This window comes from Actinomadura sp. NPDC000600 (genome assembly GCF_040492135.1).
GTDB lineage: Bacteria > Actinomycetota > Actinomycetes > Streptosporangiales > Streptosporangiaceae > Spirillospora.
Window position 1 is genome coordinate 55,357 of sequence record NZ_JBEUPD010000032.1, and the last position, 48,125, is coordinate 103,481.

Sequence of the window (48,125 nt, forward strand, 5' to 3'; positions counted from 1 at the left end):
CCTTTCGGCGCCGTGCCTGCGGAGCCGACGAAGTGAGAAGAATCTCAGCGCGTTCGCCATCGCCGGTCCGCTCGGGGACCGGCCACGGGGCTGGCCTACTGGCGCGGCTCACGCAAGGTCGGCTGCTCCGCCGTCATCTCGACCAGTGTCAGCTCCTGGACGTCGATCAACTGCTCGACGTCCATGGGAGGCCACTCCTCGCCGTAGTGCGCGTCCAGCAAGGTGCTCAGGGCGACGAGGATCTGCTCTGGAGTCGGACGTTCCCCAGGGTCCTTCGTCAGGCAGCGCGTGACGAGCCCCCGCATGGGAGCGGGCAGGAGGGTGAGATCCGGTTCGCCGTGGACGATCCGTCCGCGGACCTTGTGCCCACCGCCGAACGGCGGCGCGCCGGTCGCCGCGTAGACGAGCGTCGAGCCGAGGGAGAACACGTCGCTATCCGGATGGACGGGATCGCCTAGGGCCTGCTCCGGCGACATGTATGCGGGCGTCCCAAGGATCTCCGTACGCGACAGCGGCCGCGCGTCCAAGGGGCGAGCGATACCGAAGTCGATGACCCTCGGACCGTCCGAGGCGAGCAGGACGTTCGACGGCTTCAGGTCGCGGTGCACGATCCCCGCCTGATGGATCGCGATGAGCGCCTCCGCCAGCCCGGCCCCCAGCCGGCAGGCGGACTCCTCTTGCAGCGGCCCCTTCTCCCGGACGACCTTGGAGAGGCTCACCCCGCGGATGTACTGGGTCGCCAGCCACGGCCGGTCGGCGTCAGGATCGGCGTCGACGACGGGAGCCGTGTAGAAGCCGCTCACCGAGCGAGCCGAGGTGACCTCACGGCGGAAGCGCTCCCTCCACCTGGGGTCGTCCAGTAGTTCCTCCCGGATGACCTTCACCGCGACCAGGCGCCTGCTCGGCGACGCCCCGAGGAACACCTCGCCCATCCCGCCGGAACCGAGCCGGGCGACCACGCGGTACGGGCCGATCATCTGGGAGGGTTCTGGCTGCAGGGACACGGCTATCCGATCATGGTGGGGCGTGCTCAAATCGTGCCACGGCGCACGGGCTCGTCCGACCGCTCACGTCCACGAGAGCGCACTCCGGTCGGCCCAGTAGCGCTCCGGCGGGACGCTCAGCCCTGCCAGCTCCTCCAGGTCGCCCTCGCCAAGGCGCACATCCGTCACCGCCAGGTTGGCCTGCAACTGGGCCGGGCTGACCGCGCCTATGAGGACGGTGTCAGCCCACGGCCTGCCGAGTGCCGCAGCCATGGCGACGGCGTCCGGCCCGACCTCGTGCTCAGCCGCGAGGTCCCGCACCTCCGCGGGCGCCCGTACGGCGAGCCGCCCGTTGGCCAGCACCTCCTTGAGCAGCACATGCAGACCGGCGCCATGGGCCTCGCGCAGTGCGTCCTCGGCAGAGGTCTCCAGGAGGTTCCACGTCGATTGGACCGTGCTGAACAACCTCTGACCGGACACCTCCAACTCCATCGCCCGCCTGATCGTGTCCGACTGCCTTGGCCCGGACGTCGAGAACCCGACGCGAACACCCTCAGCCGTCAGTTGCGCCAGGGCCGCCTGGAGGGGGACGTCCTGGAACAGTGGACTCTCTTCGGTGAGCGAGTGCACCTGGTACACGGACAGATGCCCGTCGAGCAGGCTGCGCGTCTCCTCATACTGCGCTTGGAAACGGTCGAGACTGTGTTCCTTGACCTCATGCACTTCCGCGTCGGTCTTCCAGTCACCGACGTAGGCGTAGCCCCACTTGCTCGATACGTGAACCCCCGCGGGGGCGCGTGCCTCCAGCCAGCCCCCAAGGAACTCCTCCGCCCTGCCGTAGGAGCGTGCGGCGTCCACCCACCGAATGCCTGCGGCGTAAGCGGCATCGAGGACGCTCCAGGTCGCCTCGCGCATGGCCTCCACGCTCCGCCCAGGCGGGAGCTCCCCGGCGCTGCCCACATTGATGTAGGCCGGCCGCCCCAGGGCGGCGAGCCCGATCCCGAGCCGACGTATCGCGTTCATGACCCCAGCCTCGCACGTGGAGCCCCGGCGGCCGTTATCCACAGAACCACGTTCTAGCCGTTGCGGCGGCACGCCTCCGCGAGGCTGATGCGCGTCCACGTCATCGCGACAAGAAGGGCCCGGCAATGCCTGCTCAGACGACTCGCGCCGATCACGGCGCCAACCAGCTCGCCGCGCTTCTCGGGCTCACCCGCTGGCAACTGCGCCTCGGCCTCGAGCACGGCCTGCTCCCGAAGCCCGACCTCGAGGAGGACCGGTGGTCCGCCGCCCTCGCCGAGGAGGTCCGCGGGCGGGGCGAGGAGATCGTCGCCAGGTTCGGCGCCGAGCCCCCGGTCGGTTCGGCACGGGCCGCGGCCCGACTGGCGGCGCGGGTCGGCCTCGACGTCGAGCGCGGCGACATCGAGGTCCTGGTCGCCCAGGGCGACCTCAACGTCGTCAGCGCCTTCCGCGGGCATCCCGTCTACCTGCTGCGCGACCTGGACCGGCTCGATCCCGGCACCGTGCGCCGGGTCGTCACCGCCAGGAAGGGCCCGCTGACCGACACCGTCGACGCCGGTGGCGCGGCGACCATCCTCGACTGGCCCCGCAAGATGTTCGACCGGATCGCGAGCGAACGCGGGCTGGCGGCGGACAGGCTCGGCCGTTACGCGCTCTCCGACGTCCAGGCTCTGCGGGAGGACGAGGACCTTGCCCGCCAGGTGGCCGAGGAGAAACGCCATCTGGCCCTCGCCCGGACGCGGCGCTCAGAGGCCCACGCCGAGGACGTCGTCCGCGCCTGGCTCCTCCGCTGCTCCGCCTTTGTGGACCGCGACGCCGAGCAGCCTCCGGATACCAGCGCTCTAGGACGGGCGTTGAGAAGCCTCACAACGATCAGGGCTGAGATGGCCCGACAAGAAAGCCCTGCCCTCTAAGCCCCGCCCACTCAGGCCTGACAGGTGTGGGAGGCGCCGTTCTGAGGTGTGCCCTCTGTGGAGGCGCGGCGGGTGCGGGGGGTGGGTCGGCACTGCCTGTCGCCGGTGAGCAGCCCCAGCTTCTCCGGCCGTGACTCGATCTTGTCTCGGTCAGAGGCGAGCGGCCGCCGGGCGGCCTTCGCGGGTGACCTCGGCCCGGGGAACGGCAGCGCCGTTCGGCACATCCGTCCCGCGCCGTCTACCTCTTGCCGTGTGCACGTGTGGGGGTGCTAACCGCGCCGGGAGATCGAGCGGCGCCGGGGAGGCGGCTTACGGGTGTCCTTCTGCTGGGCCAAGGTCTTCAGGAGGCGATCGCGGGCTTCGGTGCGGGACATCGCCGGGAGGTGGGAGGGGAGGGTGGACGCCACTGCGGGAGGGGCCTGGACCGCGCCTTCGTCGTCGACCGTTGCCTGGTCGCCCGTCCAGGGGCCGAGGAGGACCGCGAACACGGCGCCCGGGTGGCGCTTGAGGAGTGCTGCGATCCGGTCGGCCTCCTGGGCGCAGTCGGCGACCAGAAGGAGACGGCGCGCGTGCGTGACGCCGCTCCTTTCGCGTATGGCGAGTTCGGTCTCCAGATAGGCGAGTGCGGCGTCGAGGTTCCCCGGGATGAAGAGCCCGGCGGTGTCGTCGTCGAGGAGTTCGTCCTCGGACAGCCCGAAGAGGGTGATGGCGTCGGGTCGCGGGACGACGACGAGCGAGTCGTCGGCGTGCTCGTCGAGCGCCGTCAGCGCCAGCACCCGCGCGGTGGAGCCGGCGCCCGGGCCCGCAAGGCCCGTGGCCGCCGTGCCGAACGGGTCGAGCAGGGGGCGGTAGGTGACGCTCACCGCCTGCGGGTCCGGGATGTTGGGCGCAGGAAGGGGGGACACGCCGGGATTGGCGGCGGTGTAGATGCGGTGCCGGAACGGATAGCACATCGCCGCAGCGGCGGGGAGCAGGAGACCGAGAAGCAGGACCGGCTGCAGCGAGGAGGGCCGTGAATCGACCTCGTCGGCCTGCTCGCGGGCCGTCACCGGTGTTGGTGCCGGCACCGGCGACGGCGCTGGGGGAGGCACCGGTACCGGGGGATGTGCCGGAGGACGGCGCACCTTGGCGCTCTTGGGTGGGCGGGGAGGCGGGGGCACGCTTCTCGGGCCGCCGGTCGCGGCCGGGCGGGGCGCCGGCTTCTCGGATGGGCGCGGCGGGGGTGCCCTGTGCTCCTTCTTGGGTTTCCTGCTGTCGTACCGGTCGAACCAGTGAGGAAAATCCCGACCGTGTCCCGGACGTCCCCGGGGCTTGTCGGGCATCGACAGCCACGGCCCCATGCACTTGTGCGAGGCGAACCGATCGCCGATACCTATGGCGTGACGACAGATCGGCGGTCTGGGCCCGTGCGGCTCAGGGTCGGTTCGGGCGGCCGCTTCGGAGGGGGTCGCCGCGCCGATACTGATGGCGCCGGCCATGGCGGTGCACCCCAGGAACCCGCAGGTGCAGCGGAGCCATTCGCTGAAGGCGACGGCGAGTTTGGGATGTGCCAGGAAACGGTTCATCTTCGCCCCGGGGGATCGCGTCGGTCACCGTGTGAATGCCGATCGTAGCTACTTTGGCTACGGAGCGTTGCACATTGCCCACAGTCGGCTCCGTCGATCCCGCGCCGCCGTCGCCGTGACGGCCACGACTGATATGGACGTCATATCCCGGCTCATCCCGAAATGTCGGTGCCTGCCTCTCGCCGGGACGGCCGGGCGGCCGGAGGGCCGAATTCCCGCGAATTTCTTAGGGATACGCGACGAGGGAAGCGTTGATGAGACGTCCGCAGGCGATGACATTTGCATGATCAGCACATGATCGACCTCCGTGAGGAGTTCCTCGGCTGGCATGCCGGGGTGACGGCGCGGTCGCAAAACTGTCACTCGCTGTCACTGCGCCCCGACACGCAAAATCGCCCACGTGCCACGTGCTCCTGACGCGAATCGGAACGCCCAATTCGGCACGTCCCGGGCGAACATGCATTGGGCAAGTCATCCGATCACGTGGCCTGCCTTCGGTGGGCGGGGAGGTGCGAGCGGCCAGACCTGTATTGGGTGGCCGCGAAGGTCGTCGATACGGCCGAATCGGGTGAAGGCGGATATTTCTATCACACCTGCGTGCTCCCATTGAACCACCTCATGAGGAGGGTGCGGACTGTCGTTCTCCTGGTCGGAAACGGCCGGCCCTGATGGTGCGAATGGGGGGTGCGCTTGGGGCTGAAGGTGCGGGCGGTCGATGTCGATCGGCAGCAGAGAGTCGATTTCGGGGCGCTCGGCGACAGCGTAGAAAGCGGGAGGTATGCGACCTTGGCTCCCAATTGGTACAAGCGGCGGCTCTTCGGTCAGGAGCGCCGCCTCAACAGTCGAGGACGTAGATTCGAGTAAGCGGCCAAGGACTGATGTTCGCCCACGCGGGAAGCGGCCGGTCTCTCCGATAAAGGCGCTGGTCTTTGAGGAGGGGAGGAGCCTGCACCGCGGCGGGTGGTGCGGAGCGTGATGCGTGCCTTCGCAGCCGATGCAGTGAACACGATATTTCTCGGTGTTCATCTCATAGAGCCGGACTAGAGCGACAAACCAGATCCGCGCCAAACTTGTGACGTGCCGAGTCCTGTTAGTCGAGGGCGAGGTAATGCGGACCAAGGCGCGAAGTGCTCAGGGACGTGCTCGTAGCGGCGGCGTGGACCGCGGCAGCCGTCCAACATGACATCGCCCGTTCCGTCCCCTCAACGCTGCCTCCCGCCCGTAGGGCCTCGGCCCCAAGCGACGGTGACACGGAGAGTGATGCCAGGCCGAACGTTGAGGTTCCGACAAGCGACAGCTCTGCCACATCCCGGTTCCGGCGGCCGTGCGCGAGGCCTGCGGGCGCGCCGTCCGCTCCGCCGCATCCCGGTTTCGGCGGCGGTGCGGGAGGCCTGTGAGCGCGCCGTGCGTGTGCTCGGTCGAGGGCCGGGCTGGGGCAGTCAGCGGCCGCAGGACGGGCAGGGGGTGCGGATGCGACGGCGCCGCCGCCTTGCCAGGCGCCCGGCGATCTCGGCGTTGGACAGGCCGGTGCCGAGCAGCTGGCGAAGATCTTTCCGGTCCTTGCGTCGCGCGGCGGCATCGGCAGGTTGTCGGTCGTTCGAGCAGCCCGCGCGGTGTTCTTCTCGCCATCATCAGGGTCTGCTGGGGGCGTCTGGTCCGTTTAGGGCGCGCTCGATGGCAGGGGTCATCGTGTGGAACCAGCGCAGCTCGTTGGCCAGGAACTCCAGGGACCCGGCGGCGTCGGCCGCGGACAGCGGCCACGTGGCGATTTGCTCCACCCTGGTCAGGACGCTCCGTTGCAGGGCGGACAAAAGGGCGGCTGGGCGATGGGGCAAGCCGTAGGCGTCCACGAACAAGCGCAGCCGGGCCGGCAGGTCGGGGATCGGGTCGAATCCGGCCTCGCGCAGGCGCCGGTCGGGTGCCAGCGGCACGAAGGCCCACGCGGCCGCGGCCAGTTCGTCCACGGGATCGACCGGTCCTGCGCTGTCGAAGTCGATGAACGCCGCGGGCAGACCGTTGCGGTAGACCGTGTTCCAGGGGCCGAGGTCGCCATGGGAGATGATCTGGCCAGGGCGGGGTGGGCAGGGATGAAAGCGGTAGGTGGTGCGACGCGGACGGAATCCGCGCGATGCCTCGTGCAGGTCGCGGATGAGCCGCCCGGCGCGGATGAGTGCCTGGTCGCTGCGAGCGTGCGCGGGTAGCCGGTGCCCGCGGCCCGGCTGCCAGGCGGGATCGACGGCCACCTCTCCGTCCAGATATGTCAGTACCTCGCGGTCTCCCTCGACGCCCAGCACGCGGGGAGCACCTGCAAAGCCCACGCCCTCCAAGTAACGGAGATACTCGTGGACTGCCTCTGACCAGGGACCCAGCGGGCGTAGCACCCGCTCGCCGCGACGCACGACACCCTGCGCCATCCGGCCGCCAACGAGCGGCTCGTCCTCGTCATCCCTCACGTCGCCAGCATCCCAGCCCTCCATGACACCGCCCAGGCAATGCCCGCGGCCGCTTCCCCACGAGCAGGCCGCACTCAAGGGCGTCTACCTCGCGGTCATGAGTTGGCCGCCAGAGGCGCCGCTCGCAGACGCTGGATGCAGCGGTGGAAGGCCGCCCTCAACGCCTTCGAGATCACCTTCGAAGGCCGCCCGGCCGCCCACAACTGAACCCCACAAGATCGAATGACACCGTTAGCTGGACGGCCCCGGCCGGCGCCGTCCGCGACTAGCCCCCGCAAGATCGAGTTACATCAACTTGTTGGGTCAGTGGCGTTGATCGCGGTCTGCAGCCGAGATCAACAAGGCTGTGGCCGGGCCGGGTCGCTCTAGTTGCACCTGCCGCTCCTCGGGCTGGCTCATTAACGGCGCTAGTCCCGGTCACAGCAGCCAGCGAGAGTGGTTCAAGAGAGGTCTGCACCGCCTTGAGGTGGGTTGCCGTTGATTGGACGGGCCCGACAGGCCCGGTCGTTGAGTCGCTTCGTGGTCGGTGGGCGGTGCTGTTCGAGGGCAGGGGCTGGTCGGGTCTGGTGGACGGGCCGGTTGACGGAGTTGCCGGGTGGGGGCGTTCAGGCGGCTGTGGGAAGGGCGGGGGCTTCTTGGGAGTCGTGCATGCCCATGGGGAGGGTGTCGCCCCAGAGCCAGTCGTTGACCGTGCCTTCGAAGTGGGTGGGCGGACCCACGGCGATGAGGCGGGAGGTCAGGGGGGAGAGGTGGACCTGGAAGTGCGAGGGCGCGGTCAGGCGGACGCGGCGGGTGGTGCCCCAGAAGTCGTTGAAGTCGGTCTGGGACAGGTCGAGGACGTCGGGGATCGTGCGGTCTCCGACGGCCGGGCCGGTGGCCAGCCATGACCAGTGGTCGGTCAGGAGGCGGCGGGCGGTGGTGCGCAGGACGTTGAGGGCGGCGAGGTCGTGCGGGCAGGCGACGTCGGTGATCTGGAGTTCGGGGAGGCCGAAGCGCCGCAGGCCGCGGGTGCGCAGCCGGACGCAGGCGCAGCCGTTGACGCCTTCGGGATCCCTGCCCGGGTCGGCGGCCGTGCAGCGGCCGTTGGCGCGGAACGGCGGCAGGACGTCGCCCAGCCATCGGTCGGCCAGCACGAAACGCGTCCGCTCCTGGGCGGACGGCGTCAGGACGTGGCCCGTGACCAGGTCGGCGATGATCCCGCCGGTGGCCTCGGCGATGGCGTACGCGGCGGCTCGGGCCACCTGGACCGCCCTGGGCTGGTCGGTGATCGGGGCGAACGCGGTGACGACGGCGAACTGCTCGGCGTCGTTGAAGGCCCGCGCGAGTCGCCGGTCGTCCGGGCGGGACGGCTTGATGTGCCACGGGTCCCAGCGAAGGGCGGGGAGGGCCTCGCGGGCGACCTGGAGTTGGGGTGTGCCCAGACGCCCCGCGATGTGGGACTGGTAGGGGCCCTCCGCGCTCCTCAGAAGGGGTGCCGGGTCGCCGGGGATGCTCGTGGCGGCCACGGCGAACCTCGAGGTCGTGGTCGACGGGACCGGGAATGTGATCGTGGCCATGGGACTCCTCCTCGCCTGTCGGGACCCGGCCAGCATGCGCGACCGTCCCGGCGAGAAGCTGTAGAACGCGGTTCTGTGGATAACTCGGCATCGGTGGGTCCTGGAGCCCGGGGAAACGCCGGTGTGGTCGGGGCCTAGGGGCGCTCAGGCCAGGGGGACGCCAGCGAGAGGTGAAGCCATGGGGGCTTCAGGGACGCATGGTTCCGGTCTTGGGGCTCCTGGAGGGGGTGATCCGGTGGAACGACCGAGCGAGGACGGTATCGGACACGTCTGTCTAGTTCCGACACGCCGTTCACCACGGAAAAGACCAGCTTCGGCCGAATTCGTGGTGATTCGCGCGGCATCGACGGAGCAATCGGGGGGAATGTGTACGTTGGGGAGATCAACACTGCTGTGAGCTGCGGGGACGGGCCCCGCCGCCCAGCCTTGGAATCAGGAGGTCCCCGTGGCTCGAACACTGTCGAGGGGCACCCGTGTCACCGGTGCCGAACGCACCAGGCTCGCCGCCGAGCTCGCTCCGCGGTACGCCGCCGGCGAGAGCATCCGCGATCTGGCCGCCGAGACCGGCCGGTCGTACGGATTCATCTACAACGTCCTGAAGGAGGCGGGCGTGCCGCTCCGTGGCCGGGGCGGCAACACCCGGCGCAAGAAGGACTGACCCGCTCCCGAGCACAGCGAGACAAGGAAGAAGCGAGCACATGGCCGGACGTCCCCCTCGCCCCCCGGGGGGGCCCCGCGCGCTACGGACCTCGGAAGGCTCCGGTGACCTCGGAGCGCCCGTCCAGGCTGGCGAGGTCGGCGGCCGCCCGTCCGGCGAGCCAGCCCTCATAGTTGGAGACCGATCCCGCCCGCCCCTTGGCGAGGTTCGGGAACATCGTGTCGACGGCCTGGTCGACGGCCTGGTCGCGCGCCGCCAGCACGGGAAGCAGATCCTTCCCGCCGGCGTCCGCGGCCGCCCTGTCCGCCGCTCCTCGCAGCCGCTCCCCGATGCGGACGGCGTAGGCGTTGAGGAACGCATGGCGGAACGAACGCGTCCGTGACCGTCCCCGCGCGTCGCGCCTGGGACCCGCGTGCACCATGGCGGACGTGGCCTGCACCAGCAGGGACGTGAACAAGATCTCCACCGCGGCCAGATCGGCCGGGAACCCGAGGACGGTGGAGAGCCCCAGCTCCCGGTGCCACACCGCACGGCAGTGGTTCGCCTCGGCCACCACCGTCAGCAGGATCGCCTTGGGCGCCTCGTAAGGACTGTCGATCGCGATACGCCGTCCGTCTGGACCGCTCAGGTCGCCTGTCTCCGCCGCGAGCAGCGCATGGTCGATGCTGTGCCGCGCCATCAACTCCTGGGCGCGCGCGCTGAGCGCCTCCGCCTCCTCGGGGAACTCGGTCGATTCGGCCTTGGCCAGAAGAGCCCGGACCCGACCGAGGATCCGCTGATCGACCTCTTCCAGCCTCCGGCGCCTCCGCTGACCGGATTCGCCGCCGGGCCTAGGCACCCCCCTATGGGCCTTCCCCGCATCGGACGCGCCCGTGGCAGTTCGGTCCGACCCGGCCCCTGGCCCTCCCGTACTGGACGACCCTGACTTGGACCTGCCTGCACCCGTCCTATAGCCCCTGGATGCTCTTCCGCCGGGCGGGCTCGTGTCCGAAGTGGTCGTGGGAGGCGGGGTGATGGGAGGAAGCTTTGGGAGGGTTTCCAAGAGGTGGATGACTTCTAGAGCGCACGTGACGTAATCCGCGCGTTCGAAGCCTTCGCGGTGGCACCAGTGGGTCGAATGGGAGCCGTCCGGCCACCACACGCCGGCTCCAAGGGCCGCCAGTTGCTCCTCCCACCGCTCGTCGACGGCACCGGTGGGGTAGGTGCGCCTCTCGTCGGCGATGGCGTCCGTGCAGAGCCGCGCGTGCCGGGCCGTGTGCCGACGTGTCGTGAAGCGCACCAGGTCGGCGGGCTGCCACCCGCGCCGCCAAGCGGTGGTGACGGCGTGCCGCAGCCGGTCGGTGAGGCAGCGGTCGGCGGCACTCGTCCAGCCCGGGCCGGCGGGGCCGCCGGTCAGTTCGGCCACGAGGCGCCGGAACGCGGCGCGGTCGCCGCGGGCGAGCGATCGCACCGCCTCTTCGGCGGCGAGGGTGGCCCAGGCTTCGGGTGTCGTGCCGCACCGCCAGGTCTTCCGCACCGCCACTCCCCGCCGTCCGACAGCACTCCGAAGGACGATCCTGCCATCCGGCGGCGGCGAGGCTCGGCGTCTTCCGGCCGGAATGAGCAAAGGCTCCCGCGGGCCGGGCGGGGGCGCGGGGAGTGGGCGTCTCATTCCGAGTCACGTTCGGTTCGGCGCGGCCGACTGTACCGAACCGGGTTGGACGGCGGAAGGGTGGACCGTCGCCACATGCGGACATGACACTATGAGCGTGGACAACTTCGAATAGTGATCAATCCGATACCTTGGTTGATTGAAAGATCCATGAGATAGGCGCAAGCTGTCCCAGACGTCTGGAATGCCCCGCCCGTTCCTTCCGACAGACCGACCGACCGCCGACAGGACACGACTGATGTTCGAGATCTGGGAGACGAGTGAGCCCGCGCGGCTCATCAGTGACGCGGGGAGCCTGAAGGTGGCGCTCGAGAAGGTCGACACCATGTGCCGGCTCAGGCACGACCAGGCCGCGGCGCATGTGGGTGAGGCCGGCGAGGGCTACCACTTCGAGATAAGGGACCACGACGGCAAGGCTCTGGCGCGGCTGAGCTACGTCCCGGACACCTCCCGCGCGTACCAGAGCGTCGTGGTCGAGGAGATGCGCGGCCAGGACGGCGCCGGCTAGCCCGGGCCTCTCGACTCTCCGACAGCCCCCGGCCATCGCCCGGGGGCTGTCGTCTGCACGGCTCCAGGCGGTCTCGTCACTCCTCGACGGTGACGACGGTCTCCTTGGCGTCCGGTTCCATGAAGCGCAGCAACGCTTCCCCTTCGGTCCTCAGTCCGTCGACGGCCGCCTGGGGGAGGGCCTCGAACGGACGCATCCGGAGCGTGGCCACCTTGCGCTTGTACTCCGTCTCCCAGATGCCGCGCGCGAACCCGTCCCACAGGAACACGGCGCGGACGCGCAGATTCTTGGTCGTGAGCATGGGGCGATGGTCGTCGGCGATGACGCGCCTGCGGTCGGCGTGCGCGAGGACGAGGCTGTCGAACTCGGGCAGGAACCGCGCGGGGGCGGGGACGTCCTCGCCGGGGCGCGGCGCGTCCGGCAGGTCGAACAGCTCCCGGCCCTTGTCGTCGGTGAAGGTCAGCAGGTTCGGGCGAAGGCGCTCCAGGGCCTCGCCGGTCGTGGACAACCCCGACCACGTCTGCGCGTCGGCGGGGGACGCCGGTCCATAGGCCGCCAGGTAGCGGAGCATCAGTTCGTCGATCGCGTTCTCGGCGTCCGGCCCGGAGTCCAGCCAAGAGTCGGCCAGCGCGAAGCGCGACGTGCGCGGGAAGCCCCACCTGTCCTCGGTGGGCATCATGACCAGGGGCACGCACAGGCGGACGGCATAGCCGAGAGCGCGTTCGTTCACGTCCGGGAACAGTTGCTGCAACTCGGCGCGTATCTCGTTGAACGTGAGCGGCCCCGCCTCCAGGAGGGAGCGCGCGGCGGGGACGACCTTCTCCAGGTCGAGTCCCTTGGCGCGGTCGCCCAGCACCCGCAGGCCGCCGTCCAACATCGGTTGCATCGATGTACGGAACGCCGTGTAGTCCGCGCTCGTCACCAGATGCAGGGTGGCGCGCATCATCGTGGCGCGCACTAGCGACCGGCCTTGCAAGGCGGAGTGCAGATCGGACGCCTGGAACCCTTCGACTCGCGTCCACAGCCCCAGGAACGGAGGCTTGGGCTCCTGCGCCTGCATCCCGCACAGCCGTCCCACCGCCTCGGCGGCGGGGATCGGCTCCCGTGCGAGCAGCATCTGCCGCGCAAGCGTGGCCCGGTTGAGGGCCCGGGTGCTGAGGGTCTCTGTCATCCGTCCAGAATGCCGTTAATGGCGCTCCGCACGCAGCGCCGAACGAGGCATCCCTAGAGATAAGTGATCCGGGACCCCTGCGATGGATCCGCAGCGGCGCGCGCCCGGGGCCGGATCGGACGCCCGGGCGGCAGGCTTCCGCGCGCTCGTGGCGGACATCACACGCATCCGACCCTGGGCACATGGATCTTGCTCGGAAGCAGGAACCGTCTCCGTGTTCGAGGAGGCACGCACCGTGCTGGCCGTCCGTGGACCTTCTGGTGCGAGTGCGGGGCCGACCGTGCACATCTGTGCTGGTCAAGTCGCTGTGGACGCGCGGAAGGCGCGGCGTCGAGTGATCGGGAACGAGCGACGGAGGCGGGGGTTACGGGGGGAATTTTCTTGAAATGCACGTGCATCAGCCCTTGCACCTGCACGCCATCCCTAGCAGGATTGCCCCGGACCCCCGCACGTGAACTCCCCGGAGATCGCGATGACCGCACACTTGAGCGACAGTGACCGACAGGCGCTGCGGCTGGCCCAGGATCTCCGCGAGGAGATGCGGGCGGCCATACCGCAGCTGCCGGCTCCGCCCTCGGTATCCCCGTTCGTCGATCAGACCGGGATGCCGAGCGTCCTGCTGAAGATGGACGCCGACACCGCCCGCGCCCTCATGGCCCTGCTCGCCGAGCGCCGCAGCGCGGCCGCGGCGGAGCAGCGCCGGGCGGACGGCTCGCACGTTCCACCGCCCGTCCCGCCGCCCGCGGCCCAGGCCGTCCCGGCGGCGCAGGGCCCCATCGTGGCGGCCATGCCGTACGGGGAGCCCGTCTACGCGGACGCCTCCTACGCGGAGTCGCCCTTCGTCCCGCCCCAGGCGGGCCCCGCCGTGTTCACCGGCGGAACCGGCCCGACGCCGCTCGTGCCGTCGGTCTACCCGACGCACTGACGAGGACGTTCCACCCGCGCGGCAGACGGCCGTGCGGGTCTGCGGCCGCCCAGCGCGGCCCGATCCTGTGCGGCCCGTCGTACGCAGTCTGATCACGTGCGGTCCGATCGCCCGCGGCCCGGTTCCAGGCGGTCGATTCACGGGCGGTCTGAGCACACGCGGCCCGGTCCTGTGCCCTCTGATCACGTGCGGGTCCGAGCGTGTGCGGCGCCCTCCGTCCTGCGGTCACGTGTGCGTCGCGACGGGTCCGGGTTCGCGGTCGCTCATCTCCAGCGCCCCACGCGTCCCAGGCTGTTCGCGCGCCGGGGCGGGGAGCGGACGGCCGGGCCATGGGCGCCGAGGCCATCGGTTTAAAGATCCTTTTTGCCATGGGCGCGGTGCGGCCGACTGGCCCGGAGCCCCTATGGTAAAGGCGCTCCGGGCCAGTTCCGGCTTAAAAGATCTACCTTGTCAAAGGTAAAGAAATCCCCCGTTTGGCGACAGCACGGTAATGCCGTATATAGTCATCCCCAGGTCAGGGTCAAAGAACCGTTGACCCGGCCAATCGCATAACCGCCGCCTCCCGCCCGCCAGGCGGGATCCCTTCGCCGAACGCAGCCGTACCATGCAGCGGCCGCGCACCGTGCTGGGCCCGTGAGCCCCCGGTCGGCATCCTTCCCGCTTCACCGAAGCCCGTGTCACCCGCACGTCCGAACCCGGTCGTGCGCGGCTGAGCGCGAGCGCGGTCCGCCATGCCCGTGGACCGTTCCAAGCGGGTCCTTCTCGCGGCGGCGCCTCCCGAGTCTCGAGTCTCGGAGCCGTTCACCCCTGCCCGGAGACGGGCGCGTGACCTGCGCGCCTTCCCCGTGCCGAGCGGCAGCCCTGTACCCCGAACGAAGGATCTCCATGCAGCAGCGAGCGATCAACGTCATCCTGACCGGCGTCACCGGCACCGCCCTCGCGGGCATGATGGTGGCCGGTGTCGCCGCCGCGAGCGATGACTCCGCTCCCAAGAAGCAGTTCCTGCCGGAGCAGGCCGTGGCCGCGCAGGAGCAGCAGTCCCCCAAGAGCCTCGGTGACAAGGCCGGGCTCACCGAGCTCACCCTGCCGAAGGCCCCGAAGGTCGAGGCCAAGGCCGACTCCAAGACCGAGGTGAAGGCCGACTCCAAGGCCGCCCCCAAGGCCGCGAAGCCCGCGAAGAAGGGCCCGAAGGCCCTGCTCAGCGGCAAGACGACCGCGTCCTACTTCTGGGACGACGGCTCGGGCGTGAACGGCGACACCGGCGCCCCCGCCGGCGGCAAGCCGATGCAGAAGGGCCTGTTCGCCAGCCCGAGCTGGCCCATGCACACCAAGGTCAAGGTGTCCTACAAGGGCCGCAGCATCACCGGCTTCGTCGGCGACCGCGGGCCGGGCGAGCCGTCGCACCGCGGCGTCATGCTCGACCTCGACACCTACACCTTCCGGTACCTGCTGGACGGCAAGAAGCCCGCCAGCAAGTACAACGCCGGTACCGGCGAGGGCCACCTGAAGGGCGTCAAGTGGGAGGTCCTGTCCTGGGGCAAGGGCCCCGGGAAGAAGGGCATGCCCCAGCCTTTCGGCTCATGATCTGAGGCGGCGGACCATTCGTGAAATGGCTCACAGGGTGAATGTGAGCCCGCTCACGGTGGGATCGCAAGGCCTCTTCCAGACCCGGCGCAGGGCTGCCGGTGCATGGAAACGGGGATTCCCCGGTATCGAGAGATCACCGGGGAATCCCCATTTCCAGCGTGCCCGCGTTCTCACGCGCCAGTTCGCGCGACAGCGCCAGCGCCGCGGTCCGCACGGCCGGGGCGAGCCGGTCGAGGTCCAGCCGGCACACGTTGCCGGTGATGGAGATCGCGGCGATCACCTGCCGGCGGTGGTCGAGGACGGGCGCCGCCACGGCGGAGACCCCGGCCTCCGACTCCTCCCGGTTGACGGCGTAGCCGCGGTCGGCGGTGCGGGCCAGCTCCCGTTGCAGGAGCCCCGGCATCACGATCGTGTGCGGGGTGTAGTGGACGAGCCCGCCCGCGAGCACCCGATCCAGCCGCTCCGGCGGCCCGAGCGCGAGGAACAGCTTCCCCGTCGCCGTGCAGTACGCGGGCAGCCGCCCGCCCACCCGGGACACGATCGGCATCGACCGGCGCCCGGTGACCTTCTCCAGGAAGAGCGTGTCCGTCCCGTCCAGTACGGCCAGGTGGATGTTCTCGTGGGTCGCCTCGTACAGGTCCTCGAGGTAGGGGAGCGCGGCCTCGCGGAGGCCGCGCGGGCGGGGCGCCCGCTGCCCGAGGACGAACAGCCGCATGCTGAGCCGGTAGCCGGACGGGGTGCGCTCGACGCCGCCCCACCGCACCAGTTCGCTCAGCAGCCGGTGCGCCGTCGGCTTCGGCAGACCGGTGCGGGCGGCGAGCTCGGTCAGGTTCAGCTCGGTGTCGGCGGAGCCGAAGGCGTCCAGCAGGCTGAGCCCGCGCGCCAGCACCGACCGCGGCGGCTCCGCGCCCGTGGCCCGCACGTCCATCCCCCGATGGTGTCCGCGATCGGAGCCGGCGGCAAGGGCGGGGAAGCGGGCGGCGATCACCGGTCGGCCCCGTGCCCCGTGACGGGCGCCACGATCAGCAGCGGCGCCGCCAGGTCCCCGGCCGAGGCGACCGCGTCCCGCAGCTCGCCGGCCGAGCCCGCCCGCACCGCGTCGATCCCGAACAGCCGCGCGGCGCTCGCCCAGTCGAGCGCGGGCGGGGCGAGGTCCATGCCGACGTAGCGGCCGTGCCTTGCCGAGGCGCCCCCGCCCTCGTCGAGGGTGTCCTTGAGGGTGCGGTACTCGCCGTTGTCCATCACCACGAACGCCACGGGCACCTCGTACCGGGCGGCGCTCCAGAGCCCCTGCAGGCCGAACATGGCGCACCCGTCGCCGAGCACCGCGACCACGGGACGGTCCGGGTCCGCCATCCGGGTGCCGACCGCCGCGCCGATGCCCCAGCCGAGCCCGCCGCCGACCGTGTGCACGTAGGAGCCGGGAAGGTCCTGGCGCAGCACCGCGCGCAGCTTCAGCCCGACGGTGATCGCCTCCTCGACCACCACCGCCCGGTCGGGCAGCCCGGACGCGACGGCGTGGGCGGCGGCGCTCGGATCCATCGGGGACGGGCCGTACGCCGCGCGAGCGGCCTCCTCCGCCTTCTCCCTGGCCCGGGCGTGATCGGCGCCGAGCCGCTCGGCGCGCTCCCGCGCGGACGGGACGAGCCCGTCGAGGCGGTCGGCGAGCGCCCGCAGCGTCCCCGCGAGGTCGCCCGTCAGGCCGTGCCGGACGGCGAAGTTCCGGCCGATCTCCGCGGGGTCCTCGTCCACCTGCACGATGGCGAGCCCGTCGGGGACGGCGGGGCCGGGGGAGTAGTGGTGCGGCATGAACGCGTGGCACCCGGCGATCAGGGCCGCGTCGTACCCGGCGAGCGCCTCGCGGATGACCGCGTTGCGGGGCGCCATCATCCCGGCGTAGAGCGGATGCCCGGTGGGGAAGTCGATGGCGTCGTTCATGGGCTGGTGGAGGACGGCCGCGCCGAGCCGCTCGGCCACCGCGACCAGCTCGGCGACCGCGCCCGCCCGTCCGACCCCGTCGCCGGCGACGACCACCGGTCGTTCGGCGCGGGCGAGCAGCGCCGCCGCGTCGCCCGCCTCGGCCGCGCCCGGGCCCGTCACGGGGGAGCGGGCCGGCACCGCGACGTCGGCGTCCTCCTCCAGCAGGTCCATGGGGACCGACACGAGCACCGGCCCCGCCGGGGGCCGGGCCGCGAGGGCGAAGGCGCGCCGCAGGACGATCGGCAGGTCGCGCGCGTGCTGCACCTCCACCGCGTGCTTCGTCGCGGCCGACGCGAGCCCGACCAGGTCGCCCGACAGCATCGGGTCCTGGACGAGGTGCCGCCGGTCCTGCTGGCCCGCCACGATCACCATCGGGGTCCGGGACCGCAGCGCGTTCAGCATCCCGATCAGCCCGTTCGCGACGCCCGCGGCGACGTGCAGGCTGACCATCGACGTGCGGCGGGACGCCCGCGCGTGGCCGTCGGCCATCGCCACCACGGACCCCTCTTGCAGGCCCAGCACGTACCGCAGGTCGGGGGCCTCGACCAGCGCGTCCATCAGGGGGAGCTCGGTCGTGCCGGGGTTGCCGAAGATCCGCGTCACGCCTTCGTCGCGGGCGATCTCCAGCAGCGCCTCGATCGGCCTCATACGGTGCCTTTCCGTTGCTCGGCGGGTCCGCCGTCCGGCGGCTCAGTGCTTGGCGGACCCGCCGTCCACGTTGATCGTCTGGCCGGTGAGGAAGCCGCTCCCCTCGTCGCACACGTACAGCAGGGTCGACAGCAGGTCGCGCGGCTCCTCGACGGCCCGCACGACCTGCATGTCGCGGACGCGCTCGAACCCGCCGTCCGCGCCCGTCGTCCGCGCCGCCGTCCCGGTCCGGGTGAGGCCGGGCGCGATCGCGTTCACCGTGATCCCGTGGTGGCCGACCGCGCTCGCAAGGGCCCGGGTGAAGCCGACGAGCCCGGCCTTGGACGTGGTGTAGGCGACGAGGTCCGGCGGCCCGAGGAACACCACGGCGGAGGCGATGTTGACGATCCGCCCCCAGCCGGCCGCCTTCAGGTGGGGCAGCGCGGCCCGCGACACCAGGAACGGCCCGTCGAGGTTGACCCGCATGATCCGCCGCCAGTCCTCCAGCGTCGTCTCCTCGAACTCCAGCGGCGGGTAGATCCCGGCGTTGTTCACGACGATGTGCAGGCTTCCGAAGCGGGCGGCGGTCTCCTCCACGGCGGCCTCGACCTCGTCCGGATCGGTCACGTCCGCCCGCACGGGGTGGAAGCGGTCGCCGATCGCCTCGGCGGTCCCCGACAGGTCGGCGAGGTCGAGGCCCGCGACCCGGTGCCCGCGCGCGGCCAGGGCGATCGCGAACTCCCGCCCGAGCCCGCCCGCCGCGCCGGTCACGAGCGCGGTCCGCTGTGGTCCGTCGCCGGACGGCGTCTCGCTCATGGACGGCAGCGTGCGCCACCCCCGGCCCCCGGGCAAGGCACCGTTTTCACTGGTTGAAACGGCTTCCTTGTGGTGGCGTGGCGCGGGTCACATGCTCGCCGCATGTCCGTACGAAAGCCCGCGGCCGGGCCGGCCTCGGAGAACAAGGACGCGCCACCGGCGCGGCGCCCCCGCCTCCGGCGGCCGATCCCCGACGAGGCCGGCGTCGTCGGCGTGCTCATCCTGCTGGTGCTGGGCGTCGGCCTGCTCCAGCCGGACTTCCTGCGCACCGGCAACCTGCTGACGACCGCGCACAACTCCGTCTACGTCGGGCTGATGGCCTGCGGGATGGTGTTCGCGCTGGCGATGCGGGAGGTCGACCTGTCGGTCGGCGGCATGTACGCGATGGGCGTCGTCGTCGGCGCCCTGCTCATCCGGGACGGCTGGAACCCGTGGGCGGCGGCCCTGGCGGTGCTCGCGCTGTCGGCGTCCGTCGGCGCCCTGAACGGCGCCGTGACCACGTATCTGCGGCTGCCCTCGTTCATCGTCACGCTCGCCACGTCGATGCTGCTGCGCGGCGTGGGGCTGGCGCTGGCCGAGGGCAAGCAGATCACGGACCTGCCGCAGGACCACGCGTTCTTCACCATGCTCGGCGGCGGCGAGTCGCTCGGCGTCCCGAACGCGGTGTGGGTCTTCGTGCTCGCCGTCGCGGTGCTGACCGTCGTGTTCACCCGGACGCGGTTCGGTGCGCGGGTGCGGGCCATCGGCTCCAACCCGGAGGCGGCCGAGTTCGGCGGGCTGCCCGTCACCCGGACCCGCGTCGCCGCGCTGGCCCTGTCGGGGCTCATGGCGGGCGTCGCGGCCGTCCTCGCCCTGGCGTTCTTCATCGCCGGGGACCCCACCATCGGCCAGGGCTACGAGCTCACGGCCATCGCCGCGGCCATCATCGGCGGCACCCCGCTGAAGGGCGGAACCGGCTCCGTCCTCGGCGCCGCGGCGGGCACCCTCATCCTCGGCGCCGTCACCGCGGCGCTGGTGTTCTTCGAGGTCCCCATCAACTGGACGACCTTCGCGACCGGCGGCGTGATCCTCGTCGCCGTCGGCGCCGCGCCGCTGCTGCGCCGCGTCCGTGACCTGCGCTCACCTGGGAGGAACCCATGACCCCGCGTCCCCGCGGGCCCGTCGCGGCGGCCCTCGCCCTCGTGCTCGGCGCTGCCCTCTCCACCGCGTCCTGCGGTGACGGCGGCGGCTCCGGCAAGGGCGAGCGGCTCCGGATTGGCATCGCCGTCGCCAACTACAGCCTCAACTTCGCCCGGGAGATGTACGAGGGCGCGACGGAGGCGTCCAGGCAGGCCGGGAACATCGACTTCAAGGTCGTCGGCCCGCCCAACACCGACGGGCCCGCCGAGCAGCAGCTGTTCCAGAACCTCACCGTCACCCACCCGGACGGGATCGTCCTGGAGAACCTCGACCCGCCGATCTTCACCCGCCCCGCCGCGCAGGCCGTGGACAAGGGCGTCCCGATCGTCGCGCTCGACACCGCGCCGACCGACGGCAGCAAGATCGGCTTCTACGTCGGCAACGACAACTACGAGCTCGGCGGGCTGCTCGCCGAGGCGACGGTGAAGAAGCTCGGCGAGGACGCCAAGGGCACCGTGGTCGTCGGCGTGCCGAACCCGGGGACGCCCGTCCTCGACAGCCGGGCCAAGGGCATCAAGGACACGTTCGCGAAGCTGGCGCCCGGCATCCGCGTCCTCGGCCCGTTCCAGACCTACAGCGACCCGGCCCAGAACTACGGCGCCTGGCAGTCGCAGGTGAACGCGAACCCCGCCGCGCTGGCGTTCCTCGGCGTGGGCGACGCCGACAGCTACAACCTCGGCCGCCTCAAGGAGCAGAAGAAGGGCAAGTACCTCACCGCCGGCTTCGACGTGGACCCGAAGACCCTGGAGTACATCAAGAAGGGCACCAACTTCGCGGGCGTCGACCCCGAGCACTACCTCAAGGGGTACGTGGCGACCGCGACGCTCATCACGTCGGTGCGGGAGAAGGACGGCAAGCTCCCGGACGGCTGGTTCAAGACGCCCGGGCTCGTCATGGACTCGTCCAACATCGACGAGATCATCAAACGGCAGCAGTCGGTCCAGAACGCCTACCAGTGGTACAAGCCGCAGCTGGACAAGCTGCTGGCGAACCCCGGCGCCGGCATGCGCCCGCTGAAGGAGGCCCGCTGATGCGGCGGAGCCGCGGCGCCGGGAGGTCCTGAGATGCTGGTCGCCTCCGGCCTGGTCAAGCACTACGGCGGGGTCACCGCCCTCGACGGCGTCGGCATCACCCTGGACGCGGGGGAGGTGCACGCGCTCGTCGGCGAGAACGGTGCGGGCAAGTCCACCCTCGTGAAGATCATCTCCGGGGTGGTGCGGCCAGGGGGCGGCACCGTCGAGCTGGACGGCGTCCCCGTCCGGTTCGCCGACGCGCGGCAGGCCGCGGCGCAGGGCGTCGCGATCGTGTCGCAGGAGCTGATGACCTACGACGACCTGACCGTGCTGGAGAACCTCTTCCCCTACGGGGCGCCGCGGCGCGGGGGCCTGGTCAGCACGCGGGAGATGCGGCGCTTGGCCGAGCCCGTCCTGGCCGAGCTGGGCCTGGACCCGCCGCCGCACGCGAAGGTCGGCGAGCTGCCCCTCGCCGACCGGCAACTCCTGGAGATCTGCCGGGCGCTCCTGCAGCACCCCCGTGTCCTGATCCTGGACGAGCCGACCTCGGCGCTGCCCCGCGACGCCGCCGCGCGGCTCGCCGCCGTCACCCGGCGGCTGGCCGAGCGGGGCCTCGCCGTCCTGTACATCTCGCACTTCCTGGAGGAGGTCATGCGGGTCGCGGACCGGGTCACCGTCCTGCGGGACGGCCGGGTCGTGCTGCCGGGCGAGCCCGCGGCCGGCGTCGGCCTGGACTCCCTGGTCACCGCGATGCTCGGGCAGCCCGCCCGGCACGCGGCCGCCGCGACCGCCGCCCCGCGCCGCCCCGGCGGGGCGGCGGTCGCCCTCACCGGCGTGACCGTACCGGGTCGGCTGCGCGACGTCTCCCTCACCGTGCGGGGCGGCGAGATCGTCGGCCTGGCAGGGCTGCAGGGCTCCGGCCACCTCGCCGTGCTGGACGCCGTGTGCGGGCGGGCCCGGCCGTCGTCGGGCACGGTCCGGCTGCCGGACGGGCGCTCGCCCCGCTCCGCCCGGCACGCCGTCACCGCGGGCGTCGCCTACATCTCCGGCGACCGCAAGGGCCGGGGGCTGATGCTCGACAAGACACTGTGGGAGAACATCACGTCAGTGAGCTGGCTCGGGCAGGGGCGCGGCGGGATCATGCCCCGCCGGTCCCGCCTCGTCGAGCGCTCCCGCGGCCGCATGGAGCGGCTGCGGGTGCGCGGCGACGTCCACGACCGGGCGGGGAACCTGTCCGGCGGCAACCAGCAGAAGGCCGTCCTCGCCAAATGGCTGGACGCCGACCCGGCCGTCCTCGCGCTGGACGACCCGACGCGCGGCGTGGACGTCGGCGCCCGCACCGAGCTGCACGACATCGTCCGCGACCTCGCCGACGACGGGAAGGTGGTGCTGATCGCGTCCAGCGACCTCACCGAACTGGTCGAGCTGTGCCACCGCGTCGTCGTCCTCCAGCACGGCCGCATCGTCGACACCCTGGAGGGCGGCCGGCTGACCGAACCGGAGCTGAGCCTCGCCATGAACGCCGGCTTCGCCGCCCCCGCCTAGGAGGCCAGGAGCGGGATGACGGGGGCGAACGCCTCCATGACGGTGTCCGAGACCTGGTAGTAGGTGAAGCCGAAGCGGTCGCGGCGGGCCAGCATCTGCTCGGCGACGTGCTCGGGCGGGCCCACGAACTGGGACGGCATGCCGAGGACCAGTTCGGCCGACGACGTGCCCCAGCCGCGCGTGACCGCGACCTTCGCGGCGGCGCGGCGGGGGTCGGGGCCGAACGCGGGCGTCACCATCATGCTCAGCTCGACGTCCCGCTCTCCCGCCGCCTTGCGGACCCAGTCGACCTTGCGGGCGATGGTGTCCGGGAGGCGCTCGGAGACCTCGTCGGAGATCGTCCCCTCGGGCAGGGCGCGGGGGAGGATCCCGACCGTGTCGGCGTACCGGCCGGCGATGCCGAGCATGCGCCGGCTGCCCGCGCCCACGACGAGGGGCGGGCGGCGCTCCGGGCGCGGGAACACCGTCAGGCCGTCGACCGCGTAGTGCTCCCCGGCGAACGTGGTCTTCTCGCCGCTCAGCAGGCCGCGCAGGATCCGCAGCGACTCCTCCAGCCGCCCGACCCGCGTCCCGGCCCGGTCGAACGGCATCCCGGCGGCCTCGTACTCCTCGCGCAGCCAGCCCGCGCCGACGCCCAGCTCGAAACGCCCGCCCGACAGGTGGTCGAGCGTGGCGGCCTCCTTGGCGAGCATCACCGGATGCCGGAAGTCGTTGGAGAGCACCATCGTGCCCAGCCGCAGCGTGGTCGTCGCGGACGCGGCGGAGGCCAGCGCCACCATGGGCGCGAGCTGCTCGCCGAACGGCTCGGCGACGAAGTGGTCCCGCAACGTCAGAACGTCGTAGCTCAGCTCTTCGGCGCGGCGGGACGTCTCGGCCAGTTCCGCGCCCGAGCGGATCGACTCGCCCACCACGCCGAAGCGGAAGTTCCTGTACATGTCCCAAGCCTTGCCCGTGGCAGGGCGGCTTGGCTGGCGGGAATGCGACATGAGGTTCCGACCGGCGGAACGAGGCGAGCGGCTCGGTCGCCGTCCGTGCGGCGTAAGGGCGTCACCGACTGCCCCGTTCGCACCGGTCACTTCCAGGCTGCGACGGGCCGCGCGGTTTTGCAAGCAGGGGCGCGCCTACCCGGCGACACGCTGGGACAGGACCCGCCCCGGCCAGTCGCCCACGGTGAACGCGGCGTCCGTCTCGAACCCGTTGCTCCGGTAGTACTCCACCAGCCGCCCGTCGTCGCCGCCGTAGCAGTCGACGCGCAGCAGCTCGACGCCCTTCGCCCCGGCCTCGTCCCTCGCCTTGGCGATCAGCGCGCCGCCCACCCCGTGCCCGGCGAACGCGCGGTCGGTGACCAGGAGGGTGATGTACAGCTCCGGCTCCTCGACCGGGTCGACGTAGTGCGGGGGCCCGGACGCGACCGCCATGACGCCGGCGGGCCGCCCGCCGACCTCGGCCACCCAGATCTCGTCGTCGCGGGCGATGCCGGTGATGCGCTCGACGCGGCGCGGATCCTCCGACCACGGCTCGCTGCCCCACTGCCCCGTGCGGCCGTTGGCGGCGAGCCACGCCACCGCCCCGTCCAGCATCGCCAACATCACCGGCGCGTCGCCGGGCCCGCCCTTACGGATCTCCATCGCACCTCCTCGTGCGAGGGAGATCCTGGCAGTTCCCGATCACCGGCGCGAGGGGCCTCAGGAGTCGATGAAGCCGCGGGCGCGGGCGAAGAGGCCGAGCGTGATCGAGTGGAGCAGGTCGCCGGTCTCCTTGGGGGCCTTGCCCGCGAACGCGCGGGCGTGCGTGCCCTCCAGGACGATGCCGAGCTTGAAGCAGGCCAGCACCGCGTACCAGGTGATGGACGACAGGTCGCGCCCGTCGACGGCGTCGGCCCGCTCGGCGTAGACCTCGACCAGCTCCTCGGCGGTGGGCAGCCCGCCGGCCGCGCCGAGGGGACCGCCCAGGGCGGCGCTCTGGTCGGCGCGGTCCGGCCAGGTGGCCAGCAGCCAGCCGAGGTCCAGCAGCGGGTCGCCGATCGTGCACATCTCCCAGTCGACGATCGCGGCGACCTCCGGGCCGTCGAAGGAGTACATGAGGTTGGCCAGGTGGTAGTCGCCGTGCATGATCCCGGGGCGCCACGCCTTGGGGCGGTGCTCCTCCAGCCACCGGGCAACGTCGTCCAGGCCGGGGATGTCCGGTCCGGGGTAGCCGTCCAGCGCGCCGTAGGAGTCGAGTTCGGACATCCAGCGGCCCACCTGCCGCTCCAGGAAGCCCTCGGGCTTGCCGAAGTCGCCGAGGCCGACCGCCTCGTGGTCGACCGCGCCCAGCGCCGCCAGCGCCCGCGCCGCGTTCAGGCCCATCTCGCGCCGGACGGACGCGTCCCGGGCGTGGAGCTCTGGCAGCGTGACCGAGGCGTTGAAGCCATTGACGGGCGTCATCAGGTAGAAGACCGCGCCGCCCATGACGGTCTCGTCAGGGCAGGCCGCGATGAGGCGCGGCGCGGGCACGTCGGTCCCGTCGAGCGCCCCCAGCACACGGGCCTCGCGCCGCAGGACCTCGTTCGTCTTCGCGCGCAGGTGGCCCGGCCCCCGCCTGAGCACGTAGTCGCGGCCGCCGCGCCGGAACCGGACCAGCGTGTTCTGGGTGCCCCCCGTCAGCCGCTCGACATCCTCGAACGGGCCGCCCGGCAGGCCGCGGTCTTCCATCCACCCGGCCAGGACGTCGAAGTCCACGAGGGCGCGGTCGATCTGCTCAGGCTGCACGGCGGTCCCTTTCCGACGCTTGATGTACCGGAGAGTAACAGTCATGCACTTGCATTACTTACTGAGGTACACCGATTATCGGGGGACACGACCGAGGAGGCTCGCCATGGCTTGGGACTTCGAGACCGACCCCGCCTACCAGGAACTTCTCGACTGGGCGGACGCCTTCGTCCGGGACGAGGTCGAACCCCTCGACCTGGTGCTCGGCGACCCCTACGACAAGGCCGACCCCCGCTACAAGCGGCTCGTGCGGCCCCTCCAGGACCAGGTGCGCGAGAAGGGCCTGTGGGCGTGCCACCTGGGCCCCGAACTGGGCGGCCAGGGGTACGGGCAGGTGCGGCTCGCGCTGCTGAACGAGATCCTCGGCCGCTCCCGCTGGGCGCCGTCGGTGTTCGGCTGCCAGGCGCCCGACTCCGGCAACGCCGAGATCATCGCCCATTTCGGCACGCCCGAGCAGAAGGAGCGCTACCTGCGTCCCCTCCTGGACGGAGAGATCTCCTCCTCGTACTCGATGACCGAGCCGCACGGGGGAGCCGACCCGACCCTGTTCACCACGCGCGCCGTCCGCGACGGGGACGGTTGGGTCATCGACGGCGAGAAGTGGTTCTCCTCCAACGCCCGCCACGCGACCTTCCTGATCGTGATGGCCGTGACGAACCCCGACGTGTCCGCCTACGAGGGCATGTCGATGTTCATCGTGCCCGCCGACGCGCCCGGCCTGGTCACCGTGCGGAACGTGGGCGTCGGCGGCGAGCGCGAGGGCTCCCACGGCTACCTGCGCTACGAGAACGTCCGGGTGCCGGCCGAGAACCTCCTCGGCGACGAGGGCGGCGCGTTCGCCATCGCCCAGACCCGCCTCGGCGGCGGCCGCATCCACCACGCCATGCGGACGATCGCGCAGGTCCGCAAGGCGTTCGACATGATGTGCGAGCGCGCCGTCTCCCGGCAGACCCGGTTCGGGCCGCTCGCCAAGATGCAGATGACCCAGGAGAAGATCGCCGACAGCTGGATCGAGATCGAGCAGTTCCGGCTGCTCGTGCTGCGCACCGCCTGGCTGATCGACAAGCACCGCGACTACAGGAAGGTCCGCAAGGACATCGCCGCCGTGAAGGCCGCCATGCCGAAGGTGTACCACGACGTCGTCCAGCGCGCGATGCACCTGCACGGCGCGCTCGGCGTGTCGAACGAGATGCCGTTCGCCGCCATGATGATGGGGGCGGAGGCGATGGGCATCGCCGACGGCCCCACCGAGGTCCACAAGATCACCGTGGCCCGGCAGCTGCTGCGCGACGTCGAGCCCGTGGAGGGCCTGTGGCCGTCCGGCCACCTGCCCACCCGGCGGGCGGCGGCCCGCGAGCGCTTCGCCGAGGCCCTGGAGCATGCGATCGGCAATGAGTGACACACGGGAACGACTGCTGGACGCCGCCGAGACCCTCTACGCCGCCCGCGGCGTGGACGCCGTCAGCCTCCGCGAGATCCTCCAGGAGGCCGGCGCGCGCAACGCCACGGCCGTCCAGTACCACTTCGGGGACCGCGCCGGGATCCTGCGCGCGATCTTCGCCCGGCACGCCCCCGAGGTCGAGGCCCGCCGGCATGCCCTGCTCGACGCCTACGAAGACGGCGAGCAGGGCGTCCGCCCCCTGGCGGCGGCCCTCGTCCGCCCCATGGCGGCCCGCCTCGCCGACGCGTCGGGCCGCGCCTACCTGCAGATCTGGGCGGACGTGCTGAACCGCCCGGACCCCCTCGTCCCCGTCGCGGTCCTGGACGACCCCCGCGACAGCCTCTGCCGCTGGCGGACCCTGGTGGAACCCCTCCTGGAGGAGGACGCGGCCCGGCTGCACCGCCGCTTCACCGCCATCCTGTACGCCGCGATCGAGCTGGCCCGGCGCGCCCGCTCCGGCCCCCGCACCGACGACCGCCTGTTCACCAGCTACCTGGTCGACGTCGTCGCCGCGATCCTCGGCGCGCCGGTCTCCCCGGAGACGCGCCGCCTCGCCGCCGAACGCGACGCCGCCCGCCGCTGACCGCCGAGGTCACATTCGTCCAAGACGGCCGGATCCGCTCCCCGCAGACTGGGCATCCCAGAAAAAGGGAGGACGACATGACCAGCGAGATACGCCGCACCTTCTACCCGCTCATCCGGGCGGCCGATCCGGCGAAGGCGCTCGAATGGCTGGAGAAGGCGTTCGGCTTCGAACCCATCGACGTCCACAAGGACGACAAGGGCGCCATCGTCCACGCCGAGATGCGCTACGACACCGGCCTCATCATGTTCGGGCCCGCCGGCACCGCCAAGGCGGCCGTCTACGTCGCCATCGACGACCCCGACGCCCACCACGACCGCGCCAAGGCGGCGGGGGCGGAGATCTTCCGCGAGCTCACCGACCAGGACTACGGCTCCCGCGACTACGCGGCCCGCGACCCCGACGGCAACGAGTGGTACTTCGGCACCTACCGCCCCTGACCCGGACCCGCGGCCGGACGGCGCGCCCTCCGGCCGCCGGATCTTCCTACCGGACCCACTGGGATGATGCGTCGATGGCCTTCCTGCTGATCGACCATCTGGTCAGCGTCCACGAGCCGGCCGGTCCCGAAGAGGCCGTCGGGCTCTTCGACGAGATCGTCCGGGAGATCCTGCCGACCGGCCGCTCCGGTCAGGCATTGTGGATCCGTCCGCGAGGCGAGGGCGAGCGCGGCGACGGCCCGCCGCGCGGTGCTCGAGTACCTCACCACCGGCCGGCGTCCCCGCACCGGCATCGCCTGGACCCCGCCGCCCGAGCCCGCGCCCGCCACCGAGGACGGCGCTTCACGCCCCCGTGATCACCGCGACGGCGGACCCGCCCGCGGTCCGTCACCGGACGGGGACCGCCCCTCGCGGCTGGGATATTAATCGCGGGCTTCGCGAAGAATGCGGTGTTACGGTGCGGGGGCCGGCCGCGGGACTTCGGTGCGACTTCCGGAACTTGCCTCTTAAGCGATGCTTCGCTGCTCGCGCCCCCATTCCCCGGCCGGCGCCTTTGACCGACCGGGGGAGTGATGAGCGAGACGTTCGCCGACCTCGTCGCGTGCGAGGACGTGCTGATGTTCGTGAACGCGGCGATCACCTCCACGGGGCAGCGGGAGTTCCACCACGGTTCCGGGGAGCAGCGGCTCAGCCTGGAGTTCCTGCACGAGTACATGCTGGAGAACTACCGCGACATGTACGCGGCGGTGCTCGCGCTGGACGTCAACGACCACAACGCGGCGATCATCGTCCGCAACCTGCTGGTACGCGCGGGCGACGTGGGGGTCGAGCGGCGGCGCGAGGAGGGGCGGCTGATCGCGCGGCGGCTGGAGCGGCTGCCTCCGCAGCGGGTGTACCGGCTGTTCCGCGACCTGCGGCGGCTCGGCGTGAACAACCGGCGGACGCGCGCCATCATCCGCGACTGGATGGCCGGGCGCCGCGACCCGGCGTTCGACTCCGTGAAGTACCGGACGGCGGTGAAGGACGCGGTGCGCCACGCGCATCTGCGGCTGCACGGCGAGCAGCCGGTGTTCCTGTTCGCGCCGTCCGGCGCCAAGGCGTTCCGGACGCCCCTCTACGAGCAGTGGCGGCGGGCGCACTACGAGCAGGCCGCGATCTACGAGCTGCCGTACACGGTCGCGGAGGGGTTCGCCGCCAAGCACGGGATCCCGCGCCACGTCTTCCTGGAGCGGATCCAGCACAAGCTGACGCGGCTGGAGCGGCTGCGCCTCCAGGAGAGCGCGCGGGAGGCGAAGGTCGAGGCCGTGCGGGCCGACCTGGGTGAGATGCCGCTGACGAGGCTCGCGTCGTACGTGCTGGCCCTCCCCCTGGACGAGAGGGCCCGGCGCCGGGCCGAGCTGTCGCAGGCCCTGCGCACCGCCGCGCGGCGCGTCGCGGGGGCCGCGCGCGGCTCGTGGGGACGGGTCACGGCCGTTCTGGACGACAGCTACTCCTCGCTGGGCTCGGGAGAGAAGCGCAGGCGGCCGCTGGCGGTCGCGCTCGCCGCGCACTACCTGCTGGAGACGCTCGCCAAGGAGTACACGCCGCTGTGGACGTCGGGACGCACCGACGAGCTCCTGGCGTACCCGTCCGGTCCGACACCGCTCGGCCACCGGATCATCGACGCGCTGGAGACCGGGCCCGAGCGGCTCCTCATCGTCTCCGACGGCTGGGACAACGCGCCGCCGGGGCTGGCCGCGGACGTCCTGCGCGTCTGGCGCACGCGCCTCGACCCCGGCCACCGGCGCGCCCCCGGCCAGCGGGTCATGATCGTGCACCTGAACCCGGTGTACGACGCCGACGACTTCGACGTGCGGCGGCTGGCGCCGGGCGTGCCGACCGCGGGCGTCCGGGACGCCGAGGACCTGCCGACGCTGGTCGAGCTGGCCCGGTTCGCCGAGGGGCGGGTCGGGCTGCCGAAGCTGCGGGCGCACCTCGCCGACCGGACCGCACGCTTCCTCGGGGAGCCCGCATGACGTTCACGCTGGACGGGCTGGAGACGAGGCCCGCGCAGGTGTGGGGCTCGATACGGCTCGTCCCCCTCGTCCGGGACGAGCCCGTGCCCCACCTGCGGCTGCACCGGAAGGCGTTCGAGGAGCCGGTGACGGTGGTGGACGTCGGCGACGCCGCCTACGTCTCGTTCGTCCCCCACGCCTTCGTCGCGACCTGGAGCGACGGCGACCAGACGCAGGCGGCCTCGTACGGGACGCGCCTCCTGGAGCGCGACACCCGGGCCGCCCCGCCGCGCATGCCCGTGCGGTTCACGCGGCGGATGGCCAGGAAGGCGGGCAAGGACCGGCTCCGCTTCCTGCCGCTGCACCTGGCCGTCGAGGGCTACCTGGCGCTGCACTTCGGCGGCCCGGAGATCGCCTGGGAGGAGTGGTCGCGCAGGGCGGTCGCGCACGGCCTGTCGCCGCGCTGCGAGGAGACCTTCCTCGGACGGAGGGTCCGCGGCCTGGAGGACGCGCTGCGCATCTTCGAGATCCATCCCGGGCAGTGCGGCGTGCTGGTGTACGTCGCCGACGCCCTCGCGAGCGCGTTCGTCGTGCCGCACCCGGACGACTACCGGGCGCTGCACCCGACGCTGGTCGAGGACCTCTTCGGTGAGCTGGTCTACATGTACGGCCTGCTGGGCGCGCCCGCCGGCGACCTGTCCGCGCCGATCGACGCCGCGGGGGTCAGGACGCTGGGCGACCTGCGCGTCGCGGCGCAGATCCGCGAGGCGGAGTGGGCGGCCTTCCACGACGAGGTCATGGCCGGCGGGCTCTTCGACGCGGACGGCTCGCGGCAGGCGGTGCAGTCGATGCACGGGTTCGAGCTGACGCGGTTCCTGCCCTCGTTCGCGCTGGGCAGGGAGAACCACATCGGCGAGGTCATCACCGGCGGGGACGGCCGCGTCTCCTACCTCAAGACGTTCCGGCTCTCGGAGGCGCAGGTCAGGCGCGGGTACCTGCTCAAGCGGCTGGCCGAGCACGACTGGCGGCTGGGCGCCGCCGCAGCCGCGCTCGGCGCCGACAGGGCGGGCCTCGCGCTGCGCCTCGAACGGGCCGGATTCGGCTACCTGCTGCGGCAGGACGTCCTCGACCACTTCAGGGCGCAGCGCCGCGCTACCTGAGACCCGCGAACAGGTCGTCCTCCTGGGCGGGAGCCTCGATCCGGTTGTAGTGGCGGATGAACGACTCCGACGAGAACGCCGCCTTCTGCATCTCCTCGGGCATCTTCAGCAGGAAGATGTTCTCGCCCTGGCTGGCGTGCGCCAGCAGCGCGTCGCGCTTGGCCTCGAAGTGGGCGGAGACGTCCAGGGTGCTGGTGATCAGCTCGTCGGGGGTGCCGAAGTCCTCGGGCGGTTCGAAGCCGAGGTCGACGCCCGCGGCCTGGACGGCCTCGAACATCTGCTTGATGCCCGACCGCGGAATGGCCGTGTAGTAGAGCTTGTCGGGAATGCCGGTCTGCTCGGCGGCGGCGACGGCGATCCGGTGGGCCTGGATGTGGTCCGGGTGCCCGTAGCCGCCGTTCTCGTCGTAGGTGACGACCACCTGCGGCCGGTAGCGCTCCATCAGCGCGGCGAGCCGCCCGGCCGACTGCTCCAGCGGGATGTTCGCGAACGCCGCCGGGTCGCTGTTGGTGGACCAGCCGTCCATTCCGGAGTCGCGGTAGCCCAGCAGCTCCAGGTGGCCGATGTCGAGCAGGGAGGCCGACTCGCGGAGCTCGGCGAGGCGGCGCCGGGCCACCTCCTCGGCGTCGTGGCCGGGCTCGCCCGGCTTCACGCCGCCGGAGTCGTCACCCTGCTCGCCGTTGGTGCAGGTGACCAAGACCGTGCGGATGCCCTCGGCGGCACTGCGGGCCAGCAGCCCGCCCGTGCCCAGCACCTCGTCGTCGGGGTGGGCGTGGACGGCCATGAGCGTCAGTTCTCGGGTCAATGGGGACTCCTCAGCAGATTCGGCCGCCCACTCTACGTCCCGGGTGTGACAAACGATCAGGTCTGCGAGGTCGACTCGGCCCCCGACAGGTCGGCGACCGTCAACGGGTGCGCGGGCGCGTCGAACGGGAACACCGAGGACGCCTCAAGGCCGTCCACCATGAGCAGTTCGCCGGGGTCGAGGAGCCGCCAGCCGGGGTCGTCGTCCAGACGCTCGCTGGCGAGGACGCAGGCGGGCGTCGGCTCCCGGTGCGCGGCCACCTTCATCCGGCCCTGCTCGCGGCCCTCGCCGAGGTGGCGCTCCTCGCCCGGCTCGGTCAGCTCGGGCGTGATCACCCACAGCTCGTGGGTGTCCGGGTAGCGCAGCGCCCACAGCCGCCCCGACTCGGCCAGCAGGATGTTCAGTGCGAAGATCGGCAACTCGGCGGCGATGCGCCGGACGGCCGCGATCAGCCCGGTCGCGGTGTCGCCGCGGCGCCGGATCTCCGCCGTGATGTAGGCGAACACGGACTCGGAGTCGGTCTGCCCCCGGATCGGCGCCCGGTCCACGTCCGTGAGCCACGAGTCGAGGACGTCGATGCCCCGGACCACCCCGTTGTGGGCGAACAGCCGGTCGTCCATGACGAAGGGGTGGGAGTTGTGGACGTCGGGAGCCCCCGTCGACGCGTAGCGGACATGGGAGATGAAGGTGTGCGACACGACGTGCCGGGCCTCGGCGTTGAAGTCGGCGTCCCGGAACGCGGCGACGGGCGCGCGGTCGCGGACCGGCTCCTCGCCCAGCGAGAACCAGCCGAGGCCCGTCCCGTCGGGCATGCGGCGGCTCTGCGCGCGCAGGCTGTCCGGGGCGTCCAGCAGCCAGAAGGTGGCGCGGACGCGGGGTCCTCCCGTGGTCATCCCGAACAGGCGGCACATGCAGGGACGATGCCCGCCTGTCGGCGGCCTAAGACCGGGCACGGTAAAAGGCCTTCGACGGGCGGCCCCGGATGCCGTACGGTCCGTATATGGGGTCGCCGGTGGTTCTCCTGGACGTCGACGGGGTGCTCAACCCGTTCGAGCGGCCCCACCGCGGCTTCCAGCGGCACGAGTGCTCCCCGAACGGGATGACGTTCAAGCTGTGGCTCTACCCGGGGCACGGCGCGGCGCTTCTCGACCTGGCCGAATCCACGGGTGCCGAGCTGGCCTGGGCGAGCTACTGGTGCGACAACGCCAACGAGTGGATCGCCCCCCGCATCGGGCTCCCGGAACTGCCGTTCGTGCCGATCCCGCGGTTCCCCGGTATCACGGAGGGGCGCACGCTGGGCGCCTGGAAGGCCCGCCACGTGGCCGCGTGGGCGGAGGGCCGGCCGTTCGTCTGGTTCGAGGACGAGCCTGACGCCACCGAGTGCATCGCCGGGGAGCCGGACGTCGCCGACCACCTGCTCGTGGAGGTCGATCCGCTGACCGGCCTGACCGACGACCACATCGAGGTCGCCGCCGGCTGGCTGCGCGCCCGCACCGGCTGAGCGCCCCGGGCACCGAGGTTCCATACGTCCAAGACGCCCTTTCCGCGGGCCTCCTAGCGTCGGAGGCGAGGAAGGGAGCCGACCATGCCGAGATCACCGCTGATGGAGCCGGCCTTCGGGTTCATGAACGCGCAGATCGTCCACGTCGCCGCCGAACTGGGGGTGGCGGACGCCTTCACCGACGACCGGCCGAGGTCGAGTGCCGAGCTTGCGGAGGCGACCGGCACCCACGCGCCGTCCCTGTACCGGCTGCTGCGCGGCCTCGCAGGCCTCGGCGTCGTGGAGCAGAAGGAGCCGGACCTGTTCGCGCTCACCGAGGAAGGGCGGCGGCTGCGCGCGGACGCCCCCGACTCGATCCGCTCGCTGATCAGGCTGTTCTGCGGCCCGGACGTGTGGCGGACGTGGGGCGACATGGCCGAGACGGTGCGTACGGGGGAGTACGCCTGGGAGCGGGTGACCGGCAGGACGCCGTTCGAGTTCTTCGCCTCGGACGCCGAGATGTCGGAGACTTTCAACCGGGCGATGGCCGAGCACACCCGCGACGTCGCGCCGGCGGTCGTCGGGGCGCACGACTTCGGCGCCTACGGGACGGTCGCCGACCTCGGCGGCGGGGACGGCACGCTGCTCGCCGCGATCCTCCGCGCCCACCCCGGCCTTAACGGCGTCCTGTTCGACCTGCCCGCCGGACTGGCCGACGCCTCCGGGCCCCTCGCCGACGTCGCGGACCGGGCCGAGATCGTGCCCGGCGACTTCTTCGAGGCCGTCCCCAAGGGCGCCGACGCCTACGTGCTCAAGAGCGTCATCCACGACTGGCCCGACGAGAAGGCCGCCGAGATCCTGCGGAACTGCCGCGCCGCGATGGGCCCGGACGCCAGGGTGCTGCTCCTGGAGCAGGTGATGCCGGAGATGGTCGCGCCGGAGTCGGCGGGCATCGTCCGCAACGACCTCAACATGCTCGTCGCGACCGGCGGCCGCGAGCGCACCGAGGCCGAGTTCCGGGAACTGCTGGACGGCGCGGGCCTCACGGTCGTCTCGCAGACCGGACCGCTAGCGGAGACGGCGTATCACGTCATCGAGGCAAGGATCGCGGACTGACTTCTGTCAGGGCCCGCTTACGGCGCGGCCCGGCGGCCGGGCAGGATGGGACCGCCGCAAGCAGCCCTGACGAAGGAGTGCCCCGTGAGTTCACTCGACGGCCGTACGGCCCTGGTCACCGGTGGAAGCCGGGGGATCGGCCGGGCCATCGCCCTGGCCCTGGCAGCCGACGGCGCCCGGGTCGCCGTCGCCTACCGGCGCGACGACGAGGCCGCGCGCAAGACGGTCGCCGACATCGAGGCCGCAGGGGTGCGGGGCCATGCGTTCCGCGCCTCGGTCGACGACCTCGACCAGTGCCGTTCGCTGGCCGCGCGGGTGGAGGCGGAGCTGGGCGAGCTGGACATCCTCGTCCACAGCGCCGGGATCGCCAGCCGCGGCAACAGCGTCGCCGACACCGACCCCGCCGAGCTGGAGCGGGTCATGCGCGTCCACGCGTTCGGCCCGCACCACCTCAGCCAGGCGCTGATCCCGCTGATGCGGCGCGCCGAGCGCAGCGACCTGGTCTTCGTGTCGAGCGTCGCCACGGACCTGATGCCGGCGTTCGGCGGCCCCTACGCGATGGGCAAGGCGGCGATGGAGGCCCTCGCCCAGGTGATCGCCAAGGAGGAGCGCGGCAACGGCATGCACGTCAACGTCGTCGCCCCCGGCCTGGTGGACACCGAGATGGGACGCAGGCTGGTCCGGGCCACGGCCGGCATCGAGGACATCCGGCAGCAGGACGCCGCGTCCCCCTACGGGCACGTGTGCACGCCCGAAGAGGTCGCCGACGTGGTCCGGTTCCTCGTGTCGGACGCCGCGTCCTACGTCACCGGGCAGCGCGTCGTCGTGGACGGCGGGACGTTCTGACGCTCAGTGGCGCGTCCAGTCGGGCTGGACGAAGTCGGCGACCCTGACCTGCCGCCCGAGCAGCACCACCTCGCGGAACTGCCACAGCATCGCGCCGGTCGGGGCGTGGACGCGCCACTCCGGGCCCAGCCACATCTGCAGCAGGTGCCCGCCGTCCGGCTGCGGGACCCACCGCGGGGTGTCGTCGGCGGCGAGCCTGCGCAGGGTCGTGTGGTGGACCGAGTGGACCTCGTCCGGGCACGGCGCGAGCGGGCCGGGGTCGTCCAGCGCCACCACGACCGGCGTGATCGCGAAGCCGGACGCGGCGGGGAAGTCGTCGAGCCTGCCGAGGACGTCGGCCGGGCCCGCGGTCAGGCCGATCTCCTCGCGCAGCTCGCGCAGCGCCGCCTGCTCGAGGGTCTCGCCGTCCTCCAGGCGGCCGCCCGGCAGCGCCCACTGCCCCGCGTTGCGTCCCCGGTAGGCGCGCCTGATGACGATCAGCGACGGTGCGCCCTCGTGCTCGACGGCGCACAGCACGACCCCGGCGCGGCGCAGGCCGGGCGCGTCGGGGACGGTCGTGTGCTCGAACGAGCCGAGCCGTTCGGCGGCGAGGGCCCGGAACGCGGCGAGGTCGTCGAAGGGGTCGGGGGAGGGGACGCTCATGCGTCGATCCTGCCAGGCCCCGCCTCCGGCGCATGCGGGCCCGCCTCCGGAGCGGGCCGCCCCGCCTCTCGCGCGTACCGGCCGGGCGAGGTCCCGACGGCGGCGGTGAAGTCGCGGGTGAAGTGCGCCTGGTCGGCGTAGCCCAGCTCGGCCGCCAGCTCCGCCCAGTCGACCCCCGTCCCGGACGCGGCCCGCTCCGCCGCCTCCTGCATCCGGAACCGCCGGATCACCCACTTCGGGCCGATGCCCACGTACTCGTGGAACAGGCGCTGAAGGCTGCGCGGGCTCAGCCCGACGTCCTCGGCGAGATCGTCCACCCGCGCCAGGCCCGGCCAGGCCGCGATCCGCTCGACGACCGCGGCGGCCTTCGCGGCGGACGCGTCGGGCTCGGGGCCCCGGCCGGTCAGGAACGCCGCGAGCCGCTCGACCGCCTCGTGGTCGTCCGTGGTGGTGAAGATCTCCTCGGCGAGGGCGAGGCCCTCCTCGCCGAAGACCTCGTCAACTCCCGCGAACCGGCCGGTCAGCGTGGACACCGGCGCGTCCATGAACGGCCTGAACCCGCCCGGCCGGAAGGCGGCCCCCACCACGCGCCCCTCGCCGTGGATCTCCTCGACGAAGTCGTCGCGCACCACCCCGGCGATCCGGGCCCGTGTCGTCCCGCCGGTCAGGTAGCTGGTGAACGTCACGTGGACGGACGGTCGCGTGAGGATCCGCTGGCGGTGCGGCGGCCGTCCGCGCAGGTCCCAGCGCAGCAGCCAGAAGTTCGCCAGGAACGGGGCCAGCGCGGCGGGCGGTTCGCGCCGCTCGATCGAGAAGCGCTCCAGGCCCGTCTGGGCGTGCAGGATGCCCCGCGTCCCGCCGGGTAGGGATCGTTCCACCGGCTCAGGCTAGACGGTGTCGCGTTTCTTCAAGACGGCCGCCGCGGGCCCGTTCTAGCGTTTCCCATGTGTTCGAACGGATGAGCGAGGAAGAGACCATGGATATCCGGAGCCAGATGATGCCCGCGGCGGAGGCCGCGGCGCGGATCGTCCTGGAGACCCCGGAAGGGGAACTGGACGCGCCCACTCCCTGCCCGGACTGGGACGTGCGGGCCCTGCTCAACCATCTGATCCTGTGGAACGCGAGGGGCGAGACGGCCGCGCGCAGGCTGCCGCCCGCCGGGCCGGGGGAGGACCACGACTTCACCGCCGAGCCCGGCTGGGCCGAGCGCTTCGCCGAGCAGGCCCGAAGGACGGCCGAGGCATGGCAGGACCCGGGCGCGTGGGAGGGCAACACGAGCCTGACCGGCAGCAAGGAGGGCATGCCCGCCGGGTTCATCGCGGGGATCGTGTTCGGCGAGTGCGTCCTGCACGGGTGGGATCTCGCCGTCGCCATCGGCCGCGAGCCCTCCTTCCCCGCCCCCGTCGTGGAGGCCGCCTGGGAGCAGCTCGTCTCCACGGCCGAGATCAGCCGCAAGTACGGCGCGCTCGGCCCCGACGTCCCCGTGCCCGAGGACGCGCCGCTCCTCGACCGCGTCATCGGGCTGTCCGGCCGCGACCCGCACTGGAAGCCCTGAACAAACCCGGCGCGAGCGGGGTCCCGCGCGCTCTACGCTGGTAGGCATGTCTTCGACCTCTTCGATCCGCGTACGTTTCGCCCCGTCACCGACCGGCATGTTCCATGTCGGCGGCGCCCGCTCGGCGCTGTTCAACTGGGCGATGGCCGCGCAGTCGGGCGGGACGCTCGTGCTGCGGATCGAGGACACCGACGCCTCCCGCAACAGTCCCGAATGGACCGAGGGCATCATCCGCGCCCTGGCGTGGCTCGGGATGGACGGCGGGCAGTACGAGGGCCCCTACTTCCAGTCCGCCAACGCCGACAAGCACGCCGAGGCGGTCCACACGCTGAAGGAGGCCGGGCGCGCCTACTACTGCGACTGCTCCCGCGAGGCGCTGGTCGCCCGCCGCGGCGGCGACCAGCACAAGGGCTACGACGGCTTCTGCCGCGACCGCGGCCTGGAGCCCGGCCCGGGGCGGGCCCTGCGCTTCCGCACCCCGGACGAGGGCCAGACCACCGTCGTCGACCTGCTGCGCGGCAAGCCCGTCTTCGACAACGCCCTCCTCGAGGACTTCGTCATCGCCCGCGCCGACGGCTCCGTCATGTTCCTGCTGGCCAACGCGGTCGACGACATCAGCCAGGGCATCACCCACGTGGTGCGCGGCGAGGAGCACCTGTCCAACGCGCCCAAGCAGCAGCTGCTGTGGGAGGCGCTCGGCGCGGAGCCGCCCGTGTGGGCGCACGTGCCCGTCATCGTGAACGAGAAGCGGCAGAAGCTCTCCAAGCGCCGCGACAAGGTCGCCCTGGAGGACTACCGCGCCGAGGGCTACCTCGCCGAGGCCATGCGCAACTACCTGATGCTCCTCGGCTGGGCCCCCTCCGACGACCGCGAGATCGTCCCGTGGGACGTGATGGTCGAGGAGTTCCGGATCGAGGACGTCAACACCTCGCCCGCGTTCTTCGACGTCAAGAAGCTCCGCGCGATCAACGGCGAGTACATCCGGGCGCTGCCCGTCGAGAAGTTCATCGCCGAGTGCCTGCCGTTCCTGCAGGAGGCGCCGTTCGACGTGGACGTCGCGGTGTTCGCCGAGCTGGCGCCGCTCGCGCAGACCCGCGTCGCGCTGCTGTCGGAGATCGTCCAGATGATCGACTTCGCGTTCCTGGACGAGCCGCCGGCCGACGAGCAGTCCTGGAACAAGGCGATGAAGGAGCCCGCCGCCGCGATCCTCGCCGCCGCCGAGGCCGCCTACCAGGACGCGCCGTGGAACGCCGCCGAGCTGAAGGACCGGCTGGAGCGGATCGGCACCGAGCACGGGCTCAAGCTCGGCAAGACCCAGGCGCCCGTCCGCGTCGCCGTCACCGGCCGCACCGTGGGGCTTCCGCTGTTCGAGTCGCTGGAGATCCTCGGCCGCGACCGCACCCTCGCCCGCATCGCCGCCGCCCGCGCCAAGCTGGAGGCCGGCGCGTGACTCCGGCCGTTTCCGCCTAGCGGAACGTGATAGCCCCGGGGTAGTGGCCGGACGCGCACACGAAGCGCATCCGGCCCGGCCCCGGGGTACCGAGGTCGACGCGGGTCTCACCGGTCACGGGAAGGATCACGTCCTTGCCGAGACTCGGGACGGTGAACGCCCGCGTGTGGCCCCGCGTCTCCCTCGTCTTCAACACCAGAACGGTGTGCACCCCGGCGCGGGCCGTCACCAGTGCGGGCCGGTAGCCGCGGTCCAGGGCCCACACGGTCACGATCTGGGTTCCGGACGCGTCCGACCTGACGAAACGCGCCGAGTCCGCCGCCGAGGCCGCTCCGCCGCTGTCCGGGAGCCACCCGCCGAGGCGCAGGCCCGACAGCAGCGTCCAGCCTGCCGCGGCGAGGAGGCCGACGGCCAGCAGCGCGGTCAGCCGCCCCCGCAGTGCCCGCAGCGAGCGGCCGACCGTCACGCCGATGAGCCCGAACAGCGGCGCCGTCCCGATCACGAACCCGGACATGACGGCCGCGCCGCCGAGCGCCGACCCCGACGTCACCGCGACCAGTTCGGCCGAGAGCGTCAGCCCGCACGGCAGCAGCACCGTCGCCGCCCCGAGCGCGGCGGGACGCCCGGCTCGCGCCGCAGGCCGGTGCCCTGCCCCTTGGCAGGGGCCTGACTCCTGGCAGTGGCTCGGCTCTTGGCGGTGCTCGGCTTCCCGGCGGTGCTCGGCTTCCCGGTGGTGCTCAGGCTCCCGGCGGTGGTCAAGTTCCCGGCAGTGCTCAGGTTCACGGCCGCGCCGCAGGAGGCGCCGGGCGGGCCCGCAGCCCAGCAGGTCGAGGGCGAACACGGCGAGGACCACCGCCGCCGCCGCGAGCAGGACGCCGCGCACCCGCGGGCCGGGCTGGACCGCGCCCCCCGCCAGCCCGAGCAGCGCCCCCAGCAGCGCGTGCGAGACCAGCTTCGCCCCGAGGAACGCCCCCACCGGCCTGACCGCCGCCCGCCCGCCGCTGACGGCCCCGGTGAGCAGGCCGAGCTGCGTGGCCGCACAGGTGGTGCCGCCCGCGAGCAGACCCGTCCCGGCACCGGCGAGGAAGAGCGTGGCGACACCCACGGGGACCACCTCCGCCGAGAGAGCCTCCCCAACCCCGGCGCCCGCGAAGCGTCACCGCGCGGATACGCCCGGCTGTCCCGCGGTGCCGGAAGCCGTCACTCCGCGAGGCCCTCCACGGGCTCCTGCCCGTCGACGGCCTCCCGGAGCGAGACGATCCTGCGGCTGAGCTCCTCGTACTCGTCGCGCAGCGCGGCCGGGAGGTGCTTGCCGAGCACCTCCGCCTGCTCCTCCACCGAGGCCAGGCGCTCGCCCACGGACCGGTCGGCGGAGGGCTCCTGCGGCGTCCCGGCGGGCCGCGCCTTCAGCAGGGCCGTCTGGTCCCTCAGGAGGGCGGCCTGCTCGCGCAGCAGCGCCGTCTGGTCGCGGAGCTGCTTGTTCTTGTTGTGCAGCTCCACGAACACGGAGACCTTAGCGCGCAGCACCCACGGGTCGAACGGCTTGGAGATGAAGTCGACCGCGCCCGCCGCGTAGCCCCGGAAGGCGTAGTCGGGGTCGCTGTTCACCGCCGTGAGAAAGATGATCGGCAGGTCGCGGGTCTTCTTGCGGCGCTTGATGTCGCGGGCCGTCTCGAACCCGTCCATGCCCGGCATGACGACGTCCAGCAGGATGACCGCGTACTCCTCGGTGAGCAGGGCCTTCAGCGCGTCCTCGCCGGACCGCGCCCGGACCAGGTCCTGATCGAGCGAGCTGAGGATGGCCTCCAGCGCGATCAGGTTCTCCTCGCGGTCGTCCACGAGCAGGATCTTGGCCTTGTCGTCCACGCGCGTCTCTCCGATCACGGTCCCCGCCTGACGCCGCACCTCCACGGCGATCCCTGCTGCCCCGGCTCCTCTCCTCAGCGGACGACGGAGGGCTGCAGCCAGTTCCTCATGACATCAAGGAGATGGTCCACGTCCACGGGCTTCGGCACATAGTCCGACGCGCCCGAGGCGAGACTCTTCTCCCGGTCCTCCTTCATCACCTTGGCCGTGATGACGATGATCGGCAACTCGGCGAACTGCGGCATCTCCCTGATCGCGGCCGTGGTGGCGTAGCCGTCCAGGCCCGGCATCATGATGTCCATCAGCACGACCGCCACGTCGGGGTTGCGGTGCAGGACGTCGATCCCGGCCTGCCCGTCCTCGGCGTAGAGGACCTCCATGCCGTAGCCCTCGAGGACGCTGGTGAGCGCGAACACGTTCCGCACGTCGTCGTCGACGATCAGGACCTTGCGGCCCGACAGGACCGTGTCGAGGAAGTCGGTGGGGGGCTCCTGCAGCAGCCCGTTGAGCGCCTGCTCGGGCTTGCCGGGACGCTCCGCGCCCGGCGGGCGTTGCTCCACCGGCAGCGAGCCCTCCCCGGTCGCGCCCGCGACGCCGTTCCCGGGCGCGGCGCCGGAGCCCAGGGCGGGCGCGGCCTCCGCCCCCGCGACCGCCTCGTCCGGCAGCGCCGGGCGGCGCCGGTCGTCGCGGTCGTCGTACTGGGCGGGCAGGTAGAGCGTGAACACGCTGCCGCGGCCCGGCTGGCTCTCGGCGTGGATCTCCCCGCCCAGCAGCCGCGCGATGTTGCGGCTGATCGACAGGCCGAGCCCGGTGCCGCCGTAGCGGCGGCTCGTGGTCCCGTCGGCCTGCTGGAACGGTTCGAAGATCTCCTGCAGCTTGTCGGCGCTCACCCCGATCCCGGTGTCGATCACCCGGAACGCGATCACGTCGGGCGTGTTCCACAGCGCGGGCAGCGTGAAGTCGATGTCGCCGGCCCGCTCGATCAGCAGCCGCACCTCGCCCTCGGCGGTGAACTTCACCGCGTTCGACAGCAGGTTCCGCAGCACCTGCTGCAGCCGCTGCTCGTCGGTGTTCAGCGTGGCCGGGACGTCGGGCGCGACCTCCACCCCGAAGTGCAGGCCCTTGTCGACCGACAGCGGCCGGAACGTGGCGTCCACGTAGTCGACCAGCGCCGACACCGACAGCCGCTGCGGGTGCGCCTCCATCTTCCCGGCCTCGACCTTCGCCAGGTCCAGGATGTCGTTGATCAGCTCCAGCAGGTCGGTGCCGGACTCGTGGATCGTCCGGGCGAACTCCACCTGCTTGCCGGTGAGGTTGCCGTCCTGGTTCTCCGACAGCAGCTTGGCCAGCACCAGCAGGCTGTTCAGCGGCGTGCGCAGCTCGTGCGACATGTTCGCGAGGAACTCCGACTTGTACCGCGAGGAGATCGCCAGCTGCTCGGCGCGCTCCTCCAGCGTCCGCCTGGCCTGCTCGATCTGGAAGTTCTGGATCTCGATCGCGCGGTTCTGCTGGGCCAGCAGCGCCGCCTTCTCCTCCAGTTCGGTGTTGGAGTGCCGCAGCTCGCCCTGCTGGCGCTGCAGCTCGTCCGACCGCTCCTGCAGCTCCTGCGCGAGCCGCTGGGACTCGCCGAGCAGCGCCTCGGTGCGGGTGTTGGCCCGGATCGCGTTGAGCGTGACCCCGATCGTCTCGATCAGCTGGCTGAAGAACGCCAGGTGGACGTCGGTGAACCGGCCGAACGAGGCCAGCTCGATCGCGCCGAGCACCTCGTCCTCGAACACGATCGGCAGCACGATGATGTTGACCGGGGACGCCTCGCCGAGCCCCGACCCGATCTTGACGTAGTCGGCGGGGGCGTCGGCGATCAGCAGCGGACGGCGCTCCTGCGCCGCCTGCCCGACGAGGCCCTCGCCCAGCCCGAACCGGACGGCGCCGCCGCGGTGCCGCCGCGTCCCGTACCCGGCGATCAGCACGAGCTCGGTCTCCTCGCCCCCGCTCTCGGCCAGGTAGAACGCGCCGTACTGGGCGCTCGCGGTCGGCGTCAGCTCGCGCATGATCAGGTCGGCGACCTGCTGGAGGTCTCGGTGGCCCTGCATGAGCCCGCCGATGCGCGCCAGGTTGGTCTTGAGCCAGTCCTGCTCCTCGTTGGCGCGGGTCGTCTCGCGCAGCGTCGCGACCATCAGGTTGACGTTGTCGCTCAGCTCGGCGACCTCGCCGCGCGCCTCCACGGTGATCGTCCGGGTCAGGTCGCCGGTGGCGACCGCGCTCGCGACCTCGCCGATCGCGCGGACCTGGGTGGTCAGGTTGCCGGCCAGCTCGTTGACGCTCTCGGTGAGCCGCTTCCAGGTGCCCGAGACGCCCTCGACCTCGGCCTGGCCGCCGAGGCGGCCCTCGATGCCGACCTCCCGCGCCACGCGGGTGACCTCGGACGCGAACGACGACAGCGTGTCGACCATGGTGTTCAGCGTGGTCTTCAGCTCGAGGATCTCGCCCTGGGCGTCCACGTCGATGCGCCGCGTCAGGTCGCCGTGCGCGACCGCGGTCGCGACCTGGGCGATGTTGCGGACCTGGTAGGTCAGGTTGGACGCCATGCCGTTGACGTTGTCGGTCAGGTCCTTCCACATGCCGCCCGCGCCCGGCACCCGGGCCTGGCCGCCGAGGCGGCCCTCGGTGCCGACCTCGCGGGCGACGCGGCTGACCTCGTCGGCGAACGCCGAGAGGGTGTCGACCATGGTGTTCAGGGTGGTCTTCAGCTGGAGGATCTCGCCCTGCGCGTCGACCTCGATCTTGCGGGTCAGGTCGCCCTGCGCCACCGCCGTGGTGACCTGGGCGATCCCGCGCACCTGGTTGGTGAGGTTGTTCGCCATCGAGTTGACGTTGTCGGTCAGGTCGAGCCAGACCCCGCCCGCGCCGGGCACGATCGCCTGGCCCCCGAGCCGCCCCTCGGTGCCGACCTCGCGGGCGACGCGGGTGACCTCGGACGCGAACGCCGACAGGGTGTCGACCATCGCGTTCACGGTGTCCTTGAGCTCCAGGATCTCGCCCTGCGCGTCGACCGTGATCTTCTTGCCGAGGTCGCCCTCGGCGACGGCGGTGGTGACCTGGGCGATGTTGCGGACCTGGTAGGTCAGGTTGGACGCCATGCCGTTGACGTTGTTGGTCAGGTCCTTCCACACGCCGCTGACGCCGGGGACCCGGGCCTGGCCGCCGAGGCGGCCCTCGGTGCCGACCTCGCGGGCGACGCGGGTGACCTCGTCGGCGAACGCCGAGAGCGTGTCGACCATCGTGTTCACGGTGTTCTTGAGCTGCAGGATCTCGCCCTGCGCGTCGACCGTGATCTTCTTGCCGAGGTCGCCCTCGGCGACGGCGGTGGTGACCTGGGCGATGTTGCGGACCTGGTAGGTCAGGTTGTTCGCCATCGCGTTGACGTTGTCGGTCAGGTTCTTCCAGACGCCGCTGACGCCCGGCACGTTCGCCTGGCCCCCCAGCTGCCCCTCGGTGCCGACCTCGCGGGCGACGCGGGTGACCTCGCCGGCGAACGCCGACAGCTGGTCGACCATCGTGTTGACGGTGAGCTTCAGCTCCTGCAGCTCGCCGGTCGCCTCGACCGTGACCTTGCGGGTCAGGTCGCCGCGCGCCACCGCCGTGGTGACCTCCGCGATGTCGCGGACCTGCGAGGTCAGCCGCGACGCCATCACGTTCACCGACGCGGTCACGTCCCGCCAGCGGCCGGTCATGCCGCGCGCCGGCGCCTGCCCGCCGAGCCGCCCCTCGGTGCCGACCTCGCGGGCGAACTGGGTGACCTCCCAGGTGAACTGGTCGAGCAGCTCGACCATGCCGTTGACCGACTTGGCCATGCGCAGCAGCTCCCCGCGCATCGGTCGGCCGCGCACCCGCAGCTCCACCCGCTGGCTCAGGTCCCCGGCGGCGACCGCCTCCACCACCTGGCTCATCCCGGTGGCGAGGTCGGTGAGCTTGTCGATGATCGCGTTGGCGTCCTCCACCGCGCCGGCCCACGTGCCCCGCAGCGTCCCCGGCGTCAGGCGCCCCCGCAGCTGCCCCTCCCGGCCGATCTCCTTCCGGACGCGGCTCAGCCCGGAGGCCAGCTCCATGCCGTTGTCACGGATCTCCTCCAGGATGGCCGCGGCCTCCGCCACAGCGCCCTCACCCGACACGTCCAGCTCGGCCTTCGCTTTGCCGTCCCGTACGGCGACCAGCGCCTTCAGGAGCGGTTCGAGGTCCGCGTCGCTGTAACGCGGGGTGGTGTCGCGGTACCCGCCGCCGGGGCGGGCACGTGACGCGGTACGCGGCATGCTCTTCATCCTCCTGGCCCGCGATCGATCGGGTATCCGGATACCACGGACTCCGGCTGCTCTGGGGGCCTCATCGGCCGCACCTGTACTCTACGTCGCCGTGCGGCGGCGGGCTCCGTTCCGCGGGCTTCCGGCGGTCGGGCGGGATCGGCCGCCGGTCCGCTCTCGTAGCCTTCGTGTTACGGTCTGTCGTGTTGTGGCGGGGGTGGTGAAGGCCCAGGCCGGACCCGCTTCCCGGGCGGGTTCGGGCCTCCCGGTGCCGGGCGGCCGACCAGTCTGCCACGATAGCCAGGCCCGGGTGGAGAAGCTTCGAACGAGGGACGACAGTTGGATCGGCAGACGGCGACGGCCACCTTCCCGTCCGCCGCGGCGGCGGTGGCGGACGCGCGCCGGTTCGTCCGCAAGGTGCTCGCCGACTGGGGCATGGACGAGGTGGCCGACGACGCCGTCCTGGCGACGAGCGAGCTCGCCACCAACGCGATCGCCTACGCGGGCACCTCGTTCGAGGTCTCCTGCCGCCTCGTGGGCCGGGACGTCGAGATCGAGGTCCGCGACCGCCACCCCACCCGGGGCATCGAGATGCCGGGCGTCACCGCCTCCAGCGGGCGCGGGCTCCCGTCGATCGCCCGCCTCGCCGCCTCCTGGGGCGTCTCCTACGACCGCCGCACCAAGGGCGTCTGGTTCCGGCTGACCCGGCCGGGCGCCGCCGAGGCCGCCGCGGCGCCCGAGGGCGCGGCCGCCGGCGGTCCGGAGGCCGCCTTCACCGCCGACATCGCCGCGAACGGCTCCGCGCAGGGCGAGCGCGCCGCCCGTGATCGCGGCGCCCGTGATCGCGGCGCTCCCGGCGCGGTCGAGCCGGCACGGGACGGAGCCGCCGCCCAGGTCCGCGAGGGCAGGCTGGCGGGCGGCGCGAGCGAGGTCCCCGTGGCCGGCGACCGGCTCCTGCGCTCCCCGGCGGCCGTGGAGGCCATGGAGGACGGCGTCGCCACCGTCCGGGAGGTCCTCGGCGCCGAGGGCGCCGCCGTCCTGCTGACCGAGCGAGACGGGCGCCTGATCATAGGGTCGGCCGCCGGCACGGCCGCGGAGATGCCGCTCGGCGAGCTGTCGGTCGCCTCCCTCACCCCTGCCGCCCGCGCCGGCTCCGCCTGGGTCGCCGCGGACGCCTCCGATCCGACCGCCGCCGCGCTGCGGGCCTCCTCGCTGGCCGCCGCCCCGCTGGAGTCGCAGGGCCGCCTGACGGGCCTCATCGTGGCCGTCTCGTCCCTGTCCGGCCGCTTCGACCAGTCCGACGGCGCCCGGCTCGGCCGGCTCGCCGACGAGATGTCGCTCTCCCTGGAGAAGGCCAGGGTGGGTGAGTTGGAACGCTCCTGGCGCGGCTGGCTCAGCTTCGTCGCCGAGGCGAGCGACCTGCTCGCCGGCACCCTCGACCAGGAGCGCACGATGGCCCTGGTCGCCCAGCTCGTCGTGCCGCGCCTGGCCACCTGGTGCGCCGTCTACACCGTCACCGAGGCCGAGCCCGACCGGCTCGCCTACGTGTGGCACGCCGACGAGGACCGCGCCGACGGCCTGCGCGAGCTGCTCGAGCACGCGGGCGCGGCCCCGCCCACCGACGCCTCCGGGCCCTGGAACGGGCTCGCCACCGCGCCCGAAGAGGTCCGGGCCGCCGTGGGCGACACCGCCAACGACCAGGTCTACGCCTTCCCGCTGATCGCCCGCGGCCGGCGCATCGGCACCATCGTGATCGGCCGCCCGGCCGGCGACCGCTTCCCGCGCAGCGCGATCGAGCTGGCCGAGGAGCTGAGCCGCCGCGCGGCCCTCGCCGTCGACAACGCGCGCCTGTTCTCCGCCCAGACCGCCATGAGCAGCGCGCTGCAGCGCAGCCTGCTGCCGCCCGGCATCCCGGAGATCCCCGGCCTGGAGGTGGCGGTGGTCTACGAGCCGGCGGGGGAGGGCAGCGAGGTCGGCGGCGACTTCTACGACGTCTTCGAGAGCGGCCGCCGGCCCGGCGGACCGGCCCCCGCGTCCCGCTGGCGGTTCGCCATCGGCGACGTGTGCGGCACCGGCCCCGAGGCAGCCGCCGTCACCGGCCTCGCCCGGCACGCGCTGCGCATCCTCGCCGCCGAGGACATGACCGTCCCGGCCGTCCTGACCCGGCTCAACCGGCTCATCCTCGGCGAGGGCGAGCGCGGCCGGCTGCTCACCCTGCTGCACGGCGAGATCACGGCCCGGCGGCGCCGCGACGGCGTGACGATCAGACTGACGAGCGCGGGGCACCCGCCCCCGCTGGTGCTCGACCCTGAGGGCGGCGTGCGCGAGGTCGCCTCGCCCCAGCCCCTGCTGGGCGTCTTCGACGGCGTGGAGTTCCACACCGACACCGTCGAGTTGCGCCGCGGAGAGGTCCTGCTCTGCGTGACCGACGGCGTCACCGAGCGGCGCTCCGGCAGCCGGCTCCTGGGCGACGGGCACGGCCTGGAGAAGCTGCTCGCCGGCTGCACCGGGCTGAGCGCGGGAGCCGTGGCGGCCCGCATCCAGCGCGCGGTACGCGACTTCGGCCCGGAGCCGTCGAACGACGACGTTGCCCTCATCGTTCTGCGGGCGTCATGATGGAGACCAACAATCGGTAAGGTGGGGTGGCGTGGGGCTTGCCTTGCACACGACACGACAGGAAGGCCGTGCGACGATCGCCGCGCGCGGCTCTATAGACCTGCACTCCTCCGACGAGCTGCGCGCTCGGCTGACCGAGCTCGTGGACGCGGGCGAGCGGTCGGTCGTCGTCGACCTCGCGGCGGTCGACTTCTGTGACTCCTCCGGCCTGAACGTCCTCGTCCGCGCGTACAAGCACGCGCGCGCGCAGAACGCCACGCTCACCGTCACCGGGGCCTACGGCCGCGTCGAGAACGTGCTGCGCACCACCGGGCTCGACCGCTTCCTCATCGAGGGCCCGGCGGAGGAGGCTTCGGCCGATGGGCGGTGAAGGGACACGATGAAGAACGGCGAGCGGGCGGAGTGACCGACCCGATGACCGAGACCACGTTGCGTGCGGCGCCCCAGACCGAGGCGGTCGAGTACGCGAGGCGACTCGCGGCCCGCACGATGCGCACCTGGGCGCTGATGGACCGCGAGGAGCTCGTCACGGCGATCGTGGCCGAGCTCGTGGCCAACGCCGTCCGGCACGCCGGGACGGCGCTGGAGCTGCGGCTGCTGCGCGGCAGCGAGCGGATCCGTGTAGAGGTCCGCGACCGCGCGGCCCAGCTGCCCCGCCTGACCGTCCCCGGCCCCCTGGACGAGTCGCACCGCGGCCTGTTCATCGTCGACCGCTTCGCCGACTCCTGGGGCGCCGACCCGGTGACCGGCGGAAAGGTCGTCTGGGCCGAGGTCGGCATCTGAGACGCCGTCCCAGCCGGAACGAGCCCTCTCGCATGACCACCTGTGGGAGCGGGGGCCCCCCGCGGGGGCGGGGGGGGGGGCCCGCCAAACAGCGGCGGGGGGGCGCGGCGGGGAGGGGGACACACCCGCATTAAAACGTCGCAGAAACA

Annotated in this window: 42 protein-coding genes and 1 pseudogene; 23 read left to right on the forward strand and 20 right to left on the reverse strand. The window is 72.3% G+C overall.

Features of this window, described 5'->3' with window-relative positions:
- Positions 1 to 95: 95 nt before the first annotated feature.
- Positions 96 to 1,004, reverse strand: a complete 909-nt coding sequence (locus ABWI07_RS33945; protein WP_200842411.1) for a serine/threonine-protein kinase — start codon at positions 1,002 to 1,004, stop codon at positions 96 to 98.
- Positions 1,005 to 1,067: 63 nt separating this feature from the next.
- Positions 1,068 to 2,006 (reverse strand): aldo/keto reductase, encoded by a 939-nt coding sequence (locus tag ABWI07_RS33950; protein WP_353821064.1) that lies wholly within the window; start codon positions 2,004 to 2,006, stop codon positions 1,068 to 1,070.
- Positions 2,007 to 2,131: 125 nt separating this feature from the next.
- On the opposite strand from ABWI07_RS33950, the gene ABWI07_RS33955 reads away from it, so the two are divergent.
- On the forward strand, positions 2,132 to 2,917 hold the full coding sequence (locus ABWI07_RS33955; RefSeq protein ID WP_149264490.1) for a hypothetical protein: 786 nt from the start codon (positions 2,132 to 2,134) through the stop codon (positions 2,915 to 2,917).
- A gap of 269 nt (positions 2,918 to 3,186) precedes the next feature.
- Here ABWI07_RS33955 and ABWI07_RS33960 read toward each other — a convergent pair whose 3' ends face one another.
- The gene (locus ABWI07_RS33960; RefSeq protein WP_149264491.1) at positions 3,187 to 3,984 is read right to left on the reverse strand and encodes a hypothetical protein; all 798 of its coding nucleotides are present in this window, start codon (positions 3,982 to 3,984) and stop codon (positions 3,187 to 3,189) included.
- Positions 3,985 to 6,113: 2,129 nt separating this feature from the next.
- Positions 6,114 to 6,935 carry a phosphotransferase gene (locus ABWI07_RS33965; protein ID WP_353821065.1) on the reverse strand — a complete coding sequence of 274 codons (822 nt, stop codon included), beginning with the start codon at positions 6,933 to 6,935 and terminating at the stop codon, positions 6,114 to 6,116.
- Between the two features lie 55 nt (positions 6,936 to 6,990).
- On the opposite strand from ABWI07_RS33965, the pseudogene ABWI07_RS33970 reads away from it, so the two are divergent.
- Positions 6,991 to 7,142 (forward strand): annotated as a pseudogene (locus tag ABWI07_RS33970) (IS256 family transposase); the annotation flags it as partial.
- Between the two features lie 398 nt (positions 7,143 to 7,540).
- Here the strand turns inward: ABWI07_RS33970 and ABWI07_RS33975 are convergent.
- Positions 7,541 to 8,491 carry a hypothetical protein gene (locus ABWI07_RS33975; RefSeq protein ID WP_353821066.1) on the reverse strand — a complete coding sequence of 317 codons (951 nt, stop codon included), beginning with the start codon at positions 8,489 to 8,491 and terminating at the stop codon, positions 7,541 to 7,543.
- A gap of 445 nt (positions 8,492 to 8,936) precedes the next feature.
- Between ABWI07_RS33975 and ABWI07_RS33980 the strand changes: the two genes are divergently transcribed.
- Positions 8,937 to 9,149 (forward strand): helix-turn-helix domain-containing protein, encoded by a 213-nt coding sequence (locus ABWI07_RS33980; RefSeq protein WP_021594883.1) that lies wholly within the window; start codon positions 8,937 to 8,939, stop codon positions 9,147 to 9,149.
- An 82-nt stretch (positions 9,150 to 9,231) separates the two neighbouring features.
- Here ABWI07_RS33980 and ABWI07_RS33985 read toward each other — a convergent pair whose 3' ends face one another.
- Positions 9,232 to 9,987: a DUF2786 domain-containing protein gene (locus ABWI07_RS33985; RefSeq protein ID WP_235037396.1), complete on the reverse strand. Its 756-nt coding sequence runs from the start codon at positions 9,985 to 9,987 to the stop codon at positions 9,232 to 9,234.
- A 1,051-nt stretch (positions 9,988 to 11,038) separates the two neighbouring features.
- Between ABWI07_RS33985 and ABWI07_RS33990 the strand changes: the two genes are divergently transcribed.
- Positions 11,039 to 11,308, forward strand: coding sequence for a hypothetical protein (locus tag ABWI07_RS33990; RefSeq protein WP_149264495.1), 270 nt, complete (start codon positions 11,039 to 11,041; stop codon positions 11,306 to 11,308).
- Between the two features lie 76 nt (positions 11,309 to 11,384).
- On the opposite strand, the gene ABWI07_RS33995 is transcribed toward ABWI07_RS33990, so the two are convergent.
- On the reverse strand, positions 11,385 to 12,479 hold the full coding sequence (locus ABWI07_RS33995) for a winged helix DNA-binding domain-containing protein (RefSeq protein ID WP_353821067.1): 1,095 nt from the start codon (positions 12,477 to 12,479) through the stop codon (positions 11,385 to 11,387).
- A 472-nt stretch (positions 12,480 to 12,951) separates the two neighbouring features.
- On the opposite strand from ABWI07_RS33995, the gene ABWI07_RS34000 reads away from it, so the two are divergent.
- Together ABWI07_RS34000 and ABWI07_RS34005 are read left to right on the forward strand one after the other, a co-directional pair.
- Positions 12,952 to 13,404: a hypothetical protein gene (locus tag ABWI07_RS34000; RefSeq protein ID WP_149264497.1), complete on the forward strand. Its 453-nt coding sequence runs from the start codon at positions 12,952 to 12,954 to the stop codon at positions 13,402 to 13,404.
- Between the two features lie 885 nt (positions 13,405 to 14,289).
- On the forward strand, positions 14,290 to 14,988 hold the full coding sequence (locus ABWI07_RS34005; RefSeq protein WP_149264498.1) for an RlpA-like double-psi beta-barrel domain-containing protein: 699 nt from the start codon (positions 14,290 to 14,292) through the stop codon (positions 14,986 to 14,988).
- 136 nt (positions 14,989 to 15,124) lie between these two features.
- Here the strand turns inward: ABWI07_RS34005 and ABWI07_RS34010 are convergent, their stop codons facing one another.
- The 3 genes from ABWI07_RS34010 to ABWI07_RS34020 are packed head-to-tail and all read right to left on the reverse strand — an operon-like array spanning position 15,125 to position 18,414.
- Entirely contained in the window at positions 15,125 to 15,919 is a 795-nt protein-coding gene (locus tag ABWI07_RS34010) for an IclR family transcriptional regulator (protein WP_353821068.1), read from the reverse strand.
- Between the two features lie 56 nt (positions 15,920 to 15,975).
- Positions 15,976 to 17,619: a thiamine pyrophosphate-binding protein gene (locus ABWI07_RS34015; protein ID WP_149264500.1), complete on the reverse strand. Its 1,644-nt coding sequence runs from the start codon at positions 17,617 to 17,619 to the stop codon at positions 15,976 to 15,978.
- Between the two features lie 42 nt (positions 17,620 to 17,661).
- Complete coding sequence (locus ABWI07_RS34020) at positions 17,662 to 18,414, reverse strand: SDR family NAD(P)-dependent oxidoreductase (RefSeq protein ID WP_149264501.1); 753 nt, start codon at positions 18,412 to 18,414, stop codon at positions 17,662 to 17,664.
- Between the two features lie 102 nt (positions 18,415 to 18,516).
- Between ABWI07_RS34020 and ABWI07_RS34025 the strand changes: the two genes are divergently transcribed.
- Genes ABWI07_RS34025 through ABWI07_RS34035 form a run of 3 tightly spaced genes read left to right on the forward strand, consistent with a single transcriptional unit; the run spans position 18,517 to position 22,151 of the window.
- Positions 18,517 to 19,554 carry an ABC transporter permease gene (locus tag ABWI07_RS34025; protein ID WP_353821070.1) on the forward strand — a complete coding sequence of 346 codons (1,038 nt, stop codon included), beginning with the start codon at positions 18,517 to 18,519 and terminating at the stop codon, positions 19,552 to 19,554.
- Positions 19,551 to 20,624, forward strand: a complete 1,074-nt coding sequence (locus ABWI07_RS34030; RefSeq protein WP_353821071.1) for a sugar ABC transporter substrate-binding protein — start codon at positions 19,551 to 19,553, stop codon at positions 20,622 to 20,624. The genes ABWI07_RS34025 and ABWI07_RS34030 overlap by 4 nt, the downstream gene beginning before the upstream one ends.
- Before the next feature lie 33 nt (positions 20,625 to 20,657).
- Positions 20,658 to 22,151 carry a sugar ABC transporter ATP-binding protein gene (locus ABWI07_RS34035; RefSeq protein WP_353821072.1) on the forward strand — a complete coding sequence of 498 codons (1,494 nt, stop codon included), beginning with the start codon at positions 20,658 to 20,660 and terminating at the stop codon, positions 22,149 to 22,151.
- On the opposite strand, the gene ABWI07_RS34040 is transcribed toward ABWI07_RS34035, so the two are convergent.
- The 3 genes from ABWI07_RS34040 to ABWI07_RS34050 all read right to left on the reverse strand — a co-directional run bounded on the left by ABWI07_RS34040 (position 22,148) and on the right by ABWI07_RS34050 (position 24,901).
- Positions 22,148 to 23,086 carry a TIGR03621 family F420-dependent LLM class oxidoreductase gene (locus tag ABWI07_RS34040; protein ID WP_353821073.1) on the reverse strand — a complete coding sequence of 313 codons (939 nt, stop codon included), beginning with the start codon at positions 23,084 to 23,086 and terminating at the stop codon, positions 22,148 to 22,150. The genes ABWI07_RS34035 and ABWI07_RS34040 overlap by 4 nt on opposite strands.
- 186 nt (positions 23,087 to 23,272) lie before the next feature.
- Positions 23,273 to 23,779 (reverse strand): GNAT family N-acetyltransferase, encoded by a 507-nt coding sequence (locus ABWI07_RS34045; protein ID WP_353821074.1) that lies wholly within the window; start codon positions 23,777 to 23,779, stop codon positions 23,273 to 23,275.
- Between the two features lie 57 nt (positions 23,780 to 23,836).
- Positions 23,837 to 24,901, reverse strand: coding sequence for a phosphotransferase family protein (locus tag ABWI07_RS34050; protein WP_353821075.1), 1,065 nt, complete (start codon positions 24,899 to 24,901; stop codon positions 23,837 to 23,839).
- Between the two features lie 106 nt (positions 24,902 to 25,007).
- Between ABWI07_RS34050 and ABWI07_RS34055 the strand changes: the two genes are divergently transcribed.
- The 6 genes from ABWI07_RS34055 (at position 25,008) to ABWI07_RS34080 (ending at position 30,519) form a co-directional block, all read left to right on the forward strand.
- Positions 25,008 to 26,300: an acyl-CoA dehydrogenase family protein gene (locus ABWI07_RS34055; RefSeq protein ID WP_353821076.1), complete on the forward strand. Its 1,293-nt coding sequence runs from the start codon at positions 25,008 to 25,010 to the stop codon at positions 26,298 to 26,300.
- On the forward strand, positions 26,293 to 26,925 hold the full coding sequence (locus tag ABWI07_RS34060; RefSeq protein ID WP_353821077.1) for a TetR/AcrR family transcriptional regulator: 633 nt from the start codon (positions 26,293 to 26,295) through the stop codon (positions 26,923 to 26,925). Before ABWI07_RS34055 ends, ABWI07_RS34060 begins: the two co-directional genes overlap by 8 nt.
- A 77-nt stretch (positions 26,926 to 27,002) precedes the next feature.
- Positions 27,003 to 27,365: a VOC family protein gene (locus ABWI07_RS34065; RefSeq protein ID WP_353821078.1), complete on the forward strand. Its 363-nt coding sequence runs from the start codon at positions 27,003 to 27,005 to the stop codon at positions 27,363 to 27,365.
- Between the two features lie 74 nt (positions 27,366 to 27,439).
- Entirely contained in the window at positions 27,440 to 27,721 is a 282-nt protein-coding gene (locus ABWI07_RS34070; RefSeq protein WP_353821079.1) for a hypothetical protein, read from the forward strand.
- Between the two features lie 216 nt (positions 27,722 to 27,937).
- Positions 27,938 to 29,380, forward strand: coding sequence for a hypothetical protein (locus tag ABWI07_RS34075; protein WP_353821080.1), 1,443 nt, complete (start codon positions 27,938 to 27,940; stop codon positions 29,378 to 29,380).
- Positions 29,377 to 30,519: an ARPP-2 domain-containing protein gene (locus tag ABWI07_RS34080; protein ID WP_353821081.1), complete on the forward strand. Its 1,143-nt coding sequence runs from the start codon at positions 29,377 to 29,379 to the stop codon at positions 30,517 to 30,519. The genes ABWI07_RS34075 and ABWI07_RS34080 overlap by 4 nt, the downstream gene beginning before the upstream one ends.
- Here the strand turns inward: ABWI07_RS34080 and ABWI07_RS34085 are convergent.
- A complete protein-coding gene (locus ABWI07_RS34085) occupies positions 30,512 to 31,324 on the reverse strand; it encodes a PIG-L family deacetylase (protein ID WP_353821082.1) in 813 nt (270 codons plus the stop codon). The genes ABWI07_RS34080 and ABWI07_RS34085 overlap by 8 nt on opposite strands.
- A 56-nt stretch (positions 31,325 to 31,380) precedes the next feature.
- Entirely contained in the window at positions 31,381 to 32,235 is an 855-nt protein-coding gene (locus tag ABWI07_RS34090) for a class II glutamine amidotransferase (protein WP_149264514.1), read from the reverse strand.
- 89 nt (positions 32,236 to 32,324) lie between these two features.
- Here ABWI07_RS34090 and ABWI07_RS34095 point away from each other — a divergent pair, with 89 nt between their 5' ends.
- From ABWI07_RS34095 to ABWI07_RS34105, 3 genes are all read left to right on the forward strand, one after another.
- Positions 32,325 to 32,825: an HAD domain-containing protein gene (locus ABWI07_RS34095; RefSeq protein WP_149264515.1), complete on the forward strand. Its 501-nt coding sequence runs from the start codon at positions 32,325 to 32,327 to the stop codon at positions 32,823 to 32,825.
- 84 nt (positions 32,826 to 32,909) lie between these two features.
- Positions 32,910 to 33,920 carry a methyltransferase gene (locus ABWI07_RS34100; RefSeq protein WP_353821083.1) on the forward strand — a complete coding sequence of 337 codons (1,011 nt, stop codon included), beginning with the start codon at positions 32,910 to 32,912 and terminating at the stop codon, positions 33,918 to 33,920.
- Between the two features lie 84 nt (positions 33,921 to 34,004).
- Positions 34,005 to 34,766: an SDR family NAD(P)-dependent oxidoreductase gene (locus tag ABWI07_RS34105; RefSeq protein ID WP_149264517.1), complete on the forward strand. Its 762-nt coding sequence runs from the start codon at positions 34,005 to 34,007 to the stop codon at positions 34,764 to 34,766.
- Positions 34,767 to 34,769: 3 nt separating this feature from the next.
- Here the strand turns inward: ABWI07_RS34105 and ABWI07_RS34110 are convergent, their stop codons facing one another.
- Both ABWI07_RS34110 and ABWI07_RS34115 read right to left on the reverse strand, forming a co-directional pair.
- Positions 34,770 to 35,408, reverse strand: coding sequence for an NUDIX hydrolase (locus ABWI07_RS34110; protein WP_353821084.1), 639 nt, complete (start codon positions 35,406 to 35,408; stop codon positions 34,770 to 34,772).
- A complete protein-coding gene (locus ABWI07_RS34115) occupies positions 35,405 to 36,286 on the reverse strand; it encodes a helix-turn-helix domain-containing protein (RefSeq protein WP_353821085.1) in 882 nt (293 codons plus the stop codon). Before ABWI07_RS34115 ends, ABWI07_RS34110 begins: the two co-directional genes overlap by 4 nt.
- 98 nt (positions 36,287 to 36,384) lie before the next feature.
- On the opposite strand from ABWI07_RS34115, the gene ABWI07_RS34120 reads away from it, so the two are divergent.
- On the forward strand, positions 36,385 to 36,963 hold the full coding sequence (locus ABWI07_RS34120; protein WP_353821086.1) for a TIGR03086 family metal-binding protein: 579 nt from the start codon (positions 36,385 to 36,387) through the stop codon (positions 36,961 to 36,963).
- Positions 36,964 to 37,009: 46 nt separating this feature from the next.
- Entirely contained in the window at positions 37,010 to 38,413 is a 1,404-nt protein-coding gene (gltX, locus tag ABWI07_RS34125) for a glutamate--tRNA ligase (protein ID WP_353821087.1), read from the forward strand.
- 16 nt (positions 38,414 to 38,429) lie between these two features.
- On the opposite strand, the gene ABWI07_RS34130 is transcribed toward gltX, so the two are convergent.
- The 3 genes from ABWI07_RS34130 to ABWI07_RS34140 all read right to left on the reverse strand — a co-directional run bounded on the left by ABWI07_RS34130 (position 38,430) and on the right by ABWI07_RS34140 (position 44,589).
- Positions 38,430 to 39,518, reverse strand: a complete 1,089-nt coding sequence (locus tag ABWI07_RS34130; protein WP_353821089.1) for an urease accessory protein UreH domain-containing protein — start codon at positions 39,516 to 39,518, stop codon at positions 38,430 to 38,432.
- Between the two features lie 95 nt (positions 39,519 to 39,613).
- Complete coding sequence (locus ABWI07_RS34135; protein ID WP_149264542.1) at positions 39,614 to 40,279, reverse strand: response regulator; 666 nt, start codon at positions 40,277 to 40,279, stop codon at positions 39,614 to 39,616.
- Between the two features lie 74 nt (positions 40,280 to 40,353).
- A complete protein-coding gene (locus ABWI07_RS34140) occupies positions 40,354 to 44,589 on the reverse strand; it encodes a hybrid sensor histidine kinase/response regulator (protein ID WP_353821090.1) in 4,236 nt (1,411 codons plus the stop codon).
- A 327-nt stretch (positions 44,590 to 44,916) separates the two neighbouring features.
- Here ABWI07_RS34140 and ABWI07_RS34145 point away from each other — a divergent pair, with 327 nt between their 5' ends.
- From ABWI07_RS34145 to ABWI07_RS34155, 3 genes are read left to right on the forward strand one after another with little or no spacing between them, the layout of a single operon-like run.
- The gene (locus ABWI07_RS34145; protein WP_353821091.1) at positions 44,917 to 47,193 is read left to right on the forward strand and encodes a SpoIIE family protein phosphatase; all 2,277 of its coding nucleotides are present in this window, start codon (positions 44,917 to 44,919) and stop codon (positions 47,191 to 47,193) included.
- 31 nt (positions 47,194 to 47,224) lie between these two features.
- A complete protein-coding gene (locus ABWI07_RS34150) occupies positions 47,225 to 47,563 on the forward strand; it encodes an STAS domain-containing protein (protein WP_149264524.1) in 339 nt (112 codons plus the stop codon).
- Between the two features lie 44 nt (positions 47,564 to 47,607).
- Positions 47,608 to 47,976, forward strand: coding sequence for an ATP-binding protein (locus tag ABWI07_RS34155; RefSeq protein WP_353821092.1), 369 nt, complete (start codon positions 47,608 to 47,610; stop codon positions 47,974 to 47,976).
- The last annotated feature ends 149 nt before the right edge of the window (positions 47,977 to 48,125 follow it).

Coding starts and splice junctions, on each gene's coding strand:
- ABWI07_RS34030 (WP_353821071.1), top strand. CDS start 19,551: ATGACCCCGCGTCCCCGCGGGCCCGTCGCGGCGGCCCTCGCCCTCGTG.
- gltX (WP_353821087.1), top strand. CDS start 37,010: ATGTCTTCGACCTCTTCGATCCGCGTACGTTTCGCCCCGTCACCGACC.
- ABWI07_RS34045 (WP_353821074.1), bottom strand. CDS start 23,779: ATGGAGATCCGTAAGGGCGGGCCCGGCGACGCGCCGGTGATGTTGGCG.
- ABWI07_RS34140 (WP_353821090.1), bottom strand. CDS start 44,589: ATGCCGCGTACCGCGTCACGTGCCCGCCCCGGCGGCGGGTACCGCGAC.
- ABWI07_RS34000 (WP_149264497.1), top strand. CDS start 12,952: ATGACCGCACACTTGAGCGACAGTGACCGACAGGCGCTGCGGCTGGCC.
- ABWI07_RS34120 (WP_353821086.1), top strand. CDS start 36,385: ATGGATATCCGGAGCCAGATGATGCCCGCGGCGGAGGCCGCGGCGCGG.
- ABWI07_RS34090 (WP_149264514.1), bottom strand. CDS start 32,235: ATGTGCCGCCTGTTCGGGATGACCACGGGAGGACCCCGCGTCCGCGCC.
- ABWI07_RS34155 (WP_353821092.1), top strand. CDS start 47,608: ATGACCGAGACCACGTTGCGTGCGGCGCCCCAGACCGAGGCGGTCGAG.
- ABWI07_RS34010 (WP_353821068.1), bottom strand. CDS start 15,919: ATGGACGTGCGGGCCACGGGCGCGGAGCCGCCGCGGTCGGTGCTGGCG.
- ABWI07_RS34015 (WP_149264500.1), bottom strand. CDS start 17,619: ATGAGGCCGATCGAGGCGCTGCTGGAGATCGCCCGCGACGAAGGCGTG.
- ABWI07_RS34025 (WP_353821070.1), top strand. CDS start 18,517: ATGTCCGTACGAAAGCCCGCGGCCGGGCCGGCCTCGGAGAACAAGGAC.
- ABWI07_RS34100 (WP_353821083.1), top strand. CDS start 32,910: ATGCCGAGATCACCGCTGATGGAGCCGGCCTTCGGGTTCATGAACGCG.
- ABWI07_RS33950 (WP_353821064.1), bottom strand. CDS start 2,006: ATGAACGCGATACGTCGGCTCGGGATCGGGCTCGCCGCCCTGGGGCGG.
- ABWI07_RS34005 (WP_149264498.1), top strand. CDS start 14,290: ATGCAGCAGCGAGCGATCAACGTCATCCTGACCGGCGTCACCGGCACC.
- ABWI07_RS33995 (WP_353821067.1), bottom strand. CDS start 12,479: ATGACAGAGACCCTCAGCACCCGGGCCCTCAACCGGGCCACGCTTGCG.
- ABWI07_RS34055 (WP_353821076.1), top strand. CDS start 25,008: ATGGCTTGGGACTTCGAGACCGACCCCGCCTACCAGGAACTTCTCGAC.
- ABWI07_RS34110 (WP_353821084.1), bottom strand. CDS start 35,408: ATGAGCGTCCCCTCCCCCGACCCCTTCGACGACCTCGCCGCGTTCCGG.
- ABWI07_RS33955 (WP_149264490.1), top strand. CDS start 2,132: ATGCCTGCTCAGACGACTCGCGCCGATCACGGCGCCAACCAGCTCGCC.
- ABWI07_RS33990 (WP_149264495.1), top strand. CDS start 11,039: ATGTTCGAGATCTGGGAGACGAGTGAGCCCGCGCGGCTCATCAGTGAC.
- ABWI07_RS34070 (WP_353821079.1), top strand. CDS start 27,440: ATGGCCTTCCTGCTGATCGACCATCTGGTCAGCGTCCACGAGCCGGCC.
- ABWI07_RS34075 (WP_353821080.1), top strand. CDS start 27,938: ATGAGCGAGACGTTCGCCGACCTCGTCGCGTGCGAGGACGTGCTGATG.
- ABWI07_RS34065 (WP_353821078.1), top strand. CDS start 27,003: ATGACCAGCGAGATACGCCGCACCTTCTACCCGCTCATCCGGGCGGCC.
- ABWI07_RS33975 (WP_353821066.1), bottom strand. CDS start 8,491: ATGGCCACGATCACATTCCCGGTCCCGTCGACCACGACCTCGAGGTTC.
- ABWI07_RS34035 (WP_353821072.1), top strand. CDS start 20,658: ATGCTGGTCGCCTCCGGCCTGGTCAAGCACTACGGCGGGGTCACCGCC.
- ABWI07_RS34095 (WP_149264515.1), top strand. CDS start 32,325: ATGGGGTCGCCGGTGGTTCTCCTGGACGTCGACGGGGTGCTCAACCCG.
- ABWI07_RS34040 (WP_353821073.1), bottom strand. CDS start 23,086: ATGTACAGGAACTTCCGCTTCGGCGTGGTGGGCGAGTCGATCCGCTCG.
- ABWI07_RS34060 (WP_353821077.1), top strand. CDS start 26,293: ATGAGTGACACACGGGAACGACTGCTGGACGCCGCCGAGACCCTCTAC.
- ABWI07_RS34080 (WP_353821081.1), top strand. CDS start 29,377: ATGACGTTCACGCTGGACGGGCTGGAGACGAGGCCCGCGCAGGTGTGG.
- ABWI07_RS34020 (WP_149264501.1), bottom strand. CDS start 18,414: ATGAGCGAGACGCCGTCCGGCGACGGACCACAGCGGACCGCGCTCGTG.